This is a genomic window from Streptomyces sp. NPDC048461 (assembly GCF_055587105.1).
Genome location: NZ_JBVJGW010000017.1, coordinates 132,381 through 187,644 on the forward strand (window position 1 = coordinate 132,381; position 55,264 = coordinate 187,644).

The 55,264-nt window shown below is 75.4% G+C and carries 46 protein-coding genes, 1 tRNA gene and 4 pseudogenes; 30 read left to right on the forward strand and 21 right to left on the reverse strand.

What is annotated here, in order from left to right; translation table 11 throughout:
- A pseudogene (locus ACZ6S8_RS26880) lies at positions 1 to 1,049 on the forward strand (PP2C family protein-serine/threonine phosphatase); the annotation flags it as partial.
- Between the two features lie 40 nt (positions 1,050 to 1,089).
- Here ACZ6S8_RS26880 and ACZ6S8_RS26885 read toward each other — a convergent pair.
- Positions 1,090 to 2,208: a glycerol dehydrogenase gene (locus tag ACZ6S8_RS26885; RefSeq protein ID WP_469459942.1), complete on the reverse strand. Its 1,119-nt coding sequence runs from the start codon at positions 2,206 to 2,208 to the stop codon at positions 1,090 to 1,092.
- Positions 2,209 to 2,471: 263 nt separating this feature from the next.
- Here ACZ6S8_RS26885 and dhaK point away from each other — a divergent pair, with 263 nt between their 5' ends.
- From dhaK to ACZ6S8_RS26900, 3 genes and pseudogenes are all read left to right on the forward strand, one after another.
- The gene (dhaK, locus tag ACZ6S8_RS26890) at positions 2,472 to 3,470 is read left to right on the forward strand and encodes a dihydroxyacetone kinase subunit DhaK (RefSeq protein WP_469459944.1); all 999 of its coding nucleotides are present in this window, start codon (positions 2,472 to 2,474) and stop codon (positions 3,468 to 3,470) included.
- Positions 3,471 to 3,544: 74 nt separating this feature from the next.
- Positions 3,545 to 4,198 (forward strand): annotated as a pseudogene (dhaL, locus tag ACZ6S8_RS26895) (dihydroxyacetone kinase subunit DhaL); the annotation flags it as partial.
- A 135-nt stretch (positions 4,199 to 4,333) separates the two neighbouring features.
- Entirely contained in the window at positions 4,334 to 4,723 is a 390-nt protein-coding gene (locus ACZ6S8_RS26900) for a PTS-dependent dihydroxyacetone kinase phosphotransferase subunit DhaM (RefSeq protein ID WP_469460010.1), read from the forward strand.
- Here ACZ6S8_RS26900 and ACZ6S8_RS26905 read toward each other — a convergent pair.
- Entirely contained in the window at positions 4,708 to 6,036 is a 1,329-nt protein-coding gene (locus ACZ6S8_RS26905) for a serine hydrolase domain-containing protein (protein WP_469459947.1), read from the reverse strand. The two genes, ACZ6S8_RS26900 and ACZ6S8_RS26905, sit on opposite strands and share 16 nt — an antisense overlap.
- A gap of 161 nt (positions 6,037 to 6,197) precedes the next feature.
- Positions 6,198 to 6,587 carry a VOC family protein gene (locus tag ACZ6S8_RS26910; protein WP_469459949.1) on the reverse strand — a complete coding sequence of 130 codons (390 nt, stop codon included), beginning with the start codon at positions 6,585 to 6,587 and terminating at the stop codon, positions 6,198 to 6,200.
- 141 nt (positions 6,588 to 6,728) lie between these two features.
- Here ACZ6S8_RS26910 and ACZ6S8_RS26915 point away from each other — a divergent pair, with 141 nt between their 5' ends.
- The 11 genes and pseudogenes from ACZ6S8_RS26915 to ACZ6S8_RS26965 all read left to right on the forward strand — a co-directional run bounded on the left by ACZ6S8_RS26915 (position 6,729) and on the right by ACZ6S8_RS26965 (position 17,392).
- Positions 6,729 to 7,676, forward strand: a complete 948-nt coding sequence (locus ACZ6S8_RS26915; RefSeq protein WP_469459951.1) for an STM4015 family protein — start codon at positions 6,729 to 6,731, stop codon at positions 7,674 to 7,676.
- Positions 7,673 to 8,836, forward strand: coding sequence for an STM4014 family protein (locus tag ACZ6S8_RS26920; protein ID WP_469459953.1), 1,164 nt, complete (start codon positions 7,673 to 7,675; stop codon positions 8,834 to 8,836). The genes ACZ6S8_RS26915 and ACZ6S8_RS26920 overlap by 4 nt, the downstream gene beginning before the upstream one ends.
- Before the next feature lies 1 nt (position 8,837).
- Positions 8,838 to 9,683 (forward strand): STM4013/SEN3800 family hydrolase, encoded by an 846-nt coding sequence (locus tag ACZ6S8_RS26925; protein WP_469460011.1) that lies wholly within the window; start codon positions 8,838 to 8,840, stop codon positions 9,681 to 9,683.
- Entirely contained in the window at positions 9,680 to 11,032 is a 1,353-nt protein-coding gene (locus ACZ6S8_RS26930) for an STM4012 family radical SAM protein (protein WP_469459955.1), read from the forward strand. Before ACZ6S8_RS26925 ends, ACZ6S8_RS26930 begins: the two co-directional genes overlap by 4 nt.
- Positions 11,029 to 11,981: pseudogene (locus tag ACZ6S8_RS26935) on the forward strand (STM4011 family radical SAM protein); the annotation flags it as partial. The gene ACZ6S8_RS26930 and the pseudogene ACZ6S8_RS26935, both read left to right, overlap by 4 nt.
- Before the next feature lie 105 nt (positions 11,982 to 12,086).
- Positions 12,087 to 12,206 (forward strand) — tRNA-OTHER (locus ACZ6S8_RS26940).
- Between the two features lie 407 nt (positions 12,207 to 12,613).
- Positions 12,614 to 13,147 carry a rhodanese-like domain-containing protein gene (locus tag ACZ6S8_RS26945; protein WP_469459957.1) on the forward strand — a complete coding sequence of 178 codons (534 nt, stop codon included), beginning with the start codon at positions 12,614 to 12,616 and terminating at the stop codon, positions 13,145 to 13,147.
- Between the two features lie 370 nt (positions 13,148 to 13,517).
- The gene (locus ACZ6S8_RS26950; protein WP_469459959.1) at positions 13,518 to 14,636 is read left to right on the forward strand and encodes an LLM class flavin-dependent oxidoreductase; all 1,119 of its coding nucleotides are present in this window, start codon (positions 13,518 to 13,520) and stop codon (positions 14,634 to 14,636) included.
- Entirely contained in the window at positions 14,633 to 15,511 is an 879-nt protein-coding gene (locus ACZ6S8_RS26955; protein ID WP_469459961.1) for an ABC transporter permease, read from the forward strand. Before ACZ6S8_RS26950 ends, ACZ6S8_RS26955 begins: the two co-directional genes overlap by 4 nt.
- A 71-nt stretch (positions 15,512 to 15,582) precedes the next feature.
- On the forward strand, positions 15,583 to 16,614 hold the full coding sequence (locus ACZ6S8_RS26960; protein ID WP_469459963.1) for a taurine ABC transporter substrate-binding protein: 1,032 nt from the start codon (positions 15,583 to 15,585) through the stop codon (positions 16,612 to 16,614).
- Positions 16,601 to 17,392, forward strand: a complete 792-nt coding sequence (locus tag ACZ6S8_RS26965; protein WP_469459965.1) for an ABC transporter ATP-binding protein — start codon at positions 16,601 to 16,603, stop codon at positions 17,390 to 17,392. The genes ACZ6S8_RS26960 and ACZ6S8_RS26965 overlap by 14 nt, the downstream gene beginning before the upstream one ends.
- Before the next feature lie 33 nt (positions 17,393 to 17,425).
- Here ACZ6S8_RS26965 and ACZ6S8_RS26970 read toward each other — a convergent pair whose 3' ends face one another.
- Both ACZ6S8_RS26970 and ACZ6S8_RS26975 read right to left on the reverse strand, forming a co-directional pair.
- Positions 17,426 to 19,228 (reverse strand): glycoside hydrolase family 15 protein, encoded by a 1,803-nt coding sequence (locus ACZ6S8_RS26970; protein ID WP_469459967.1) that lies wholly within the window; start codon positions 19,226 to 19,228, stop codon positions 17,426 to 17,428.
- Positions 19,229 to 19,351: 123 nt separating this feature from the next.
- Positions 19,352 to 19,915 (reverse strand): DoxX family protein, encoded by a 564-nt coding sequence (locus ACZ6S8_RS26975; RefSeq protein ID WP_469459969.1) that lies wholly within the window; start codon positions 19,913 to 19,915, stop codon positions 19,352 to 19,354.
- Positions 19,916 to 20,043: 128 nt separating this feature from the next.
- On the opposite strand from ACZ6S8_RS26975, the gene ACZ6S8_RS26980 reads away from it, so the two are divergent.
- Both ACZ6S8_RS26980 and ACZ6S8_RS26985 read left to right on the forward strand, forming a co-directional pair.
- Entirely contained in the window at positions 20,044 to 20,508 is a 465-nt protein-coding gene (locus ACZ6S8_RS26980; RefSeq protein ID WP_469459971.1) for a MarR family winged helix-turn-helix transcriptional regulator, read from the forward strand.
- A gap of 54 nt (positions 20,509 to 20,562) precedes the next feature.
- The gene (locus tag ACZ6S8_RS26985; protein ID WP_469459974.1) at positions 20,563 to 20,859 is read left to right on the forward strand and encodes a YkvA family protein; all 297 of its coding nucleotides are present in this window, start codon (positions 20,563 to 20,565) and stop codon (positions 20,857 to 20,859) included.
- A 102-nt stretch (positions 20,860 to 20,961) separates the two neighbouring features.
- Here ACZ6S8_RS26985 and ACZ6S8_RS26990 read toward each other — a convergent pair whose 3' ends face one another.
- The 4 genes from ACZ6S8_RS26990 to ACZ6S8_RS27005 form a co-directional block, all read right to left on the reverse strand.
- Complete coding sequence (locus ACZ6S8_RS26990) at positions 20,962 to 21,606, reverse strand: fasciclin domain-containing protein (RefSeq protein ID WP_469459976.1); 645 nt, start codon at positions 21,604 to 21,606, stop codon at positions 20,962 to 20,964.
- A 119-nt stretch (positions 21,607 to 21,725) separates the two neighbouring features.
- Complete coding sequence (locus ACZ6S8_RS26995) at positions 21,726 to 22,127, reverse strand: hypothetical protein (protein ID WP_469459978.1); 402 nt, start codon at positions 22,125 to 22,127, stop codon at positions 21,726 to 21,728.
- A 121-nt stretch (positions 22,128 to 22,248) separates the two neighbouring features.
- Positions 22,249 to 22,884, reverse strand: a complete 636-nt coding sequence (locus tag ACZ6S8_RS27000) for an alpha-ketoglutarate-dependent dioxygenase AlkB (protein ID WP_469459979.1) — start codon at positions 22,882 to 22,884, stop codon at positions 22,249 to 22,251.
- A 116-nt stretch (positions 22,885 to 23,000) separates the two neighbouring features.
- A complete protein-coding gene (locus ACZ6S8_RS27005) occupies positions 23,001 to 23,384 on the reverse strand; it encodes an RNA-binding S4 domain-containing protein (protein ID WP_469459980.1) in 384 nt (127 codons plus the stop codon).
- Between the two features lie 134 nt (positions 23,385 to 23,518).
- Between ACZ6S8_RS27005 and ACZ6S8_RS27010 the strand changes: the two genes are divergently transcribed.
- The 4 genes from ACZ6S8_RS27010 (at position 23,519) to ACZ6S8_RS27025 (ending at position 27,770) form a co-directional block, all read left to right on the forward strand.
- Entirely contained in the window at positions 23,519 to 23,914 is a 396-nt protein-coding gene (locus ACZ6S8_RS27010; protein ID WP_469459981.1) for a TOBE domain-containing protein, read from the forward strand.
- A gap of 215 nt (positions 23,915 to 24,129) precedes the next feature.
- The gene (modA, locus tag ACZ6S8_RS27015) at positions 24,130 to 24,951 is read left to right on the forward strand and encodes a molybdate ABC transporter substrate-binding protein (RefSeq protein WP_469459982.1); all 822 of its coding nucleotides are present in this window, start codon (positions 24,130 to 24,132) and stop codon (positions 24,949 to 24,951) included.
- Positions 24,952 to 25,104: 153 nt separating this feature from the next.
- Entirely contained in the window at positions 25,105 to 27,042 is a 1,938-nt protein-coding gene (locus ACZ6S8_RS27020) for an ABC transporter permease (RefSeq protein WP_469459983.1), read from the forward strand.
- Between the two features lie 35 nt (positions 27,043 to 27,077).
- Entirely contained in the window at positions 27,078 to 27,770 is a 693-nt protein-coding gene (locus tag ACZ6S8_RS27025) for an alpha/beta fold hydrolase (protein WP_469459984.1), read from the forward strand.
- A gap of 46 nt (positions 27,771 to 27,816) precedes the next feature.
- Here the strand turns inward: ACZ6S8_RS27025 and ACZ6S8_RS27030 are convergent, their stop codons facing one another.
- From ACZ6S8_RS27030 to ACZ6S8_RS27040, 3 genes and pseudogenes are all read right to left on the reverse strand, one after another.
- A complete protein-coding gene (locus tag ACZ6S8_RS27030; protein WP_469459985.1) occupies positions 27,817 to 30,615 on the reverse strand; it encodes a phosphodiester glycosidase family protein in 2,799 nt (932 codons plus the stop codon).
- A gap of 268 nt (positions 30,616 to 30,883) precedes the next feature.
- Positions 30,884 to 32,980 (reverse strand): SpoIIE family protein phosphatase, encoded by a 2,097-nt coding sequence (locus ACZ6S8_RS27035; RefSeq protein ID WP_469459986.1) that lies wholly within the window; start codon positions 32,978 to 32,980, stop codon positions 30,884 to 30,886.
- A gap of 252 nt (positions 32,981 to 33,232) precedes the next feature.
- Positions 33,233 to 34,483: pseudogene (locus ACZ6S8_RS27040) on the reverse strand (DUF6777 domain-containing protein); the annotation flags it as partial.
- Between the two features lie 181 nt (positions 34,484 to 34,664).
- Between ACZ6S8_RS27040 and ACZ6S8_RS27045 the strand changes: the two are divergent.
- A complete protein-coding gene (locus tag ACZ6S8_RS27045; RefSeq protein WP_469460012.1) occupies positions 34,665 to 35,936 on the forward strand; it encodes a streptophobe family protein in 1,272 nt (423 codons plus the stop codon).
- Between the two features lie 77 nt (positions 35,937 to 36,013).
- Here ACZ6S8_RS27045 and ACZ6S8_RS27050 read toward each other — a convergent pair whose 3' ends face one another.
- From ACZ6S8_RS27050 to ACZ6S8_RS27060, 3 genes are read right to left on the reverse strand one after another with little or no spacing between them, the layout of a single operon-like run.
- Positions 36,014 to 37,024 carry a serine/threonine-protein kinase gene (locus ACZ6S8_RS27050; RefSeq protein WP_469459987.1) on the reverse strand — a complete coding sequence of 337 codons (1,011 nt, stop codon included), beginning with the start codon at positions 37,022 to 37,024 and terminating at the stop codon, positions 36,014 to 36,016.
- On the reverse strand, positions 37,021 to 37,707 hold the full coding sequence (locus ACZ6S8_RS27055; protein WP_469459988.1) for a hypothetical protein: 687 nt from the start codon (positions 37,705 to 37,707) through the stop codon (positions 37,021 to 37,023). Before ACZ6S8_RS27055 ends, ACZ6S8_RS27050 begins: the two co-directional genes overlap by 4 nt.
- A gap of 5 nt (positions 37,708 to 37,712) precedes the next feature.
- On the reverse strand, positions 37,713 to 40,268 hold the full coding sequence (locus tag ACZ6S8_RS27060; protein ID WP_469459989.1) for an ABC transporter ATP-binding protein/permease: 2,556 nt from the start codon (positions 40,266 to 40,268) through the stop codon (positions 37,713 to 37,715).
- A 180-nt stretch (positions 40,269 to 40,448) separates the two neighbouring features.
- On the opposite strand from ACZ6S8_RS27060, the gene ACZ6S8_RS27065 reads away from it, so the two are divergent.
- From ACZ6S8_RS27065 to ACZ6S8_RS27085, 5 genes are all read left to right on the forward strand, one after another.
- Positions 40,449 to 41,486, forward strand: coding sequence for a cation diffusion facilitator family transporter (locus ACZ6S8_RS27065; protein WP_469459990.1), 1,038 nt, complete (start codon positions 40,449 to 40,451; stop codon positions 41,484 to 41,486).
- A 75-nt stretch (positions 41,487 to 41,561) separates the two neighbouring features.
- Complete coding sequence (locus ACZ6S8_RS27070; RefSeq protein WP_469459991.1) at positions 41,562 to 42,041, forward strand: NUDIX hydrolase; 480 nt, start codon at positions 41,562 to 41,564, stop codon at positions 42,039 to 42,041.
- Between the two features lie 48 nt (positions 42,042 to 42,089).
- Positions 42,090 to 43,346, forward strand: a complete 1,257-nt coding sequence (locus tag ACZ6S8_RS27075) for a Tm-1-like ATP-binding domain-containing protein (protein WP_469459992.1) — start codon at positions 42,090 to 42,092, stop codon at positions 43,344 to 43,346.
- Positions 43,347 to 43,462: 116 nt separating this feature from the next.
- Positions 43,463 to 45,100 carry a serine/threonine-protein kinase gene (locus ACZ6S8_RS27080; protein ID WP_469459993.1) on the forward strand — a complete coding sequence of 546 codons (1,638 nt, stop codon included), beginning with the start codon at positions 43,463 to 43,465 and terminating at the stop codon, positions 45,098 to 45,100.
- The gene (locus ACZ6S8_RS27085) at positions 45,097 to 45,699 is read left to right on the forward strand and encodes a hypothetical protein (RefSeq protein WP_469459994.1); all 603 of its coding nucleotides are present in this window, start codon (positions 45,097 to 45,099) and stop codon (positions 45,697 to 45,699) included. Before ACZ6S8_RS27080 ends, ACZ6S8_RS27085 begins: the two co-directional genes overlap by 4 nt.
- A 390-nt stretch (positions 45,700 to 46,089) precedes the next feature.
- On the opposite strand, the gene ACZ6S8_RS27090 is transcribed toward ACZ6S8_RS27085, so the two are convergent.
- The gene (locus tag ACZ6S8_RS27090) at positions 46,090 to 47,379 is read right to left on the reverse strand and encodes an ATP-binding protein (RefSeq protein WP_469459995.1); all 1,290 of its coding nucleotides are present in this window, start codon (positions 47,377 to 47,379) and stop codon (positions 46,090 to 46,092) included.
- A 312-nt stretch (positions 47,380 to 47,691) separates the two neighbouring features.
- Between ACZ6S8_RS27090 and ACZ6S8_RS27095 the strand changes: the two genes are divergently transcribed.
- The gene (locus ACZ6S8_RS27095) at positions 47,692 to 48,468 is read left to right on the forward strand and encodes a trypsin-like serine peptidase (RefSeq protein ID WP_469459996.1); all 777 of its coding nucleotides are present in this window, start codon (positions 47,692 to 47,694) and stop codon (positions 48,466 to 48,468) included.
- A 70-nt stretch (positions 48,469 to 48,538) separates the two neighbouring features.
- Here the strand turns inward: ACZ6S8_RS27095 and ACZ6S8_RS27100 are convergent, their stop codons facing one another.
- From ACZ6S8_RS27100 to ACZ6S8_RS27110, 3 genes are all read right to left on the reverse strand, one after another.
- A complete protein-coding gene (locus ACZ6S8_RS27100; protein WP_469459997.1) occupies positions 48,539 to 49,045 on the reverse strand; it encodes an NUDIX hydrolase in 507 nt (168 codons plus the stop codon).
- 37 nt (positions 49,046 to 49,082) lie between these two features.
- A complete protein-coding gene (gene lnt, locus ACZ6S8_RS27105) occupies positions 49,083 to 50,705 on the reverse strand; it encodes an apolipoprotein N-acyltransferase (protein ID WP_469459998.1) in 1,623 nt (540 codons plus the stop codon).
- Positions 50,706 to 50,850: 145 nt separating this feature from the next.
- The gene (locus ACZ6S8_RS27110) at positions 50,851 to 51,366 is read right to left on the reverse strand and encodes a hypothetical protein (RefSeq protein ID WP_469459999.1); all 516 of its coding nucleotides are present in this window, start codon (positions 51,364 to 51,366) and stop codon (positions 50,851 to 50,853) included.
- A 172-nt stretch (positions 51,367 to 51,538) separates the two neighbouring features.
- Between ACZ6S8_RS27110 and ACZ6S8_RS27115 the strand changes: the two genes are divergently transcribed.
- Entirely contained in the window at positions 51,539 to 52,036 is a 498-nt protein-coding gene (locus tag ACZ6S8_RS27115; protein ID WP_469460000.1) for a VOC family protein, read from the forward strand.
- Between the two features lie 70 nt (positions 52,037 to 52,106).
- The gene (locus ACZ6S8_RS27120) at positions 52,107 to 53,048 is read left to right on the forward strand and encodes an ADP-ribosylglycohydrolase family protein (protein ID WP_469460001.1); all 942 of its coding nucleotides are present in this window, start codon (positions 52,107 to 52,109) and stop codon (positions 53,046 to 53,048) included.
- Between the two features lie 34 nt (positions 53,049 to 53,082).
- Here ACZ6S8_RS27120 and ACZ6S8_RS27125 read toward each other — a convergent pair whose 3' ends face one another.
- Together ACZ6S8_RS27125 and ACZ6S8_RS27130 are read right to left on the reverse strand one after the other, a co-directional pair.
- A complete protein-coding gene (locus tag ACZ6S8_RS27125) occupies positions 53,083 to 53,925 on the reverse strand; it encodes a hypothetical protein (protein ID WP_469460002.1) in 843 nt (280 codons plus the stop codon).
- Between the two features lie 308 nt (positions 53,926 to 54,233).
- Positions 54,234 to 55,040, reverse strand: a complete 807-nt coding sequence (locus ACZ6S8_RS27130) for a glutamate racemase (RefSeq protein ID WP_469460003.1) — start codon at positions 55,038 to 55,040, stop codon at positions 54,234 to 54,236.
- Positions 55,041 to 55,264: the final 224 nt, after the last annotated feature.

Sequence of the window (55,264 nt, forward strand, 5' to 3'; positions counted from 1 at the left end):
GCTGAAGGCCGTCAAGTAGCACGCACGGCGCTGCCCGGTACGTGAGAGGGCCGGGGGGGGGGGTCCCCCCCCCCGGGCGGCGGGGCGCCGAGACCCTGACCTCGGGGCGGCCGCTGTTCTTCGAGTCGATGCAGCACCTGGCCGCCGCCTACCCGGGGATCCCGCTGGACGCCGACGTCGGGGCCCGCGCGTTCCTGCCGCTGATCGCCTCCGGGCGGCCGGTCGGCTCGTGCATCCTCGGCTTCGACGCGCCCCGCGGTTTCAGCGCGGAGGAGCGTACGGTGCTCACCGCACTGGCCGGGCTGATCGCGCAGGCCCTGGAGCGGGCCCGGCGCTACGACAGCGAGGCCGCGCTCGCCCGCGGGCTGCAGTCGGCGCTGCTGCCGCACCGGCTGCCGGTGCGCGACCACGTGCAGACGGTCGGCCGCTACCTGCCCGGCACCCTGGGCATGGACGTCGGCGGCGACTGGTACGACGTCGTCGAGACGGGAGCCGGACTGCTCGCCCTGGTCATCGGGGACGTCCAGGGACACGGGGTGGCCGCCGCGGCGACCATGGGCCAACTGCGCAGCGCCGTCAGGGCGTTCGCACTGAGCGGGAGCAGTCCCGAACAGGTGATGAGCGGCACGAACCAGCTCCTCATCGACCTGGACCCGGGCCAGTTCGCCAGCTGCTGCTACGTGCTGCTGGACCCGGAGACGGGCGCCGCCCGGGCCGTCCGCGCCGGGCACCCCCAGCCGTTGCTGCGGCACCCCGACGGCCGCACCGAGGTGCTGGACCTGGCGGGCGGGGTGGTGCTCGGCATCGACGCGGAGGCCTCGTACCCGGTGACGGAACTGCGCCTGGAGACCGGATCGGTGCTCGCCCTGTACACCGACGGGCTGGTGGAGGAGCCGGGCACCGACATCGACGTCGGGGTGGAACGGCTGCGCCTGTCGCTGTCCGCGGCCCGGCCGGCGCCGCTGACCGAGGCCGCGGACCGGTTGATCGGCGTGGCGGGAAGCACCGCGGACCGGCCGGACGACACGGCCCTGCTGCTGGCCCTGCGCACGCCATAGCGGTCCGCCCCCGGAGCCCTGCGGGCGGGCCTCAGGCGGCCCGGCCCGGGGCGGCGCGGGCGTACGCGTCGCCGGCGAGCAGTGCGTCCGCGACCATCGCGGCGGTCACCGGGAACGGCATGTTGTGGGTGGTCTCGCCGTCGGCGGTGGCCGCGCGCCCGACCGCGAGGAGCTCCTCGCGGCCGGCGTCGCCGAGGCCCACCTCGGCGAGCGTGGTCGGCAGGCCGACGGACCGGCTGAACCGCAGCCAGGTGTCCAGCTCCTCGGTGGGGGCGCCCTCCAGGACGAGTTGGGCGAGCGTGCCGATGTTGACCTTCTCGCCGTGCATCATCCGGTGGGTGCGGTCCGAGACGGTCAGGCCGTTGTGGATGCCGTGGGCGGCCGCCAGGCCGCAGGACTCGAACCCGAGGCCGGAGAGCAGGGTGTTGGCCTCGGTGACCTTCTCCAGGGCCGGGGTCACCACGTGCTGCTCGGCGGCGAGGCGGGCCTGCTGCCCGTACTCCATCAGCGTCTCCCAGCACAGCCGGGCCAGGCTGAGCGAAGCCCCGGTGGCGAGGCCGCCGGCCATCGCGGTGCGGTGCGCGGCGACGCAGACGCGCGCCTCGTACCAGGTGGCGAGCGCGTCGCCCATGCCGGAGACGATGAAGCGGCTGGGCGCGGCCGCGACGAGCGCGGTGTCGACGAGGACCAGGTTCGGGTTGCGCCGGAAGAAGGAGTAGCGCTCGAACGCGCCGCCCTCGGTGTAGAGGACGGCCAGCGCGCTCGTCGGCGCGTCCGTGGAGGCCACGGTGGGGGCGCTGACGACGGCGATGTCGCCCCGGGCGTGGCCGACGGCCTTGGCCGTGTCGATGGCGGTGCCGCCGCCTATGCCGATGACCACGTCCGCGCCGGCCCGCTCGGCGACCGCGGCGACCCGGTCGATCTCCCGCTGGGTGCACAGGCCGCCGAAGACCTCCTTCGTGAGGCGGACCCCGGCGGCGGCGAGGGAGTCGGTGACCGCGGTGTCGACGAAGCCCCACACCCCCTTGTCGGCGAGTACGACCGCGTTGCCGCCGAGGTGTGCGGTGTGCTCGCCCAGGTCGTGCATCGCTCCGGCGCCCTGGACGTATTTCGGCGGGCTGATGAGCATGCGCGTACCGACGGTCTTCACAGCGAAACCTCCTGAAGGCGAATTCATTTCCGCATCTGCTTTTCATCCCTACCACGAATCCGCCGTTTCCCGGCAACGGCCGGGAACCCCTCTCCCCCAAGGGCCCTTCCGCGCCCGGACACGGGACCAAAGGCCCCCTCCACGGCGGGTGTCGTCCGAGGTAGCGTGCCTGGAAAGCGACAGGGGAACGCATCGTTCCTTTCGCCGTGAACCTTTTTGCATTTCCGTTTCAGAGTCGCGTCCACCACGAAGAAAGAGGCCCCGTGAAGAAGCTCATCAATTCCCCGGAGAGCGTCGTCGCCGACGCCCTGCACGGAATGGCCGCCGCCCATCCGGGGCTCTCGGTCGAGCCGGGGACGGGCATCGTGACGCGCGCCGGCGGGCCGGCGGCCGGAAAGGTGGCGGTGCTGTCGGGCGGGGGCAGCGGGCACGAGCCGCTGCACGCCGGGTTCGTGGGCCGCGGCATGCTCGCGGGCGCGGTGGCCGGTCCGGTGTTCACCTCGCCGGTGCCGGACGCCATCGCGCGGGCGACGGCCGCGGTCGACTCCGGCGCGGGTGTCCTGCACGTCGTGAAGAACTACACCGGCGACCTCCTCAACTTCGCAATGGCCGCGGAGGACTGCGAGGACGAGGGGGTCGCGGTCGAGCAGGTCGTCGTGGACGACGACGTCGCCGTGACCCCGGTGGCCGGCGGTCCGGGCCGCCGGGGCACCGGCGCCGTCCTGTTCGTGGAGAAGATCGCCGGAGCCCTCGCCGAGGAGGGCGCGCCGCTCGCCGACGTCGCCGCGGTCGCCCGCAAGGTCAACGCCCGCTCTCGGAGCTACGGCGTGGCACTGACCTCCTGCACCACGCCCGCCAAGGGCGGCCCCAACTTCGCGCTCGGCGAGCAGGAGATCGAGCTCGGCATCGGGATCCACGGCGAGCCGGGCCGGGAACGGCGGACCCTGATGTCCGCCGCCGCGACCGCCGAGGCGATGCTCGACGCCGTCCTGGCCGACCTGCCCGAGGAGTCCGGCGACCCGGTGATCCTGCTGGTCAACGGCCTCGGCGGGACCCCGCCGATCGAGCTGTACGTGATGCGCGCCGAGGCCGGGCGGGTGCTCGCCGAGCGCGGGATCACCGTGGCCCGCTCGCTGGTCGGCTCGTACGTCACCAGCCTGGACATGGCCGGCTGCACCCTCACCCTGTGCCGCGCCGACGAGGAGCTGCTGCGGCTGTGGGACGCACCCGTGGACACCCCGGCCCTGCGCTGGGGCTGCTGAGACCCCGCTCCCGCCCCGACCCGCGTCCCCCGTCCGATCCGCCGCGCACCGCGCACCCCCCACAGGAGCACCCCATGACCACCCTTCAGGCCGACCCGCCGGTCCTGGACACCGCGTACTTCCGCCGCTGGCTCGCCGAGGCAGACCGTCTCGTACGGCGTGACAGCGCGCGGCTGACCGAGCTCGACGCCGTCATCGGCGACGGGGACCACGGGGCGAACCTGGTACGGGGCTTCGGCGCCGTCGGCGAGGCGGTGGCCGAGGCCCGGCCGCAGACCCCCGGGGCCCTGCTGACCCTGGCCGGAACCACCCTGACCAACACCGTCGGCGGGGCCTCGGGCCCGCTGTTCGGCACCGCACTGCGGCGCACCGGCAAGGTGCTCGGCGAGAGCGCGGCGCCGACCGGTCTCGAACTGGCCGCCGCGCTCGGCGCGGGCCTGCGCTCCGTGCAGAAGCTGGGCGGCGCGGAACTCGGCGACGCCACCCTGGTGGACGCGCTGGCGCCCGGGGTGGCCGCCCTGTCGGAGGCGGTGGCGGCCGGACTCCCGCTGCGCGAGGCCCTGGACGGCGCCTGCCGGGCCGCCCGTGAGGGCGCCGACGCCACGGCCGGGCTGTCGGCCCGCAAGGGCAGGGCCAGCTATCTCGGCGAGCGCAGCGTCGGCCACCAGGACGCCGGCGCCAACTCCGTGGTACTGCTCATGGAGGCGCTGCGCACCGCGGTCGACGCGGAGCCGGCGGCGGCCGTGGACTCCGGGGCCGCCGCCGCGGGCTCCGGCGCGGAACCCGTTGTACGGCCCGCCGCGGAATCCGGGACCGGCGCGGGCGCCGGGAGGGCGGCCGGGACCGGGACCGCCCGGGTCGGCGTGGTCCTGGTCTCGCACAGTGCCGCGGTCGCCGCGGCGGTGGCCGAACTGACCGGCGCCCTGCTGGGCTCCGTCGCCCCGGCCCCGCTCAGCGTCGCGGGCGGGACCCGGGACGGCGGGGTCGGAACGAGCGCGGAACTGGTCCTGGCCGCCGTCCGGCGGGTCGACGAGGGGCAGGGGGTGGCCGTGCTGTGCGACTTGGGCAGCGCGGTGCTCACCATGAAGTCCCTGCTCGGCGAGGACCCCTCCCCGCTGCCGGCCGGCACCCGGATCGTGGACGCCCCGTTCCTGGAGGGCGCCGTCGCCGTCACCCTGACCTCGGCCCTCGGCGGCGACCTGGAATCGGTGCTGGCCGCCGCCGAGGACGCGCGCCGCTACCGCAAGCGCTGACCGGCCGTCCGCTGCGGGGCGCCCGGGACCACGAGGGCGTCCAGCGGCTCGGGGGCGGCGGCCGGGGCCTCCTCCCGGGCCGCTCCGGCCGAGGCGGAGCGGCCGCCGCAGAGCGCCTCGTCGAGGAGTTCACCGAAGGCGGCGTCGACCGGGTGCGGGATCGGGACGCCGTGCGCGTCGAAGCGCTGGTACTTCATCAGGTTGTACCCGACGGCGTACTGCCGCTTGCCGTCGGCGCTGCTCAGCGCCGAGGTGCCGGCCCCCCACACCCCGCCGTCGTGGCCCCAGACGGGTCCGCAGCGCGTGTCGGCGGAGTAGATGCCGAGTCCGTAGCGCAGGACGACGGTGCCGTCCCCGTCCTTGACCGGCACCGTCGTGCGCATCTCGCGGAGCTGCGCGGCGGGCAGCAAGTCGCCCTGGAGCAGGGCCCGGTAGAAGGTGTTCAGGTCCTGGGTGGTGGAGATCAGCGCGCCGGCCGCGCCGGCCATCGTCATGTTGTACTCGCTGTAGTCGCGCGGCGGGTCGATCAGCCCGTAGAAACTCTCGTACATCTTCGCGTGCGGGCCCCGGATGCGCGGATCGGTGCCGGGGAAGTAGGTGTTCCGGAGCCCGGCCCTGCGGATCACGTTCTTCGTGACGACCTCGTCCGGGTCCTGGCCGGTGACCTTGCGCAGCAGTTCGCCCAGCAGGATGTAGTTGGTGTTCGAGTAGGACCAGTCCGCTCCGGGTTCGAAGAGCTGCGGCTGGTCGACGCCGTGCGCGATCAGCTCGTCGGGACGCAGCGTCCGGTGGCGGAAGGCGTCGAGGTCCTTCGTGGATCCCTCCTTCAGGGAGGGGAAGGCCTCGGGTATGTAGTCGGCTATCCCGCTGGTGTGGTTGAGCAGCATCCGTACGGTGATCTTGCGGCCGCGCTCACCGGGGACGAGGGCGGGGAGGTAGTCGCCGACCGGCCGGTCGAGGCGGATGCGGCCCTTGGCGTCCTGCTGGAGCACGGCGACCGCGGTGAAGGACTTGGTGACGCTGCCGACGCGGTGGCGCAGGTCGGGGCGGGCGGGCCGGCCTGTCGTGACGTCGGCGACACCGGTGGCCCCGTTCCACTGCGCCCGTCCGTCGCGCACGGAGGCGTACGCCCCGTACATCCCGGCGTCGCGGACGGCGTCGAGCCGCCGGTCCAGCGCGGTCCGGTCGATCCCGCCGGCCGGCGCGGCGGCGTGCGCCGCGGGGACCGCACCGGCCGACAGGGCCAGGGCGACGGCGGCCGCGGCCCCCGTGTTCCGTAACCGTCGGCGCCGGTCGAAGCGTGCGAGAGGCATGCCGGTCTCCCCAAGTCTCCAGCCCCGCAGGGCAGTCGGACGATCTTCCGCCCTTCGATTCTGTCGGCCGGCCGGCGGCCCCCCATCACCCCCGAGGACGATTGCGGCGCACGCCGCGTGCACCCCGGGGACGAGGCGCGCCTCCGCCGCAGTGACGGGATTCAGCGGGACAGGGTGGTGGCCGCCAGGGTGAAGGAGTGGCCCGCCGGGTCGCCGAACAGGCGGGCGTCGCGCGGGCCTTCGCCGACGTCGACGGCCAGGGGGCGGGCACCGAGGGAGACGGCCTCCCGCTCGGCCTCGTCCAGGTCCTCGGGGGCCACGAGGATGCGCAGGTGCGCTTGTTGGGAGTCCTCCGGGCGCGGCCAGCTCGGCGGTGCGTAGCCGTGGTCCCGGCACAGGGCGAGGTGGACGCCGGCGTCGCCGACGACCTCCACGATGTCCGGGCCGTCCCCCGCCCGCACTTCGGCGCCCAGCAGCTCGGCGTAGAAGGCGGCGAGCGCTTCGGGATCGGCGCAGTCCAGTACGAGAATGCTCGTCTTCGCGACAGTCATGGCCCGCGCTTACCCGCCGTGCCCCTCCGTACGCGGTGCGCAGGGCCTTCCCCGCGGGCCGGGATGTCGGTGGCCCTTGGTAGAACTGGTGTCGCACCGGCCGCTCGCCCGAACGGCCCGTTCACCCCTCAGGAGCAGCGCATGAGCCAGGTAGCACACCTCTCGGAGCTGGGCGGGCTGCCCGCCTTCGACTTCCCCGCCCCGGGGGACGAGCGGGCCCTGCCCGAGGCCGGCGCCGTCGCCTGGCGGGTGCGCGCCGACGAGCACGACACGGAGGAGACCTGGAGCGAGGCCTGGGCCCGCTTCACGGCCGCCGTGGACACCCGCCGGGTCACCGCGCTGATCGTGGGCGTCTGGGAGGAGTCGTACGAGGTCTCCAGCGCGGCCGTCGTGTCCGCCCTCGTCGCGGCCGCCGGCGACTTCCCGCTGCTGCGGCACCTCTTCTTCGGGGACATCGAGGGCGAGGAGTCCGAGATCTCCTGGATCCAGCAGTCGGACGTCACCCCGCTCCTGCGGGCCTTCCCGGAGCTGCGCGAGTTCGGGGTGCGCGGCGGTACGGGGCTGGAGCTGGCACCCGTGAAGCACACGGAGTTGCGGAAGCTGGTGGTGCAGACCGGCGGGCTGCCCAGGGAGGTGGTGCGCGGCGCCGCCGCGAGCGACCTGCCCTCCCTGGAGGTCCTCGACCTGTGGCTCGGCACCTCCGAGTACGGCGCGGACAGCGGGGCCGAGGACCTGGCGCCGATCCTCTCGGGCGAGCGGCTCCCGGCCCTGCGCCACCTCGCCCTGCGCAACAGCGAGATCCAGGACGCGGTGGCCGTCGCGGTGGCGGGCGCCCCCGTGGTGGGACGGCTGGAGACCCTGGACCTGTCCATGGGCATCCTCACCGACGAGGGCGCGACCGCCCTGCTGGAGGGCGGGTCCCTCACTCACCTGGCCCGCCTGGACCTCGACCACCACTACATCGGCGCGGACCTCCAGGAGCGGCTGCGCGCGGCGCTGGAGCCGCACGGCGTCCTCCTCGCCCTGGAGGCGGGCGACGCGCACGAGTACGACGGGACGGTCTACCGGTACGTCGCGGTGTCGGAGTGACCCAGGGCCCGCCGACAGCCCTGCCGGCCGCCGCGCCGGCGGTCGTCGGCAACCCGGCGGGCCGCCGCGTGGCGCTCTACCAGGACGCCGTCCGCGCCCGCGGTCTGCCCGCGGCCCGCGTGGTGGCCTGGCGCGACGTCCTGGACGGCTCCGCCCGGTTCCGGCCGGGCGAGACCGTGCGGATCGACTCGCCGGGCGAGGACCCCGAGGTCGAGCGGCTGCTGCGCGGGGTGTCCGACCCGACCCGGGTGGAGGGCACCGCCCGCTGGTACGACCGGTTCACCGCGGCCGTGGACGCCGTGGCGGCCGGGGTCGCGGAGGCCGGGGGCCGGCTGCTCACCACCCCGGCGGACCTCGCCGCGCTGTTCGACAAGCGCCGGTGCCACCACGCCCTGGACCGGGCGGGGGTCCCCGTGCCGGCCTCCCCGACCTCCGGCCCCGGGGCGACGCCGGTGCGCGGCTGGGCGGACGTGCGGGAGGTCCTCGCGCGGCCCGGCCTGCGCCGGGTGTTCGTGAAGCTCGCGCACGGGTCGTCGGCCTCCGGCGTGGTGGCCCTCGAAGCGGGCGCGGGCGGCCGGTTCCGGGCGACGACCTCGGTGGAGCGCACCTCCTCCGGCGCCCTGCACAACTCGCTGCGGGTGCGCCGGTACGAGGACGAGCACGTGATCGGCGCCGTCCTGGACGCGCTCGCCCCCGACGGCCTGCACATCGAGCGGTGGCTGCCGAAGGCCTCCCAGGGGGGCCGCTGCGCCGACCTGCGGGTGGTGACGGTCGCGGGCCGCGCCACGCACGCCGTCGTCCGCACCGCCCGCGGCCCGATGACCAACCTGCACCTCGGCGGCGCGCGCGGCGACCTCGGCGCCGCCGTCGCGGCCGTCACCGCGGCGGGAGGCAGCTGGGAGCGCGACGCGCTCGCCGTCTGCGAACGCGCCGCGGCCGTCTTCCCGGCCACCCTCTGCACGGGGGTGGACCTGCTGCCCGCGACCGGCTGGCGCCGGTTCGCCGTCGGCGAGGTCAACGCCTTCGGAGACCTGCTGCCCGGGCTGGCCGGGCTTCCCGGCTCGCCCGCCGAGGGTCTCGACACCTATGCGGCCCAACTGGCCGCCGTACACGCACCGGCACGACAGGACCACCATGCACCCCGCACCGCCCGCCCCTGACATGAACGAGGTCGTCGGCCGCGACGACCTGCTGCTCGTCACCCTCGACACCCTGCGGTACGACGTCGCCGTCCGGCTGGCCGCCGAGGGCCGCATCCCGCACCTCGCCGCGCACCTGCCCGGCGGCGCCTGGGAACGCCGGCACGCTCCGGGCAGTTTCACCTACGCCTCCCACCAGGCGATGTTCGCCGGATTCCTGCCGACTCCGGCCGGTCCGGGGCCGCACCCGAGGCTGTTCGCCGCCCGGTTCGGGGGCAGCGAGAGCACCGCCGGGCGCACCTGGGTGTTCGACACCCCGGACCTGGTGTCGGGGCTGGCCGGGGCGGGCTACCGCACCGTGTGCGTGGGCGGGGTCGGATTCTTCAACCGGGCCGGAGCACTGGGCTCCGTACTGCCCGGGATGTTCCAGGAGAGCCACTGGGAGCCGGAGTTCGGGGTGGCTTCCCCGGCCTCCTTCGAGGCGCAGGTGGCCCGCGCCGAGCAGGTGGTGGCCGCGCTTCCGGCGGACCGGCGGCTGTTCCTCTTCCTGAACGTGTCGGCGATGCACCAGCCGAACTGGTTCCACCTGGACGGAGCGACGGCCGCGGACGGGGACTCGTGGGAGTCGCACGCGGCCGCGCTGGAGTACGTGGACCAGCACATCGGCCGGCTGTTCGACGCGATGCGCTCGCGCCGCCGGTGCTTCGCGATCGTGTGCTCCGACCACGGGACGACCTACGGGGACGACGGGTACACCGGGCACCGCCTGGCGCACGAGGCCGTGTGGACCGTCCCGTACGCCCAGTTCTCCCTGGAGCCGCCGCGACCGCGGTGCGCCCCCGTACCGAAGGAGGCGGCCGCAGGATGACCACCGGCACCGACACGGCGACCCCGTACGAGAGTTACGTGTACGCCTACCCTCACAAGACCGCGTACCGGCCGCTGCCCGAGCGGCCGGGTCTGCACGGCCTGTGGGCGGACCAGCCGAAGCACGCGCTCTCGCTCTACCTGCACGTCCCGTTCTGCGAGGTCCGCTGCGGGTTCTGCAACCTGTTCACCCGGATCGGCGCCCCGGAGGGGCTGACCACCGCCTACCTCGACGCGCTGGAGCGCCAGGCGGGCGCGGTCCGCGAGGCCCTCGACGGCGCCGGCGGCGGGCCGGTCCGGTTCGCGGCGGCCGCCTTCGGGGGCGGCACGCCGACGTTCCTGACCGCCTCCGAGCTGGAACGGCTCTGCGACATCGCGGAGAAGAGTGCCGGCGCCGACCTGCGGGCGGTCCCGCTGTCGGTGGAGGCCTCGCCGTCCACCACCACGGCGGACCGCCTCGCGGTCCTCGCCGACCGGGGCACGACCCGGCTGAGCCTGGGCGTGCAGAGCTTCGTACCGCAGGAGGCGCGGACGGCGGTCCGCCCGCAGAAGCGCGCGGACGTGGAGGCGGCGCTGTCGCGGGTCCGGGACGCGGGCATCCCGGTGCTGAACATCGACCTGATCTACGGCATCGACGGCCAGACCGAGGACAGTTGGCGGTACTCCCTGGACGCCGCGCTCGCCTGGCGCCCGGAGGAGCTGTACCTGTACCCGCTGTACGTACGCCCCCTGACGGCGCTGGGCCGCCGCGCCGACGAGCCCGGCGAGCCCGCCGAGAGCTGGGACGACCAGCGGCTGCGCCTGTACCGGGCCGGCCGGGACCACCTGCTGGCCGCCGGGTACGAGCAGGTGTCGATGCGGATGTTCCGCCTGCCGGGTGCTCCGGCGGCGGGCGCCGACGACTACGCGTGCCAGACCGACGGCATGGTGGGGCTGGGCTGCGGAGCCCGCTCCTACACCTCCGAGCTGCACTACTCCTTCGACTACGCGGTGGACATGCGGGAGATCCGCGGCATCGTCGACGACTACGTGGCGCGGCCGCGGGCGGACTTCGCGCGGGCGGAGTACGGCCGGTGGATCGACGCGGACGAGGCCCGGCGGCGGCACCTGATGCAGTCGCTGCTCCAGGCGGCGGGCATGCCCGTGGCGGAGTACCGGGAGCGGTTCGGCGCAGACCCCCGGGAGGACTTCCCGGCCGAGCTGGGGGCGTTCGCGGCGCGCGGCTGGCTGACGGACGACCCGGGCCTGCTCCGGCTGACCCCCGAGGGGCTCGCGCACTCGGACGCGGTCGGTCCGGCGCTGTTCTCGGCGGAGGTACGGGCCGCCATGGCCGCGTACGCGCGCAAGTGACGGGCCCGCGGGGCCCGCAGGGGGTTGCCGAGGAGGTCCCGGAACGGCCGCGGGACCTCACCGTGCTCTACCGGGGGCCGCTGGCCTCCTGCGACTACGACTGCCCGTACTGTCCGTTCGCCAAGCGCCGGGACAGCCGCGACACGCTGGCCGCCGACCGGGCCGCGCTGGAGCGGTTCGCCGCCTGGGCGGCCGGGAACACCGGCGACCGGCTCTCGGTGCTGTTCACCCCGTGGGGCGAGGGCCTGGTCCGCTCCTGGTACCGGCGCACCCTGGTGGAGCTGTCGCACCTGCCGCACGTCCGGCGGGTCGCCATCCAGACGAACCTGAGCGGCCGCACCGGGTGGACCGCCGCCGCCGATCCGGACACGCTCGCGCTCTGGTGCACCTACCACCCGGGACAGACCCCGTACGAGCGCTTCCTCGGCCGGTGCCGGGAACTGTCGGACGGCGGGATCCGCTTCAGCGTGGGCGTCGTCGGCCTGCCGGAGCACCTGGCGGAGGCCCGGAGGCTGCGGGCGGCGCTCCCGCCGGAGGTCTACCTGTGGGTGAACGCCGCCGAGGGGCACACCTACACCGATCCGGAGGCCGCCCGCTGGACGGCGCTGGACCCGCTGTTCGCGTACAGCCGCCACCCCCACCGCTCGGCGGGCCTGCCCTGCCGGACCGGCGAGTCGGTGATCTCGGTGGACGGCGACGGCACGGTCCGCCGCTGCCACTTCGTGCAGACGGAGCTGGGCAACCTGTACGACGGCTCGTACCGGGCGGCGCTGCGCCCGCGGGCCTGCCCGCTGACGGCCTGCGAGTGCCACATCGGCTACGTCCACCTGGAGACGCTGCCGCTGTACGACGTCTTCGCGGGCGGCGTGCTCGAACGCATCCCGGCGTCCGGCACGGCGGCGAGCCCACCCCCCGCGGCCGGCCCGCGCTTCCCGGACCTGCCGCTCGTACGGCGCTGACACCCCCGCCTCCGCCGCCCGGCCGGAGGGCCGGAGGGCCGGAGGGCCGCTGCGTAGACTCCGGCGCACCGGGACCGCGCGGTCCCGCAGGGCGTGGGGCCGTGGCAGAGCGGCCCATTGCGATCCCGGGCACCGGAGGTCCCCGGTGCCCGGGACTGGGCCGTCACCGCCGGACCTGGCGGACGGCCCCGCGGGTTCGAATCCCGCCGGCCCCACACCCGGTCCGCGCCGCACCCGGTCCGCCCCGCACCCGGTCCGCGCGGCACGCGGACCCCGGACCCGGCACGGCCGCTGGCCTGATCGCGCCGCCGGGGCCTATGATCCGCGGCATGGCCGTCACCGTCACCCCGCGCCTCCTGTCGCGCTCCTGTTGTCGCAGCTGACGCCTGCCCCGCTCCGGGTACCGCACCGCTCCCTCGCGTGACGGGCCGTCCCCGGGCAGCCGCTCCGGACGGATTCCGGCCGGGCTCCGGCCCCCGGGCGATCCCCGCCCGGAGCCCCTTCCCCCGCGGCCGCGCATCCCGCGGCCCCGCTCCCCCCGAAGCCCGGCCCCTGCCCCGCCGCACGGGTCCGCTTCCGTCCCGCTTCCGCGTCGTTCCACGTCCCGCAAGGAGCCCTTCCCATGAGCCTTCCCACCACCCTCACCGCCGGCCAGGTCCTCTCGCGCCCCGAGGAGTTCACGGTCATCGACGTCCGCACGCCGGGCGAGTACGCCTCCGGCCACCTCCCCGGCGCGGTGAACATCCCGCTCGACCGGATCACCCCCTCCCTGCCCGAGCTGCGGCGCGCCGCCGAGGACAAGGGCCTGCTGCTCGTCTGCGCCACCGGCGCCCGCTCCGAGAACGCCGCCCGCACCCTCGCCTCGCACGGCATCCCGTCCACCAGCCTGACCGGTGGCACCCGCTCCTGGTCGGCGGGCGGGCACGGCCTCGACTACCCCGCCGAGGGCCGCCGGTCGGTCTGGGCCATGGAGCGTCAGGTACGGGTCACCGCGGGCTCGCTCGTCCTGCTCGGCCTGCTCCTCGGCCTTCTGGTGCACCCGGCGTTCCAGCTGCTCTCCGCCGGCGTCGGCGCCGGGCTCGTCTTCTCCGCGCTCACCGACACCTGCGGCATGGCGCTGGTGCTCGGCCGCCTCCCCTTCAACCGGCGCCGCTGAGCCCGGACCGTACCGAACTCCGGAACGGAAACGTCCAGCATCCGGACCCGGCTTGTCCCGGCCCGCCCGACAACGACAGGATGCGGCCATGGCCCCTGTACTCGTATCGCGTCGTCACGTGGATCTGCTGCGTGTCTCGACCATGCTCTGTCGGGCCGACTCCTCCCGTACGCACGGCTGTTGATCTGCTGATCCGCCGCTCCTGACCCGTACGGACACCCGCGCACCCTTCGCGCACCCCCTGACACACCCGTCCCGGCGCGTTTCCCCGCGCCCGGACTCCGCCTGCCCCCCTGCCCGTGTACACGTGCCACCGCCCTCCTGTACGGCGGCGGCGCGCGGCCCGGCGCTGCTCCGACGAGGTTCACCCATGCCGGAAAACCCCCTCCTGCTGCACTGGTTCCTGCCCACCGGCGGGGACGGCCGCGACCCCGGCGGCGTCACCGCCGTCCAGGGCCGTACGGGCGCCGCGACCCGGCGGCCCGCCGACGTCCCCTACCTGGCCCAGGTGGCCCGCGCCGCCGAGCAGGCCGGCTTCCATTCGCTGCTCACGCCCGTGGGCCTGGGCTGCGTCGACCCGTGGATCCTGACCGCCGCCCTCGCGCAGCACACGACGCGCATCGGCTTCCTGGTGGCCTTCCGCGCCGGGTTCGCCAGCCCCACGCTGATCGCCCAACAGGCCGACGCCTTCCGCCGGTTCGCGGGCGGACGACTCGCCCTGAACGTGGTGACCGGCGGCGATCCGGCGGAACAGCGCGCCTACGGGGACCGGCTGGAACACGATGCCCGCTACGCCCGCACCGACGAGGTGATGGCCGTGCTCCGGGACCTGCTCGACGGGAAGCAGGTGGACCACGACGGGGCCCACCTGCGGATCGAGGGGGCCCGGCTCACCGATCCGGAGCTCCGGCACCCGGTCCCCCTGTACTTCGGCGGGGCCTCCCCCGCCGCCGAGGAGGTCGCCGCCCGGCGGGCCGACGTGCAGCTGCTGTGGGGCGAGCCACCGGCCGCGGTCGCCGCACGGGTGGCCCGGCTGCGGGACCGGGCGCGGGCGGCGGGCCGCACCGTACGGTTCGGGCTGCGCCTGCACGTGATCACCCGGGACACGGCCGACGCGGCCTGGGCGGAGGCGGACCGGATCCTGGCCGGCCTGGACCCGGCGGCCGTACGGGCGACGCAGGAACGGTTCGCCGCCATGGACTCCACCGGGCAGGCCCGGATGACGGCGCTGCACGGCGGGGTCGCGGACGCGGCCCGGCTGACCGTGTCGCCGAACCTGTGGGCGGGCATCGGCCTGGTCCGCGAGGGCGCCGGGACCGCGCTGGTCGGCTCGCACGACGAGGTGGCCGCGCGGCTCGCCGAGTACCGGGCCCTGGGCATCGACGAGTTCGTCCTGTCCGGCTACCCGCACCTGGAGGAGGCGTACCGGGTCGGCGAGGAGGTCGCCCCGCGGCTGCGCGCCCTGACCGGGGCGGGGGCCGGCGCATGACGACGCTGACGACGGAGGCCGGCAAGGACCGGCGCCGGGAGCCCGCCGCCCCGCCGGCCGGGGAACCCTCCCCGCGCCGGCGCCGGCTGCACGAGGCGCTGCGCTGGGGCGCGTTGCGGATCACGGCGCTGGCGGTGCTCCTCGCGGCCTGGCAGGCGGTGGTCTCCGCCGGGATCTGGCCGAGGGTGCTGGTGCCGTCGCCCGGCGAGGTGTGGCGGCAGTTCCTGCTCGCCTCGACCGTGCACGACGGGGTGCGGGGCGTCGGCGGGCACCTGCTGATCGAGCACCTGGGGGTGAGCCTGGGCCGGATCGCCACCGGCTCCGGGTACGCCGTCCTCGCCGGGGTGCCGCTGGGGCTGCTGATCGGTACGGTCCGGCCGCTGGCCGTCGTACTGGAGCCGGCGGTGACCTTCCTGCGGACCCTGCCGCCGCTCGCGTACCTCTCGCTGCTCGTCATCTGGTTCGGCATCGACGAGGCCCCGAAGATCTGGCTGCTGGTGATCGCCGCGCTGCCGCCGATCGCCGCGGCCACGGCGGCGGCGGTGCGGACGGTGCCCGGACAACTCGTCGAGGCCGCACGGGCCCTGGGCTCGGGGCCGGTGGCGCTGCTGCTGTCCGTACGGCTGCCGTCGGCGCTGCCCGAGATCCTCACCGGCGTCCGGATCGCGGTCGGCGTCGCGTACACCTCCGTCGTGGCGGCGGAGACCATCAACGGCGTCCCCGGCATCGGCGGCATGATCCGCGACGCCCAGCGCTACAACCAGACCGCGCTGGTGATCACCGGCATCATCGCCATCGGCCTGTCCGGGATCGCGCTGGACGCCCTGCTGCGCCTCGTCGAACGCGTCGCGGTCCCGTGGCGCGGCCGGACCTGAATCCGCGCCCCGTCCTCCACCACCCCCTGCCCGACCCGAGCACGTCCCGAACCTCACACCGGAGTTCCGCCATGCCCAGAATCCTGTCCCGCCGGACCGTCCTGCTCGCCGCGGCGGTCGCACTGACCGCCTCCACCACCGCCGCGTGCGGCAGTGACGGCGATGCGGGCGGGCGGACCACCGTACGGATCGCGTACCAGTCGATACCCAACGCCGACCTGGTGGTGAAGAACCAGAAGCTGCTGGAGAAGGCGCTGCCCGACGTCGACGTGAAGTGGGTCAGGTTCGAGTCCGGCGGCGACGTCAACACGGCGGTCGTCGCCGGCGCGGTGGACCTGGGGCTGGCCGGTTCGAGCCCGGTCACCAAGGGGCTGTCGGCGCCGCTGAACATCCCGTACAAGGTGGTCTGGATCCACGACCTGATCGGCGACAACGAGGCGCTCGTCGCCAAGTCCGGCATCAACTCGGTGCAGGAGCTGGCCGGGAAGAAGGTGGCGACACCGTTCGGGTCGACGGCCCACTACTCGCTGCTCGCCGCCCTGACCGCGGCCGGGGTCGATCCGTCCGCCGTGCAGACCATCGACCTCCAGCCTCAGGACGCCCTCGCCGCGTGGAAGCGGGGGGACATCGACGCCGCGTACGTGTGGACGCCGACGCTGGGCGAGCTGCGGGCGGACGGCAAGGTGCTCGTCAGCAGCCGGCAGCTGGCGCAGCAGGGCAAGCCCACCGCCGACCTGGGCGTGGTGACGAACGCGTTCGCCGCGAAGCACCCTGAGGTGGTCACCGCGTGGATCAAGGCGCAGGACCAGGCCGTGACCCAGGTCCGCACCGCCCCCGACCAGGCCGCGAAGTCCATCGGCGCCGAACTCGGGCTGCCCGCCGACGAGGCGAAGCAGCAGCTGTCGGAGCTGGTGCTGCTGAGCGCGAAGGAACAGACGGGTCCCGAGTACCTCGGCACGCCCGGCGCCCCGGGCCGGCTGGCGGCCAACCTGCGCGACGCGGCGGTCTTCCTGAAGGGGCAGAAGGCGGTCGACGCGGTGCCGGACGAGGCGGCGTTCGGGCGGGCGCTCGCGGTGGAGGAGCTCGGTCGTGCCGCGAACTGACGCTCCCGCCCGCGACGTCGCGGTCGTCGACCTGTCGGGGGTGGCCGTCCGGTACGGTTCGGCGCGGCAGCCGGTGACGGCACTGGAGGGCGTGGACCTGAGGATCACGGCGGGCGAGTTCGTGGTCCTGGTCGGGCCCTCCGGCTGCGGCAAGACGAGCCTGCTGCGGGTGGTCGCGGGCTTCGAGCGGCCCTCGTCGGGCACCGCCCTGGTACGGGGCGCGGCCCCGCGGCCGGGCGGGGGCGCGGGGGTGGTGTTCCAGCAGCCGCGCCTGTTCCCCTGGCGGACGGTCGGCGGGAACATCGGCTTCGCCCTGGCCCGGCAGGGGGTGCCGCGCGCCGCGCGGGTCGGGCGGATCGCGGAACTCCTGGAGCGGGTGGGTCTGCCGGGGACGGCGGGCCGGCGCACCTGGGAGCTGTCGGGCGGACAGCAGCAGCGGGTCGCGCTGGCACGTGCGCTGGCCGCGGAGCCGGAACTCCTGCTGATGGACGAGCCGTTCGCGGCGCTCGACGCGCTGACCCGGGAGCGGCTCCAGGAGGAGGTCCGCACGCTGGCCGGGCGCCTCGGCACGACCGTGCTGTTCGTGACGCACTCCGCGGAGGAGGCGGTACTGCTCGGCTCCCGGGTGCTGGTGATGGCGGCGGGCCCGGGACGGGTGGTGGCCGAACTGCCGGTCGGGCTCGACCGGGACCCGGACACGGACGTCTCCGCCCTCCGGGCCTCGGCCGAGTTCGCCCGCCTGCGGGGGCGGCTGACCGAGGCCGTGCGGGTTCCGTAGGCCCGCCCGGGCGGAGGCGGCTTCGGCGGCGCGCTACGGCGTCTTCACGGCCGCCTCCCCCCGGGCGAGGGTGAGCGCGGTGTTCACCAGTCCGACGTGGCTGAACGCCTGCGGGAAGTTGCCGAGTTGGCGTCCCGCAACCGGGTCGTACTCCTCGGCGAGCAGGCCCACGTCGTTGCACACGGACAGCAGCCTCTCGAAGAGGGCGCGGGCCTCCTTGTCCCGGCCGATCAGGTGCAGCGCGTCCGCCAGCCAGAACGAGCAGGCCAGGAAGGCTCCTTCGTCGCCGGGCAGTCCGTCGACGGAGGGACCCTCGGTGGTGTAGCGGCGGACCAGGCCGCTGCGCCCGAGCTCGGCCTGGACCGCGGCGACCGTGCCGACGACGCGCGGGTCGTCGGGCGGCAGGAAGCCGACGCGCGGGATGAGCAGGGTGGCGGCGTCGAGCTCGCTGGAGCCGTAGTACTGGGTGAAGGTGTTGCGCTCCGGGTCGTAGCCGTTCTCGCAGACGTCGCGGTGGACCTCGTCCCTTATGGTCCGCCAGCGCTCGATGTCGCCGGGCAGCGAGGGCTCGCGCTCCAGGGTGCGCACGGCCCGGTCGGCGGCGACCCAGGCCATCACCTTGGAGTGGACGAAGTGGCGTCGCGGGCCGCGCACTTCCCACAGGCCCTCGTCGGGCCGGCGCCAGTTGCGCTCCAGGAAGTCGAGCAGCGCGAGCTGGAGGTTCCAGGCGTGCGGCTCGGCGTCGAGGCCGGTGGCGCGGGCCAGGTACAGCGAGTCGATGACCTCGCCGTACACGTCGAGCTGGAGCTGGTCCACGGCCGCGTTGCCGACGCGGACCGGTGCGGAGGATGCGTAGCCCCGCAGCCACGGCAGGTCCGTCTCGGGGATCCGGCGCTCGCCCGCGATCCCGTACATGATCTGGAGGTCGGCGGGGTCGCCGGCGACGGCGCGCAGCAGCCAGGCCCGCCAGGCGCGGGCCTCGTCGAGGAAGCCGGTGGCGAGCAACGACCCGAGGGTGAGGGTGGAGTCGCGCAGCCAGCAGTAGCGGTAGTCCCAGTTGCGGACGCCACCGAGTTCCTCGGGGAGGGAGGTGGTGGCCGCGGCGGCGATGCCTCCGGTGGGCGCGTAGGTCAGGGCCTTGAGGGTGATCAGGGAGCGCTTCACCGCCTCCTGGTAGGGGCCCTCGTAGGTGCACTGGCAGGACCAGTCGCGCCAGTCGGCGAGGCTGGTCTCCAGCGCGGCGTACGGGTCGATCGGATCGGGGCGGGGTTCGTGCGAGGGGTGCCAGGTGAGGACGAAGGCGGCGCGCTCCCCGGCGGCGACGGTGAACTCGGAGCGGGTGCTGTTGTCCTCGCCCCAGGTGTGCACGTGCGGTTCGCTGCGGAACCAGGCGGAGTCGGGTCCGGCGACGGCGACGCGCTCGCCGTCGACACGGCGGACCCAGGGCACGACGTGGCCGTAGTCGAACCGCAGGCGCAGCATGCTGCGCACGGTGACTTCGCCGGTGAGGCCCTCGACGATCCGGACGACGTCGGGTGCGGTGTCGCGCTGCGGCATGAAGTCGACGACCTTGAACGTGCCGTCCTCGGTCTCCCAGTACGACTCCAGGACCAGCGTGCCGTCCACGTAGGCGCGGCGGGTGCACCGCTCGCCGGGCGCGGCGCCGGCCGGGGCGATGCGCCAGTGGCCGTTGTCCTCTTCCCCGAGGAGCTTCGCGAAGCAGGCCGCCGAGTCGAAGCGCGGCAGGCACAGCCAGTCGATGGACCCGTCGCGGCCGACGAGCCCACTGGTCATCAGGTCGCCGATGAGTGCGTAGTCTTCGATGGGTTGTGTCATTTGTGCGCTCTTCCCGCGAATGCCCGGGGCCAATCAGCGCAGGCCCCGGACACCCTCGTGCGCGCTAGGCCGCGCCTTCCGGATCATGGCGGGCGCGGGCTCCCCTGACCCGAAAGACACCCCCTAGTCGCGTACGAGCAGCAGGACGGCCGCGAGGACCGCGCCGAGGGCGACGGCGAGGGCGCCGTGGGTCAGCCGGTGGGCGCGCAGGACGGGCAGGAAGCGGTCGACGGCGTACCGGCCGGGGCCGGTGAGGGCGAGGGCCGCGGCGCCGGCGGTGAGCAGGAGCTCGTACTCGATGCCCTCCGGGGCGAAGAACGAGCCGGCTCCGCGGACGGCGATGGCGTTGATCATCGTGCCGAAGAGGGCGGCCCCGGCGAGCGGGGTGAGCAGTCCGGCGGCGAGGCCGAGGCCGCCCAGGGTCTCGGTCAGGCCGGCGAGGACGGCCATGGCGTCGCCGGCGGGGTAGCCGCTGGCGGTGAAGAACTGTCCGGTGCCGCTGATGCCGCCGCCGCCGAACCAGCCGAAGAGCTTCTGGGCGCCGTGGGCGGCCATGGTCAGGCCGAGGACCAGGCGCAGGATCAGCAGGCCGGTGTCGTGGGCGGGGGTGGAGGGGGCGAGCGCGAGCGGGGTGTCGGCCGGTGCGGCGGCCTGCGGCTTCGTCGGGGTGACGGAGGGGCTGGTCATGGGGGGAATCCTTCCGGTCGGGCGGTCCGGAGGCGGGGACGGCACTGTCAGGTTTGTTCAAATTCGAACCGCCGAGGCCCGACCCTAGCCATTGATTCAAATTCGAACAACCCGTGTAGGGTGGCGGCATGGCTGAGACGAGATGGCTGAACGACCGCGAGATGCGGGCCTGGGACGGCTTCCTGGCCGCCTCGGCCCTGGTGAACCGCCGCCTCGACCAGCAGCTCAAGGACGATTCCGGGCTCTCCCACCCCCAGTACGAGATCCTCGTGCGGCTCGCCGCCGCCCCCGGGCGCGAGCTGCGGATGACCGAGCTCGCCAATGGCCTGATCAATTCCAAGAGCGGGCTGACCTACCAGGTCACCCAGATGGAGAAGGCCGGGCTGGTCCGCCGCCGCAGCTGCCCTTCCGACGTGCGCGGCGTCTTCGCCGTCCTCACCGAGGCGGGCAGCGCCCGGCTGGAGGAGGCGGCGCCCGGCCACGTGGCCACGGTCCGGGAGGTCCTCGTCGACGTCCTCACCCCCGAACAGCTCGACGTGCTCGCCGAGGGCCTCGGCGAGGTCGGCCGCCGCCTGCGCGGGCGGACCGGATGAGCCGCTCCGGCGGCGCCCCGGTAGAGCCGGCCGGGAACGGGGTATAGGCGCGCCATGGACGGAAAGGTCTGGCTCACTCTGGCCGTGGTCGTCGCCATCGCGCTGGCGATCGCCGCGGTCGTACTGCTCGTACGCGTCTTCGCGGCGCGGCGGCTGCTGCTCGACGCCGGCATCCCGCTGCGCGACAAGGCCCTGTTCTGGGTCGCGGTCGTGTACACGGTCTCCCCCGTGGACCTGATCCCGGACCCGGTGTACCTGGACGACATCGGCGTCCTCCTGCTGGCCCTGCGCTCGCTCCACGCGGCCGCCGGACGCCTGCCCGGCGGCTTGAAGGACTCCGACCCTGCCTGACGCGCGCCCCGCGGACCGGGACAGCGCCGTGCGGCCCCGGACTTCCGGGGCCGCACGGCGCTCGCTCACTCGAGTTCCCCGCGCGCGGCGCGCGCAGCGCTGCTACTTCGGCATCAGGACGGTGTCGACGATGTAGACGTTGGCGTTGGCGGTCTTGACGTTGCCGCAGACCACGGCGGACGTGCCGTTGACCTTGTACGCCTCGCCCGAGCCGGCGGTCGTCAGCTTCGTCTTCTCCAGGGTGTCGAAGGAGCCGTTCTCCAGCTGCTGCGGCGTCAGCTTCTCGCCCACGACGTGGTAGGTGAGGATCTTCGTCAGCATGGCCTTGTCGGCGAGGACCTTGTCCAGGTCCGCCTTCGGGATCTTCGCGAACGCGTCGTTCGTCGGCGCGAACACCGTGATGTCCTTCGCGTTGTTCAGCGTGTCGACCAGACCGGCCTGCTTGACCGCGGTCACCAGCGTCGACAGCGCCGGGTTGTTGGAAGCCGCCGTCGCCACCGGGTCCTTGGCCATCCCGTCGAACGAACCCGCACCATCGGCCGGGACGCCCGCACAGGCCGGACCGAACGGCTTGTCCGCCGCCATCGACGCGTCCGGGGTGGCGGGCTGCGAGGCGGAGCTGTCCGCGCTCGCCGTGGAGCCGGCGGCGGAGTCCTTGCCCGACTCGGAGCAGGCCGCCAGGGTGAAGGGGAGGACGGCGGCGGCGGCCACGGCCACGGCGGTGCGGCGGAAGTGAAGAGCGTTCATGGTGACTGTTCTCCTTGGGAGTTGCTTGCTCGGCAGAAAATGCACGGATGCGTAGACGTACGGGCGCACGGAGGTACGGACGTACGGAGGTCAGGGAAAGAAGGGCGAAGAAGGCCGGTTCAGCCGATGCCGGGCCGGGTCGGGTACCGGCCGCTCGCGCCGCCGGTTATGGTCCGGGCCCGCGTCCCGGCCCGCACTGCACTGCGGGTGGGTGTCGCGGTGGGCGGTGCGCCCGCGGGGAGCCGTTCCGCGTCGCGGGAGGCCGTCGCCTCCCGGGCGCCGGGGGTGTCCGGCCGCCGGCCGAGGCCCCCCGCCGCGATCGGGGCCGGCGCAGAGGCCCCGTCCGCGGCGAGGAAGCCCCGACGGCTCCAGCCGGGCCCGATACCGGCTGTCGCGCCCTGACCGCCCGGTACGGCGGTCAGGCGCCCGATCAGTGCGCACAGCGGCCCCGTACCGGTCGGGACGTCCACGAGCGCGGGCGCCGGTGCGCCCTGCTCGATGGTGCTGCCGTTGATGCTCACGTCTGGTCTTCGGCGCCGCGGGCCGGGCGGATTGGCCGTTCAGCCGGACGGATGAAAATTATCTCGGCCGTTGACGTCCCGCGGCGGGCCGCAGCGGGCGGCGCACCAGCGCAAGCGCAGGTCAGCGGACTCCGCGGGTGCGGAACTGCACGCTGATCCGGGGTCCCACGGCCCGCGCCGACTTGGGCACCGCGTGCTCCATCGTCCGCTGACAGGAGCCGCCCATCACGACGAGGTCCCCGTGCCCGAGGGGCAGGCGCAGCAGCGTGGCCCCGCCGTCGCGGGGGCGCAGCACGAGGTCGCGCGGATCCCCGACGGAGACGATGGCGACCATGGTGTCCTCGGTGGAGGAACGGCCGGTCCGGTCGCCGTGCCAGGCGACGCTGTCGCGCCCGTCCCGGTACAGGCACAGCCCGGCGGTGACGAAGGGCTCGCCGAGCTCGGCCGCGTAGTACAGGGTCAGCGCCTCGCGGGCCTCGGTGAGTACGGGGTCCGGCAGCGCCTCCCCCTCGCCGTAGAAGGCGAGCAGCCGGGGCACGTCCACCTCCCGCTCGTACATCTGCCGCCGCTCGGCCCGCCAGGGCACGCCGGCGGCCAGTCGCCCGAACAGCACGTCGGCGCCGGTCAGCCAGCCGGGCAGGTGGTCGACCCAGGCTCCGGCGCCGAGCGCGGTCCGCCGGATGCCGTCGAGCGGGCCGAGCAGGACCTCGTCCCCCTGGTCGAAGAGCGAGCCCTGGAGGCCCTGGACGGCGTGCATGCCACCACCCTACTCCCGAATCCGAACACCTGCTCGAATAGCGGCGGCGGGCGCCCCTGCACGGCTCCCCGGACACGGCTCCCCGGCGCGACCACCCCGGAGGCGGCCGCGGGCCCTCAGCGGCCGCGCAGGTTCTCGATGTCTCGGCGCTCGCGCTTCGTGGGACGGCCCGCGCCGCGGTCGCGGATGCCGACGACGGCCGCCTCCACGCGCGTGGGCGGCGGCGGGCTGTTGTCGACGAAGCACTCCACCGCGACCGGCGGCCCCACCCGCTTGGACACGGGGCGCCGGACCACGACGATCCGCTCGCGCCCCGCGTGGAACAGCCGCACCTCGTCACCCGCGCGCACCGGCTGCGCCGGCTTGGCGCGCTCCCCGTTGACCCTCACGTGACCCGCCCGGCACGCGGTCGCGGCGGTCGCGCGGGTCTTCGTCAGACGTACGGACCAGATCCACGCGTCCACGCGCGCGGTGCCCGTCGCGGTTACCTCATCAGCCATGCCACGACTCTAGCGAGGCGGGCGGAGGATTCCGGAACGACTTTTGGCGGATGCGACAAGGACCATGGCACTTACCATGGAGATGCCCCCAAGGGAATTGCACATGCGGCACAACTGCACCTACCTTGTCGCACATGCAGTCCTACACGATCGGCCAGGCGGCTCGTCTGCTGGGCGTCAGCCCCGATACGGCACGCCGCTGGGCCGACGCCGGCCGGGTCGCGACCCACCGCGACGAGGGCGGCCGACGCCTGATCGACGGCCGGGCCCTGGCCGCCTTCTCCGTGGAGGTCGGCCAGGGCGCCCACACCGAGGACGGCGAGCCGTACACCTCCGCGCGCAACGCCTTCCCGGGCATCGTCACGGCCGTCACGCTCGGCGACGTCGCCGCTCAGGTCGAGATCCAGGCGGGTCCCCACCGGCTGGTCTCCCTGCTCACCCGCGAGGCGGTCGAGGAGCTCGGCCTGGAGGTCGGCATGCGGGCCACCGCCCGCGTGAAGTCCACCAGCGTGCACATCGACCGCGTCTGACCCCCGGAGGCGGCCGGCGCCCCGGCGCCCGCCCACCCCCGCGGCCGGGGCCACGGTGCTGCGTACCCCGCACCCCGCACCCCGACGCGCCGCCTCCCGACCCCGCACCTCCCGTCCCGTACGTCCCCACCCGCTCCGCCGTCACCGGCGCGGGGTCACCACCGCGCGGTACCGGCACCCGGCCGGCCGCCGACCCGACCGAGGAGCACCAGCTCATGTCCCTGACCCTGACCCCCCGCCGCGCCGCGGCCGCCGCTCTCACCGCCGCCCTGTTCGTCCCCCTGACCGCCTGCGGGGGCGGTGACGGGAAGCCGGCCGCCGACTCCTCCGCGAGCGCCCCGGGCACCGGATCGGCCTCCGCCGAGCCCAAGGCGGCGAACCTCACGGTGCTCGCCGCGTCCTCCCTCACCGACGTGTTCAAGACCGCGGGCGCGGCCTACGAGAAGGCCCACCCGGGCACGAAGGTCACCTTCTCCTTCGCCGGTTCGCAGGAACTCGCGGCGCAGGTGAAGCAGGGCGCCCCGGCCGACGCGCTGGTCACCGCCGACACCAAGACGATGGACGGCCTCGTGTCGGAGACCGGCACCCCCGCGGTCATCGCGAAGAACCGCCTGGTCATCGCGGCGGGCAAGGGCAACCCGTTCAAGATCGACGAGCTGAAGGACCTCGCCGACGCCAAGCTCAAGGTCGTCCTGGCCGCGCCCGAGGTCCCGGTCGGCCGCTACAGCAAGGAGATCCTGGACAAGCAGGCCGTCACCGTGAAGCCCGTCTCCCAGGAGCCCAACGTCCGCGCCGTGCTGAGCAAGGTCGAGCTCGGCGAGGCCGACGCCGGTCTCGTCTACAAGACGGACTCCGCCAAGTCCGGCGACAAGGTCGTCGCCGTGGACATCCCGGACGACCAGAACGCGGTCGCCTCCTACCCGGCCGCCACCCTGAAGCAGTCCGAGAACGCCGCGGCCGCCGCCGCGTTCGTGACCTGGCTCAGCAGCCCGGAAGCGCAGAAGATCCTCCAGGACGCGGGCTTCCAGAAGCCGTAGCGGGCACCGCGCCGCACGCCGGGTCCGGGGGACGGGCGGTCCCCCGGACCTCCGGACGGCGCGCGGTCCGGCGGCGCGGTCGGCGCCCCCGCGGGCGCGGCCGGCCGCCGTACGCTTCTCACGCCGCCGTAACCCCCCAGCCAGGAACCCCTCATGAGCAGACTCCGCACCCGCACCCGACCCCCCGTGGCCCTCGCGCTGCCCGCGCTGCTCGCCGTCGCGTTCCTGCTGCTGCCCCTCGTCGGCATCCTGTCCCGCACCCAGTGGGGCGACCTCGCCGCCCACCTCTCCAGCCCCGGTGTCGTCGAGGCCCTGAAGCTGTCGCTGCTGGTGTCGCTGTGGGCCCTCGGCCTCTCGCTGGTCCTCGGCGTACCGCTCGCCTGGCTGCTGGCGCGCGTCGACTTCAAGGGCAAGCCCCTCGTCCGCTCGCTCGTGCTGCTCCCCATGGTGCTGCCGCCGACCGTCGGCGGCGTGGCGCTGCTGCTGGGCTTCGGCCGCCGCGGACTGCTGGGGCCCTGGCTGGAGGACGCCTTCGGGATCACCCTCCCCTTCCACACCTCGGGCGCCGTCGTCGCGGCCACGTTCGTCGCGATGCCGTTCCTCGTGATCAGCCTGGAGGGCGCGCTCGGCGGTCTGAAGCAGAGCTACGAGGAGACCGCCGCGTCCCTCGGTGCCCCGCCGGTCCGGGTGTTCTTCACGGTCACCCTTCCCATGGTCGCCCCGGGCCTGATCGCGGGCGCCGCGCTCACCTGGGCCCGGGCGCTGGGCGAGTTCGGCGCCACCATCACCTTCGCGGGGAACCTGCCGGGCACCACCCAGACCCTCCCGCTCCAGGTGTACCTGCTGCTCCAGGACCAGCCCGAGGCGGCGACCTCCGTCTCCCTGCTGCTCCTCGCCATCGCCATGGCCGTACTGATCGCGCTGCGCGGCCGCTGGACGGGCACCCCGGTCGCCCGCACCGCCGCCGAGGCGCCGAAACCGGCCGAGGAGACCCCGCCCCCGCTCCCCGCGGTCGAGCCCGTGGAGCCTGCCGGGCACGCCTCCCGCGACGGCGGCCGCTGGCCCCTGCACGCCACCGTCACCGGGTTCAACGACCTCACCCTCGACGCCGAGCCGGGCACCACCATCGCCGTCGTCGGCGAGAACGGAGCCGGCAAGACCACCCTGCTGCGCGCCCTGCTCGGCCTGACCCCGCGCGCCCACGCCGACCTCGTCCTCGGCGGCACGGACGTCACCGCGCTGCCCCCGCACCGGCGGCAGGTGGCCTGGGTGCCGCAGGACGGCGCGCTGTTCCCGCACCTGAGCGCCCTGGCCAACACCGCGTACGGGCTGCGCGCCCGCCGGGTGCCGCGCGCCGACGCCCGCCGCGAGGCGCAGGCCTGGCTGGACCGGCTCGGCGTCGGGCACCTCGCCCGGCGCAGGCCCGCGCAGTTGTCCGGGGGCCAGGCCCAGCGCGTCGCCCTCGCGCGGGCGCTCGCGGCCCGCCCCCGGCTGCTGCTCCTGGACGAGCCGCTCGCCGCCCTCGACCAGACGACGCGGGCCCACGTCCGGCACACGCTGCGCACCCACCTGGCGGGCTTCGGCGGGGTCTGCCTCATCGTCACGCACGATCCCGTGGAGGCGGTGTCCCTGGCCGACCGGGTCCTCGTACTGGCCGACGGGCGGACCCTGCAGGACGCGCCGCCCGCCGAGGTGAGCCGCCACCCGCGCTCCCCCTGGGTGGCCCGGATGCTGGGGCGCAACGCCTGGCCCGGCACCGCCTCGGCCGACGGCCTCGCGCTCGCCGCCGGGGGCCGCCTCGTCGTCGCCGAGACGCTGGCGGAGGGGGCGCAGGCGCTGGCCATCATCGCCCCGGAGGCCGTGTCGGTACACCGGGACCGCCCGGGCGGCAGCCCCCGCAACGTCTGGCGGGGCACCGTGCGCGAGGTCACCGCCGTCGGCAGCCGGCTGCGCGTCCTGGTCGTCTCCCCCGAGGCGCCCGATCTGGTCGCGGAGATCACCCCGCAGGCCGCCGCCGAGCTGGGCATCGCCGACGGCGTCCGGGTGTGGACGAGCGTGAAGGCCACCGAGGTCACCCTCGTACCGCTCTAGCGGGCGGTGTCGGAGGGCTCGGTTACCGTGCCCGCATGACGAACTTCGTACTGGTGGCAGGTGCCTGGCTCGGCTCGTGGGCGTGGGACGAGGTGGTCCCGGAGCTGCGGTCGGCCGGGCACGGCGTCCACGCCCTCACCCTGTCCGGTCTGGCCGACCGGAGGGGCGCGCCCGCCGGGCAGCGGACCCACGTGCAGGACGTCGTCGGCGAGGTGGAGCGCCTCGACCTGCGGGACGTCGTCCTGGTCGGGCACAGCTACGCGGGCATCCCGGTGGGACAGGCGGCGCAGCGCATCGGGAGCCGGCTGACCCGTGTGGTCTTCGTCGACGCCGGCGTCCCGGCGGACGGCGAGTCCTTCGTCTCGGGCTGGCCGGACGGCAGGGCCGCGGTGGAGGCCTCGATCGCGGAAAATGCCGGTTTCTGGCCGCCGTTGGCCACCGCGGACTTCGCAGGACAGGGGCTCGACGCCGCGCAGACCGCCCGGATCGTCACCGGCTCCACCCCCCACCCGGGCGCCTCCCTGACGGAACCGGCCGTGCTGGCGGGCCCCCTGGGCGCTCTCCCCGCCACGTACGTCAAGTGCCTGCTCGACGGGGTGGATCCGGGGCCTGACGTGGCCCGGCTGCTGACCGGCGGGAACTGGCGGCTGGTGGAGCTGGACACGGGCCACTGGCCCATGTTCTCCCGGCCCCGGGAGCTGGCCCGGATCCTCCTCGACGCGGTCTGAGCCCACCGGGTGGCGTCCGGGCACCGCCCGCGCCCGGACCGGCGGTTCACGGCGGCGGCGCCGTCGACGCCGCGATCCGGGGCGGCGGGGCCGTCGGCCGTACGGAGAGCCAGTCGCGGCCGGGGCCGGGGAAGGCGTCGGCGCCCACCAGGGTCCAGCCGGTACGGGCCGCAGCGAGGGCGAGCACGCCCTCGGACCGTCCCGCGGCGAACCGCGGGGCGCCGACGGTGAGCACTGCGGCGCCCTTCCCGGTGGCGCGCCGGAACTCCGCGAGGCAGCGCGCCAGCAGGGCCTCCTCCTTGCGGTCGACGGTGCGCACGGAGTACCGGCGTACGACGGCCAGCGCGCCCGTTCCGGGATCCCGGGCGGCGGCCTCCAGCGCGGCCCGCAGGGCCCGCACGCGCTCCAGCCCGCCCCCGTCCAGGGTGCGTCGGGCGGTGTCGAGCGGCACGAACCGTACGCCGCGGTGCAGGAACGGCCGCCGCTCGGCGCCCGTCACCACCAGGTCCGCGCCCGTCACCGCGGGGTCCGCGCCGGCCCCCCGGACGGACCCGGCGCCGGGGGCGACGGCGAACCGCCAGGGCCGGGCGCGGACCTCGGCGCCGGTGGCCACCGCCGGGTCGGGCCGGACGGGCTCGCGGGCGGCGGGCCCGGTGGGCGGGGTCCGGGCGGCCAGGGTGTCCAGGAGCAGCCGCCCGGGACGGGTCCCGCCGGAGGCGGAGAGCCCTGTGACGGTGAGCGGCCGCTGCGGCGCGGCGGGCAGCGGGAGCGAGATCTCCCGCCAGCCGGTCCAGTCCACGGCGGGTCCGCGCACCGTGACGGCGGCGCCGTCCGCGTCGGCCAGTTCCACGGCGGGCCGGGCCCCCGAGCCGTCCCCGCCGACCCGGAGCGTCAGCGTCCGGGCCAGCTCCGGCACGGGCAGCGGCCGGGGCGGGGTCGCCGAGGCCTCGGGGGCCGGGGGCGCGGCCGGGACCGCCGGCACGCCCGGCGGTGGAGGAAAGGGCGGTACCGACAACAGGCCCGGCGGCCGGAGTCGCAGGGCGAGCCCGGGCCCCGGGTCGCCCCCGGCCGGGGCCGCGTCCGGCCCGGTCCAGGCGGCGGCGTCCTCCATCCCGGCGAGCTCCCGGGCGACCAGGCCGACGCCGAGGGCCAGTTCGGCGGTGACCCCGGTGGACCGGACGGTGGCCAGCAGCCGCCCGGTGGCCCGGGGGACGAGGGCGGTGACGGTGAAACCGCCCCCGGCGCCGCCGGTCACGCGCCACCGCGAACGGTCGTACCGCAGGGTCACGTCCCGGGGTTCGACGGTGGTGGCCGCGCCCTGGGCGTCGTACCCGGTCAGCACGAACCCGGCGCTCTCGCCCGCCTCCGTGAGGCCGATGCGGTCCGGCGCCGGGCGCAGCCGGGCCGGCGGGCCGAGCACGTCCAGGCGGAGCGTGCCGCGGGCGGTGCCGAGCCGGGCGGAGGCCGTGACGCTCCCGGCGCGCGGTGCGCGGAGCACCCCGTCCGCCCCGATCGAGCCCGCCGTGGCGGACCACCGGGGGCGGCCCGCGGCCGGTCCGAGCGCGGCGTCGTGGCCGGTGGCGGTGAGGGTGCGGGTCAGACCGGGGAAGACGCGGGCGGCTCCGCCGACGGCGTCGATCCGGAAGGCGGCGGGCCGGCCGGGGCCCTCGGGGGCGGTGAGGACGATGCCGTTGGGCACCGGGCGCGGGCGCCCGTCGGAGGGGGCGTTCTCCAGGACCGGGGCCACGACGCCGCTGACCGCCGCGAGGAGCGTCGAGGAGCCGCCGCCGTCGAGGTTGAGGGCCTCGTGGGCGCCGCCCCGGTGCATCAGCCGGCCCAGCGCGGTCAGGGTGAGGCCGCCGCTGTCGCGCTGGCGGCCGTCCACCGTGAGGAGGCGCAGGCGGCGCCCGTCGCGGGAGAGGCCGACGGCGGTGCGCGGCGCGGCCGCGTTGTTCGGGGCCCCGTCGTGGTCCTGCGGCACCCCCGCCACGACGAGCGGCTCCCGGCCGCCGACGGCCTCGGCCGGCGCCGGGCCCCGGTCGGGCGCGGGCCGGGCCGCGACCGCGACGGGGTCCCCGGGGCGCAGGGCGGCGAGCTCGGCCGCGGACCCGCCGAAGCCGAGCAGCAGGGTGGTGCCGGGGGCGGGACGCCGCTGCGCCCGGGCGGGATCCCCGGGCGGCCGGACGGCGGTGACCCGGCCGTCGCGTACGTCGACGGCGGCGGCGGCGTCCCGGTCCGGGATCCCGGTGCCCGCCCAGGCGTCGGTGTAGGCGGCGATGCCGTCGGCGGGCGGCCGGGCCGTGTTGTAGCCGGTGAGCGGGCGGGCGATGCCGCCCGGCAGGGTGACGCCTCCGGCGAGGCCGATCCCCAGGACGCGCCCGCTGCCGTCGGCGCCGAATCCGACGGCGCGGCCCGCTCCGGGTTCCGCCGCGTGGAGCAGCCGCCCGGCGGCGAGGCCGGGGCCGAGCGGGGCGCCCGTACGGCCGATGTCGAAGAAGTCCCCGTTGACGGCGGCGACCACGCGCCGCCCTGGGCCGGGCCGGTGCCGGGCCGCGGCCTCCGCGACGGTGGCGGCGCCGGCGCCGCCGAGGTACTCGGCGCGTACCCCGCTGCTCCCCCCGAGGTCGACGACGAGCTCGTCGATCCGCAGCCAGCGGTCGGCCTCCAGCCGGTCGTACGACTCCAGCCGGATGCCCGGGGCCACCTGGCGGCCGGTCCGGTCGGTCTCGATGCCGTCTGCGGCCCGGTCGGCGGGGGCCGCGTCCGCGGGACCGGACAGCACCGCGGCGAGGACCACGGCGAGCAGCAGCGGGAGCACGGGCAGCGGCGGGCGCGGGTTCGACACCCGGGAAGGATGGTCCCCCTGAGGCGGTCCGAACGCCGCGAACCGGGCGCGGACCTGCACGTTCAGCCGTTCGGGCGCCCGTCGAACGGCCCGGACGCGGCCGCGGCCCGCCCGGGTTCGGCGCCGCCGCGCCGGTCAGCGGGCGGCCACTTCCGCCCCGGAACGTTCCCCGGGAGAGGCGGCGTCCCCGCGACCTGCCCGGCTCACCGCCGCGCTCCGGGGCCCGGCCGGGGTCATGCCGCTTCGGGGGCCCGACCGGCGTCATGGCTCACGCGGCGGCTTCCGGCATCCCCTCCGGCCCGGCGAGGTCGAACTCGCACCACACGCGCTTCCCGCCGCCCCGCGGCTCCACGCCCCAGGCGTCCGCGAGCCGGTCCACCAGGAGCAGGCCGCGCCCCGACTCCTCCCAGTCCCCGGCGTCGCGCGGCCGGGGCAGGGCGCTGCTGGAGTCCTCGACCTCGAACCGGACCCGCCCCTGCGGCGTCAGCCTCAGCCCCACCTGGGCGCCGCCGTCGGTGTGGACCAGGGCGTTGGTCATCAGCTCGTCCGCGGCCAGTTCGATCTCGTCGGCCCGCTCCCCGGCACCCCAGGCGGCCACCGCCGCCCGGATCAGGTGCCGGACGGCCGTCGGGGCGTCCGCGTCGCCCGGGTCCAGGCGGTGGCGCAGCGGGCCCCCGCCGCGTGCGTCGGGGGTGCCGCGCCGGCGCAGGACGAGCAGGGCCATGTCGTCGCCGCCGCCCGCGTCGCCGATGAGGTCGCAGAGCACGTCGGCGAGTTCCTCCACGTCTGCGGGGCCGGTGTGGACGGCCTCCATGAACTCCCGCATGCCCGTGTCCGCGTCGCTGCCGGGCCGTTCGATCAGGCCGTCCGTGCAGAGCAGCAGGGTGTCGCCGGGATGGAGTTCGAGGCTGGTGACGGGGTATCCGGAACCTGTCGCCGCCCCCTCGTTCGGGGCGGCGTCCCGCGCGGGCAGGCCGATGGGGAGGCCGCCGGCCACCTGGATGCGGTGGCAGCTCCCGTCGCCGCGCCGCACGACCGGGTCGAGGTGCCCGGCGCGGACCATGCCGATCATCCCGGTGTTCAGGTCCACCTCGGCGTACGTACAGGTGGCGAACCGTTCCGTCTCCAGGTCGCGGAGGAACGCCGAGGCCCGTTCCATCGCCGCGCCGGGCGTGTGCCCCTCGGTGATGTAGGCGCGCAGGACGATCCGGAGCTGTCCCATGACCGCCGCCGCGTCCGTGTCGTGACCCTCCACGTCGCCGATCATCACGCCGACCCGGCCCTCGCCGAGCGGGATCACGTCGTACCAGTCGCCGCCGACGTCCCGTCCCATCCGGGCGGACCGGTACCGTACGGCGATCCGCGCGCCCGGCACGTCCGGGATGCGGCGGGGCAGCATGGCGCGCTGCAGCCCTTCGGCCAGGTCGTGCTCCTGCTCGAAGAGGATGGCGCGCTGGAGGCTCTGGGCGATGCCGCTGCCGAGGGCCATCAGCAGGTTCCGCTCCTCGGCGGTGAAGTCGCCGTCCCGCGTGTAGAGCAGCCCGAGGGCGCCGATGGGGCGCCCCTGGGCGATGAGCGGCAGGTAGACGCCGCTGCGCACGGCCAGCGGCTCGATGTACGGCCAGAGCTGCGGATAGCGGCGCTGGAACTCCTCCCGCGAGGCGAGGACCACCGGCTGCATGGTCCGTACGGCCTCGCTCATCGGGAACTGCGCGTCGATCCGCGTGTACTCGATCTCCGGGACGTACGAGCCGAGCTGGCCCTCCGCGACCAGGTGGATGCGGCCGCCGTCGACGACGCCGAGCATCACGCTGACCGCGCCGAGGTGTCCGAGGGCCTCCGGGTCCTTGAGGGTGTCCGTCACGTCGTTGACGGTGCGGGCGTGGGCCAGGATCGCCGTGGTCCGCTCGACGACCCCCGTCATCCGACGCCGTCCCTCGTCCCGCTCGCCGGCGGCGCCCGGTTCGCCCGGGTCGTGGGCGGCGTCGCGGAGTATCCCGATGATGCGGTACGGGCGGCCGTCGTGCTTCCGCAGGACATGGCCCTGGAGGTGGGTCCAGGCCGGGGAGCCGTCCCGGCGGCGGCTGCGGACGTACGCGCCGTAGTGGCTGCGGCCGTCCTTCAGCGCCTGCGCGACCCGGGCGTCGAGCCGGGCCGCCTCGGCGGGCGGGATCCGCAGGCCCAGCCCGGCGGGCGTACCGGGGAATTCGTCCGGCCGCAGGTCGAGCACCTCGAGGGCGGTCGGGTCCAGGTGCATCCGACCGCTGTCGAGGTCCCAGTCGAACGTGCCCATGCGGTTCAGCGCGAGACTCGTGTCCGGCCGCGCGGGCCAGCCGACTTCGGGGTTCTCTCCCCTTCGGCCCATGGAGCAAGGGTCTCACTCCAGCCCGCCGGTGTCCCAGCGGGGAGCGGGGCATCGGCTGACCCGCGCTCGACGCCCCGGCTACGGGGCGGGGGCCGTTCCGGATTCCGTGGCGGTTCCGGATTCCGTGGCGGTTTCCGTGCCCGGGGAGGAGGGCGGTCCGGCCGGCCGGCCGGACGTCGCCGTTCCGGTCGGGGTGCCGCTCCGGTCGGTCAGCCCCGGCTTCTGCTGCGGGCCCGACGGGGAACCGCTGTCCGACGGGGAGCCGCTGTCCGACGGTGTGCCCGGGTCCGTGGGGGTGCCGGAGTCCGTCGGCGTGCCCGGGTCGGTGGGCGTACCCGCGTCCCGCTGCCGGTCGGTGTCCGTCTCCGTGGGCGTGCCCGGGTCCGACGGGGTACCGGAGTCCGTGTCGGTGGACGGGCCGGTCGGGGTGTCCGAGTCGCTCGGCGTACCCGAGTCCGCGTCCGTGGGCGGGTCCGAGTCCGTAGGCGTGTCCGTGTCGGACGGCGAGCGGGACGGCGGGGCCGTCGTCACCGGAGGCGTCGGGACCACCGGCGGATCGACGCGCCGGTCGGGGTCCGGCTTCGCGCCCCGGTCGCGCTCGTACCACCGCTCGTCCTCGTGGTCGTAGATCACGATCTTGTTGACGATCTTCACCGAGGGCGCGATCACCACCACGTTCTGCGGGTGGTACGCGCTCCACGGCTGCCCGTACCGCTTCGAGTCGGGCTTCAGGGGCACCGGCTCCCCCAGCGGGTTCCCGCAGGCGCACCGCACCCGGGGCACCCCCCGGTCGTCCACCAGTACGGCCGTTCCGGCCTGGAGCACGGCCTGGTAGGGGCTCGCGCGGCCGCCCTTGTACCCGTGGTTGGTCACCCGGGTGTCCAGACGCAGCCGGACCGGCGTGAGGGAGCGCAGGTACCCGGGTACGGCCGCGGGCCGGATGCCCAGGGCCTCGGCGAACGCGCTGTTCTTGGCCGGCTCCGCCCCGAGCACCCGCACCTGCTTCTCGACGTCGCAGCTGGCCAGGTCCTGGGTACCGCCGTACAGGCCGGGCTGGGCACCGCTGACGGTGCGGGTGGTGGTGGTGCCGGTGGTGGGCACGGGGCCCGTCGGGGTCGGCCGGGATTCCTGGGCCCCCGGCGCGGTCGCGGTGGACTCGGTGAACGGGTCCTGCCCCGCGGAACCCGCCGGCTGGAGGAAGACCTCGCCGCCGGTGGCGGTCGGCGTACCGCCGGGGCGGGTCAGCACCACGACCAGCGCCACGGCCGCGGCCACCGCCACGAGCGCCGCCGCCAGCCGGGGCCCGGACCGCCACCAGGGCCGCCCGGGAGGCGGCCCGCCGGGGGGCTGCCCGGAGGAACCGGAACCGCCGCCCGGGGGAACCGGCCCGGACGGACCGCCCGGACCCTCCGGGGGCGGACCCTGCCGGCCACCGGAGAGCGGCCCGGACGGAGGGCCGGCGGGACGGTCGGACGGCGGTATGCCCGAGGGTTGCGTGGTCACGGATGTCCTCCGTACGCAGAAGTTCCGGTCCCGGCTGGACGCTCCGCCCGTAGACCCACCCATACGGGTGCATTCCTTGTAGTATCCGGGCACCCGTCGCTCCACCGCGCGACCGGGTGGGCCGTTCAGGTGGTGGCCGGAGCCGGGCGGTGCCTACCGTTGCAGGGTGAGCCGTACGCCGATGGCACCGCCGACCGGGGGGTCCACCACGGCGGCGTGGCGTGACGCGCTCGTCGCCGTCGTCGCGGGTTTCGCGGTGATGACCGCGGTCGGCGCGGCCGGGCTGGCCTGCGCCGGCGCCGGCGACCTGCCGGACGGAGCGTTCCCCCGCGTGGTCGCCGCCGTCGTCGTCCTGGCCGCCGGCGGGTCGGTCGAGGTGTCGGGCGGGGCGGGTTTCCTGGCCGGCGCGGACGCGAGCCTGGCGGTCATGCCGCTCTCGGTGAGCCTGGCCGGGGCCCTGACCGCCGGATTCTGCTTCCTGCGTCCGCTGCACAACCGGGCCGTTGCACGCCCGCGCGAACTGGCCGGGCGGGCACTGCCGTTGGTGGTGCTGTGGCTCCTCGTGCTCACCGGCGCCTCGCTCCTGGCCCGCCAGACCTTCGGGATCTCCACCGGCGACTCCCCCGTCGGCGAGATCGGCGAACTCCTCGACTCCGCGCCGACGGTGGGATTCCGTGCGGCCGTTCCCGCCACGCTCCTGTTCGGACTGCTGTGGATCCTCGGGGTCTTGCTGGTCTGCCTGCTGGTCTCCCGCCGCGCGCCGCTGCCGTCCGGGCTGGTCCGCTTCCACGCGGCGGTGCGGCCCGCCGCGTTCGCGACGGTGGCGCTGCTGCTCGCGTACGTCGTCCTCGGCGTCGGCGTCGGGCTGGTCGTGGCCGCGACCCGCGGCCACCCGGCGCAGACCCTGGCCGTGGTCCTGCTCGGCCTGCCGAACCTGGTCTGGATCGCGCTCACCCTGGGCTTCGGCGGGGCCTGGCAGGGCCGGGTGGAGGGGCCGTTCGGGCTGCCGGTGCCGCAGCTGCTGGACCAGGTCCTGCGCGGCCCCGACCTGTCGACCGTCGACGTCGCCTCGCTCGCGGAACGGGACGCCCGCGCCTGGTGGCTGGTGGTGGTCGCCGCCGTCCTGCTGCTGGGTGCGGGTGTGCTGACGGCCGTACGGTCCCCCGCGCACGTCCGCCCCTGGCAGCACGCCCTGCACCTCGGCGTGTCCCTGGCACTGGCCACGTTCGCGGTGTGTCTGCTGGCCGGGGTGCAGGCCCGGTTCGGGCTGTCCCTGCTCGGTATCGGGGACGTGGACGGCCTCGGGGGCCGGGTCGAACTCACCGCCCTGCTCGGGCGCACGGTGGGCCTCGCCCTCCTCTGGGGCGCGGTGGCGGGCTTCCTCGGCGCCCTGCTGGCCCGCCCCCTGCACCGGCGGGGCCGCGTCGACGACCCGGCCGGCGCCCGGCGGTAGACCGGGCCCCGGGGCACCGTTTCGACCGGTCAGGATCCGTCCGTCCAGGACCGTTTGACCGGTCAGGATCCGCCCGTTCAGGACCGGCCGTGGAACACGGGCCGCGCCCAGTGCGGCGGGGGCGGGGGCGATCCGGTCGCGGAAACCGTACGGGTCCGCGGCGGCCGGGGTGCTCCCGCGCCCGCCCGGCGCAGGGCGCCGGTGAACTCCAGGCAGCTGCCCCAGCGGTCGTCCGGCGACTTGGCCAGCGCCTTCGCCAGAACCCCGTCCACCTCGGCGGGCAGGCCGGACCGGCGGGAGGTCGGCGGGGGCGGCGGGTCGTACTGGTGGGCCCAGAGCAGGGCCATGTCGTCGTCCCGCCGGAACGGCGGCCCGCCCACCAGCATCTCGTAGACCACGCACCCCAGGCCGTAGACGTCGCAGCGGCCGTCCACCGGCCTGCCCGAGATCTGCTCCGGCGCGACGTAGTCCAGCGTGCCCACGAACTGCCCGACGCTCGTGAAGCCGGTGAGGGACAGCGACTTCTTAGTCAGCCCGAAGTCGGTGAGGTAGACGTGCTCGGGGTGCTCGCTGTCCGTTCCCGCCGCGACCAGGACGTTCCCCGGCTTCACGTCCCGGTGGACCAGGTCGTGGGCGTGCGCCGCGTCCAGTGCGGAGGCCACCTGGCCGGCGATCCGGGCCGTGGTCCCCACCGGCAGCGGCCCGGTCCGGTCGAGCAGGGCCCGCAGGTCCTGCCCGGCGACGTACCGCATCGCGATGTACAGCAGGCCGTCCGTCTCCCCCGCCTCGAAGACCGGCACGATGTGCGGGTGGTCGATGGCCGCGGCCACCTTCGACTCGTGGGCGAAGCGCTGCCGGAAGGTGTCGTTCCGGGCCAGTTCGGGGGCGAGCAGCTTCAACGCCACGGTCCGGTCCAGCCGCAGGTCCCGGGCCCGGTAGACGACCGCCATCCCGCCGCGCCCGATCTCGTCCTCCACCCGGTAACCGGCGATCAGCCGCCCGCGCAGGTCCGACGGGCGTCCCGCGACCGGATCCGCGACCCGATCCGCGGCCCGATCCGCGTCGCGGCCCCGCTCCGGGCCCGTCACCGCCCGCCGCCTTCCCGGGCGGCGCCGGGCGATCCGTCGGGGGCGTCGACGACGCGGGTGGGCTCGTGCCCCGGCGCGCCTCCCGGAGCCACCTCGGCGTCCGACTCCGACTCCGGCTCGGGCCCCGGCTCGGGTGCCGGCTCGGGCTTGGGCTCGTGCTCCGGCGGGACGCCCGGCCCGGCCACCACCGCGTACGTCGCCAGGCGGGTGCCGTCCCCGTACAGCCAGCGTCCGGCGGCCTCGTCGTACAGCCAGACCGACTCCCCGTCGATCACGATGCCGGCGCGCAGCCCGCGCACGGACGCCCGGAAGCCCTCGCCGTCCAGCTGTCCCGATGCCAGCCCGTCGACGGCCCGCCGGTAGCGGTCCAGGGCGTCGGCGCCGCGCGCGAGCAGCGGCCGCGGGTCCTCGGCCCGGCCCGGCGGCCGGCCCCCCGTCGTCGGCGGCGGCTGCGGTACGGCGACCAGGAGCCGCCCGTCCACCCAGGCGGACCAGCCGTTGGCGCACAGGATCTCCCCCCACTCCGCCCGCCGGGAGAGCAGCCGTACGGGAAGGAAGGGGTCGAGGGGCGCCGTGGGCCGGGACGCGTCGGGGGTCTCCCAGGCGGGCAGCCCGTCCTGCGGCACGACGTGCGTCGGCCGGAAGTCCGCGGCGCCCCCGGGGTCCGTCGTCGGATTCGCCATCGGGCCTACTTCCGCATGATCGCGGGTTCGTGGCGCCGCAGCAGCCGGGCGACCAGTACGCCGAACAGCACGGACAGGGCGGCGAGCATCCCCATGTTGAGCAGCCACACCCCGGCGCTGTGCGCGAACAGCGGGTCGTCGGTGAGGGTGCCGGGCACGATGGCGCCGAGGTCGATGGTGCCCGCCATGGCGCCGAGCGCCCACCGGGAGGGTACGAGCCAGGCCAGCTGCTCGATGACGGGGACGCCATCGAGCTGGAGCAGCGCGCCGCAGAAGACCACTTGGACGATGGCGAGGAGGACCAGCAGCGGCATGGTGACCTCCTCCTTGCTGACCAGGGCGGAGACCAGCAGGCCGAGCATCATCGCGGTGAACGACAGCAGCGCCACGGCGAGGGTGATCTCGACGAGGGGTGGCAGGAACACCCCCCGGCCGCCGGGCGCTCCCAGTTTCACGCCGAACAGGCCGACCAGGGTGAGCACCACCGCCTGGGCCACGGTGACGGCTCCCAGAACCACCACCTTGGACATCAGATAGGCGGAGCGCGACAGTCCGACGGCTCTCTCGCGCTGGTAGATGGTCCGTTCCTTGACCAGTTCGCGCACCGCGTTGGCGGCGCCCGTGAGCACGCCGCCGACACAGAGGATGAGCAGGGCGTTGATCGCGGTCTCGGCCGTCAGCGCGCTGCCCGCGAGGGCGCGGGCCATGGCGCCCATCACGAACGGCAGCGCGATCATGATGGCGAGGAAGGTCCGGTCGGCGCCGAGCGCGGCCGCGTACCGCCGGACCAGCGTGGACAGCTGGGAGCCCCAGCTCTGCGCCTTGGGCGGGGCGGAGACGAAACCGGCGCCTCCCGCCGGTCCGCCGTCGCCGGCGCCGTCGCGGCGCGGTGTCCGGGACGCGGCGGCGGCGTACTTGCGGTACGGGACCGAGGCGGCGTACTCACCCGCCCAGTCGCGGCCCTGGTGGTTCTCGAACGCTTCGAAGGCCTCGGGCCACTGGGCGTAGCCGAAGTAGTCGAGGGTCTCCCCGGGCGGCCCGAAGTAGGCGATGCGCCCGCCCGGGGCGAGGACCAGGAGGCGGTCGCACACGTCCAGGCTGAGGACGCTGTGGGTGACCACGATGACGGTGCGGCCGTCGTCGGCGAGACCGCGCAGCATGTGCATGACGGAGCGGTCCATGCCGGGGTCGAGTCCGGAGGTGGGCTCGTCCAGGAAGAGCAGCGAGGGCTTCGTCAGCAGTTCCAGGGCGACGGAGACGCGTTTGCGCTGGCCGCCGGAGAGGCTGTGGATGGGCTGGTCGGCGCGTTCCCGCAGGCCGAGTTCGCCGATGACCTCGTCGACCCGGGCCTGCCGTTCGGCCTTGGCGGTGTCCTGCGGGAAGCGCAGTTCGGCGGCGTAGCCGAGGGCGCGGCGGACCGTGAGCTGGGCGTGCAGGATGTCGTCCTGCGGGACGAGGCCGATGCGGCTGCGCAGTTCGGCGTAGTCGCGGTAGAGGTCGCGGCCGTCGTAGAGGACGGTGCCGCGGTCGGCGGGGCGCAGGCCGGTCAGGGCGCCGAGGAGGGTGGACTTGCCGGCGCCGCTGGGGCCGACGACGGCGAGCAGGCACTTCGCGCCGACGGGGAAGGAGACGTCCTCGAGGAGGGTCTTGCGGCCGCGGTCCACGGCGACGGTGAGGTGCTGGACGTCGAGGGAGACCTCGCCGGTGTCCACGTACTCCTGGAGCTGGTCTCCGACGAGGCAGAACACCGAGTGGCCGATGCCGACGATGTCGCCTTCGGCCAGGCGGGAGGCCCCGTCGACGGGGGCGCCGTTGAGGTAGGTGCCGTTGTGGCTGCCGAGGTCGGCGATCTCGTACGTGCCGTCGGCGCGGGCGCGCAGTTCGGCGTGCCGGCGGGAGACCACGAGGTCGTCGACGACGAGGTCGTTGTCGGGGGCGCGGCCGATCCGCACGGCGGTGCGGGCGGGCAGCGGCCGGACGGCGGTGGGCTGCCGGAACGTTCCGGTCAGGGCGGGGTTCGAGACCCCGGACGGCCGGGCGGCGGCCGGTGCGGGCGACGCCACGACGGGCCACGCGGCGACGGGCGGCTCGGCCGCAGCGGGCGGTGCAGCAGGCGGTGCAGCGGGCGGTGCAGCAGGCGGTGCAGCGGGCGGCTCGGCCGTACGGGGGTCTGCGGTCGGCTCCACCGCGGGCGGCGCGGAGGCCTCGGCCGGCGCGGAGGCCGGGGGCGGCGGGGGCGGTGTCGGCCCGAGCAGCAGCGCGCGCGGGCCGTCGGCAGCGTGGCCGAAGCGCAGCTCGCTGCCGGGGCCGACGCTCCACTCGTGCACGCGGCGGCCGTCGGCCCAGGTCCCGTTGGTGCTGTCCTCGTCCTCCACCGTCCAGTGATCCCCGTCGGGCCGCAGGACGGCGTGGTGCCAGGAGACGCGGGCGTCGTCGAGGCAGATCTCGCAGAGGGGGTCCCGGCCGACGTGGTAGATCCGGCCGGGGCTCATCGCGGTGGAGCCACGGTCGGTTTCCAGGACGAGCTCGGGCGCGGTCGGCACTCCGGGACGCTGGACCATGAGCAGATTTTCCCACGATCCGGCCGACCCGGCACCGGTCGCACATCACCGCAGGTCAGAGCGGTGTTATGGGTAATGACAACGGTCCCCGTTGCAGCCTTTGCCCATCGCGCCGGGGTGCGCTTCACTTCACGCGACGGAACCGGACACACGGGTGACGCGATGAGACGGGGGACCCCCATGAGCGGGCACGACCACGATCACGGCGACGGGCACGAAGGGCACGGCCACGGACCCGGCGGTCACGGACCCGGCGGCCACAGCCACGGCGTGTCCGCGGACGCCGACCGGCGCTGGCTGGGGATCGCGCTCGGTCTGATCGGCGCCTTCATGGCCGTCGAGGTGGTCATCGGCGTGATGGCCCACTCGCTGGCCCTGATCTCCGACGCCGCCCACATGCTGACCGACGCCGTCTCCATCGTGCTGGCCCTCATCGCGATGCGGCTGGCGGCCCGCCCGGCGCGCGGCGGCTTCACGTACGGCCTCAAGCGCGCGGAGATACTCTCCGCGCAGGCCAACGGGCTGACGCTGCTCCTGCTGGCGGTCTGGCTGGCGTACGAGGCGGTCCGGCGGCTGGTCGACCCACCGCCGGTCGAGGGCGGCCTGGTCCTGGTGACGGCCCTGGCGGGCATCGTCGTCAACGTGGTCGCGGCGTGGTGCATATCCCGGGCGAACCGGTCCTCGCTCGCCGTCGAGGGCGCCTACCAGCACATCCTGAACGACCTGTTCGCCTTCATCGGAACGGCCGTGGCGGGTCTGATCGTGCTGACCACCGGCTTCCGGCAGGCCGACGCGATCGCCACCCTCGTGGTCGTGGTGCTGATGGTCAAGGCGGGCTACGGGCTGGTCCGCGAGTCCGGCCGGATCCTGCTGGAGGCCGCCCCGGCCCACGTCGACCCGGACGCCGTCGGCGATCGGCTGGCGGGACACCCGCCGGTCAGCGAGGTGCACGACCTGCACATCTGGACGATCACCTCCGGCCAGGCGGCGCTCTCGGCGCACGTGCTGGTGGAGCCGGCGGGCGACTGCCACGCCGTGCGCCGCGATCTGGAGGGGCTGCTGGACAAGGAGTACGGGATCACCCACACCACCCTCCAGGTGGACCACACCCAGGACTCCCTCCTCACGGTCGGCCGCGCCGGCGAGGACCCCTCCGGCGACCCGCACTGCGCGGACGCCCACGGCCCGGTGCACCGCCAGGGACCGCACGACCACTGACGGCTCGCCTCCGGTCCGCGGGAATCCCCGGCCGGCGAGCACTGGGCCGGCCCGGTCCGGGGCATGGATGGACCCATGACGCACAAGCGCAGTGCCGGGCTGTTCCTGTTCCGCCGCACCGGCGGCGAGGACGCACCCGGTGTCGAGGTCCTGCTGGGGCACATGGGCGGTCCGCTCTGGGCCGGGCGGGACGACGGGGGCTGGGCCATCCCGAAGGGCGAGTACGAGCCGGACGAGGCGCCGCGGGACGCGGCCCGCCGGGAGTTCACCGAGGAGATCGGGCTGCCTCCGCCGGACGGCCCGTACCTGCCGCTCGGCGAGGTGCGGCTCGGCAGCGGCAAGCTGGTGACGATCTGGGCGGTGGAGGCGGACCTCGACCCCGCGCTGATGGTGCCCGGGACGTTCTCGATGGAGTGGCCGCCGCACTCCGGGGAGGTGCGGGAGTTCCCCGAACTGGACCGGGTGGCCTGGTTCGCTCCGGACGTGGCCGAAAAGAAGCTGATGACCTCTCAAATCCCTTTCCTGGAGAGGCTGTTGGTGCTGGTGGGGGGTTGACCCGACCTTTACTTGCCAGCAAACCCCAGCTGCATGGACATTGCACACATGACCAACGTCGTGCTGGTGGGGACCCTGGACACCAAGGGTGTGGAGTACGGCTGGCTGCGCGAGAGGCTGACGCGGGCCGGCGTCGAGGTGGTACTGGTCGACACCGGCATCATGGGCGAGCCCCGGGTGCCCGCCGACGTGCCGCGCGACGCGGTCGCCAGAGCGGCGGGAACGGAACTGCCGGAGCTGCGCGCGGCCGCCGACCGGGGCGCGGCCGTGACCGCGATGGCCCGGGGCGCCGAGGCGACCCTGGTGCGGCTGCACGCCGAGGGCCGGCTGCACGGGGTGCTCGCGCTGGGCGGCAGCGGCGGCACCTCGATCGCCACCCGGGCGATGCGGGCCCTGCCGCTGGGCGTGCCCAAGCTGATGGTGTCCTCGATGGCGTCCGGGGACGTGGGTCCGTACGTCGGATCCTCGGACATCACGATGATGTACAGCGTGGTGGACATCGCGGGGATCAACAGCGTCTCCGCCCCGGTCCTCGCCAACGCGGTCGAGGCGGTCGCCGGGATGGCCCGGGCCTACGCCCGTTCCTCCCGAGACCCGGACCTCCCGGCCGCGCCGGGGGCGGCCGCCCGGCCCCTGGTCGCGGCCAGCATGGCGGGGGTGACCACCATCGGCGTGGATGCGGCCCGCGAGCGGCTGACGGACCTGGGCTACGAGGTCCTGGTCTTCCACGTCAGCGGCGCCGGCGGCCGCACCCTGGAGACCCTGGCGGGCCAGGGCGTCTTCGCCGGGGTCCTCGACCTCACCCTCGGCGAGCTCGCCGACGACCTGTGCGGGGGCATCCTGACCGCGGGACCGGACCGGCTGTGCGCCGCCGGCCGGGCCGGGGTTCCGCAGGTGGTGAGCCTGGGGGCGCTGGACATGGTCAAGTTCGGTCCGCCGCAGACCCTGCCGGAGCGGGCCCGGTACCGGCGCGTCCGCGTGCACAACCCGTCCATCACCGTGATCCGTACGACCGAGGCCGAGTGCGCCGAACTCGGCCGCCGGGTCGCCGCCAAGCTCCGCGCCGCCACCGGTCCCGCGGCCGTCTGCGTCCCGCTCCGCGGACTGTCCACGCTCGGCGCCCCCGGCGGGCCCTACCATGACCCCGGCGCGGACGGGGCCCTGTTCTCGGCGCTGCGCGACGGCTTGCGGGGCAGCGCCGCCCGGCTGTACGACTACGACACCCACATCAACGATCCGGCGTTCGGCCGGGCCGCGGCCGACCGGCTGCACGCGATGATCGGCGCGGCGCGGGCCGCCGCCTGACCCGCCCGTGCGGACGGGAACCGGCCGTGGCGCAATGCGTGTCCCAGGGGGTGGCCGCCCGACGACCGGGCGGCCCGGGGACAGGACGCCGTCACGGCGCGGAGGGGGCGGGAACGATGAACGGTACGTGGACGGTCCCCGGCTACACCGAGGTCAGGGAACTGGGGTCGGGGGGCAGCGGCCGGGTGGTGCTCGCCGTGCACGACGGCACGGGCACGGCGGTCGCGGTGAAGTACCTCAGCGACCGGCTCCGCGAGGACCCGGCCTTCGTCGGGGAGTTCCGGGCCGAGGCGCGGCTCCTCGGCGGGCTGCGGACCCCGTACGTGGTGGGGCTGTACGAGTACGTGGAGGCGCCCGGCGGCGCGGCCATCGTGATGGAGCTCGTCGACGGCGTCTCGCTGCGCGCGCTGCTCAAGCAGTCCGGGCGGACCGACGCCGAGGCCGCGCTGGTGGTGCTGAAGGGCTCCCTCCTCGGTCTGGCGGAGGCGCACCGGGCGGGGGTCGTCCACCGGGACTACAAGCCGGAGAACGTACTGGTCGCGGCGGACGGCTCGTCGAAGCTGGTGGACTTCGGCATCGCGGCGGGCCGCGGCACCACGCCGGGCGTGGCCGGAACGCCCGCCTACATGGCCCCGGAACAGTGGCAGGGCCGCCCGGCCTCGCCCGCCGCCGACGTGTACGCGGCGACGGCGACCTTCTTCGAGTGCCTGACCGGGCGCAAGCCGTACGACGGGGAGAACTTCGCGGAGCTCGCGGTCCAGCACATCGAGGCCCCGGTCCCGGAGACCGAGGCCCCCGAGCCCGTACGGCCGCTGATCCGGCGCGGCCTGGCCAAGCGGCCGGAGCAACGGCCTGAGAACGCCGAGGCGTTCGTCGCGGAGCTGGAGGACGTGGCCCTCGCCGCGTACGGGCCGCAGTGGGAGGAGCGCGGGCAGCGCAAGCTGGCGGCGCTGGCCGCGCTGCTCCCGCTGCTGTTCCCCTCGGCCGGGGCCGCCGCCCAGGGCACCACGGCGGTGGCCTCGACCACGCTGGGCGGCGGCTCCGGCTGGGCTCCCGGCCGCGGCGGCTGGCTCGCGACGGGCGTGGCCCTGGTCCTGGGCACGGTGCTGCTGTTCACCACGGACGCGATCGGCAGCACCCCCGGCGGGGCATCGGCGCTGAGCGCGTTCGCCACCACCAGCGCCGCCCCGCCGGGACCGGGCTCGGCGACCGGGACCGCCGGCCCGACCGCGTCCCCGGCCCCCTCCGCGTCGCCGTCCCCCTCGCCGTCCCCGTCACCGTCCTCCTCCCCGTCACCGTCCGCGTCCCCGTCACCCGGCGCCACCACCACGGCGCCGCCGACCCCGACGACGGGCGTCACGACCGCGCCGACCACCGGCGCCCCGCCGGCCCCGACGCCCACGCCGACCCCGACGCCGACACCCACGCTGAAGGTCACCAAGCTCGACGTGTCGCTGCGGCCCGGCTACTACACCGGGCAGGCGACCGTCTCCCTCGCCACCCAGGGCACCGGATCCGTCACCGTCGTCCTGCAGTGGTACCTCGGCGACGCGGCCGGCGAGTTCACCGTCCCCGACGGCACGGACACGGTCGTGGTCCCGTCCGGCTCCGTGGCCCCGGTCGTGCAGTCCCACACCTTCACCCGCGGACGCGGCTGCCACGGCGGGGTCCGCGTCACGACCAAGCCGGCCGCGGCGAGCGGCTCGGCCTCGGACTCCCAGGCCCTGCTGCGCTGTCAGGGGCCCGCCCGATGAGCGATCCCCGCGCGCCCCGGGACGACGAGTACAGCGCCACCGTCCTCGGCAGCCACTGGTTCTCCGGCCCGCCCGAGCCGGCCGGGGTCACCCCCGACCGGGTCGAGGGTTCCGTGCTCCGGTTCGGGCCCGGGGTGACCGCCGCCCTGCCCGCGCCGTTCCCCGTCACCGCACCGGCGGCGTCCGCGCCCCGCGGGCGCCGGGCCGCCGGGCTCCGCAGGTACGCGCTGGCCCTGCTGGTGCTGCTCGGCGTGCTCGCGTACCTCGGCTGGCAGCGGTACGGGCCGGCCCTGGACGTGCGGGACGTGGCCGTGACCACCGCGGCCGGGGACCCGTCGTGCGACACCGCGGCCGACGTGGTGGCCCTCGTACGGACCAACGGGCGCGAGGGCACGCTGACCTACCGCTGGATCCGCAGCGACGGCACGCGCTCCGAGCAGCTGACCGAGCGGGTGCCGCGCGGGCAGCGCGAGGCGCGGCTGCACCTGCTGTGGACGTTCCGGGGGACGGGCAGCTACCCCGCGAAGGCGGAGCTGGAGCTGCTGTCGCCCGGGCGGCGCACGGCCGCGGTGGAGTTCACGTACCGCTGCCGGCCCTAGGGGGTGTCGTCGAATTCGTTCCTGCCGTGCGGCGCCCGGCAGGAACGCTCGCCGGGCGTACGAAACGACTTCGACGCCACCCCCTAGCCGTTCGGCCCCGTCCCGGGGCCCGTCGGCCGTCCTTCCGGCCGGGGCGGCCGGGGCCGTCCGGCCGAAGCGCGGGCCCCCCGCCCGCTGGTTGACTCGGAGGTGTTGGCGAGGGCGCGCAGGGCGCCCTCCGGCACCGCTGCGTGTCACGCTCCAGCCGGCGACACACCCCAACCGGAGCGTGGCCGTCCCGCACGGATGCCAAGTCCGCGCGGGAGGCCCGCAGCCGCTTTGGGGAGTGGCTGCGGGCCACTCGCCGTCCCCCGCCGCAACCGGGGGACGGAGCACGGACCCCGCGCGGGGTCAGAACCGGGCGTGCGCCGTGATGTCCGCCTCGAACTCCCCCGTCATGGCCGGAGTCACCGTGGGCCGGCACTGCCGGACGGCCTCCAGGTAGTCGCCGGTGGTCGCCCCGAGCTGCGCGGCGGCCGCGCCGCGCGCCCCCACCGCCTCCAGGTCCCGTTCGAAGGACACCTGCGCCGCGATCCGCGCCGCGTGCTCGATGTCGGCCGGGGTGAACAGCTCGGTCGCCGCCACCAGCGCCGCCACGTCGACGTCGGCGCGCCCCGCCGTGTACCGGGACCAGATCGCGGCCCGGGCGCCGGCGTCGGGCGTACCGATCGGGATCAGGTAGTCGAAGCGCCCGGGCCGCAGGAAGGCCGGGTCCAGGGAGCGGACCGAGTTGGTGGCGCAGACCAGCAGCCGCTCATCCCCCTCGCGGAACCGCGGTATCAGCTTCAGCAGCTCGTTCGTCACCCCGTGGATGCCGCCGGGGTGGGCGGGCTCGGTGCGCCGGGGCGCGATCTCCTCGACCTCGTCGATGAAGACGAGCACCCGTTCCAGTTCGGCGATCCGCGCGAAGGCGTCGCGCAGGGCGGCCGCCAGGTTGCCCTCGTCGGCGAGGCGGGACGGCAGCAGTTCGACGAACGGCCAGCCCAGCCGGGAGGCGATGGCCCGCGCGAAGGTGGTCTTGCCGGTACCGGGCGGCCCGAAGAGGGCGATCGCGCGCGGCGCCCGCACCCCGTGCGCGGCGGCCCGCTCCGGCTCGGCCAGCGGCAGGACCACGCGCCGCTCGATGAGGTCCTTCTCCTTCTCCATGCCGGCGACCCCGGTCCACAGGTCGTTGGGCAGGAAGCGTCCGCCGAGGTCGTCCAGGAGGCCTGCCGCGGGCCCGTGCAGCGGCTCGGTCTTCTCGAAGTACGCCACGGCGGGCTGCCGGGTGTATCCGGCGTTGAGCAGACCCTCGCCGAGCAGGTCCTCCTCGGGCAGGACGTACGCGATCCTCCCGACGCGGGCGGCGACGAGCCTCCGCTCCAGCTCCACGAGCAGGGCGCTGGCCAGGCCGCGGCCGCGCCAGCCGGCGGCGATGGCGATGCGCATCACCCAGGCCCGCTCGCCGGTGACGCAGGCGAGGGCCGCGCCGATCGGGACGCCCTGGTGGACGGCGACCACGCAGGGCTGCCGGTCGGTGAGGGCGCCGATGCACTCGGCGAGCGAGAAGACGGACTCCTGGCCGAGTTCGGCCGTGGTGTCGATCAAGTGGACCACCGCGGCGAGATCGCTCTCGCGGTAGTCGTGGATGAGCCAGTTCACCGGGTACCGCCCCTCGTTCGTGCTCCTGCGGTGAGGCTAGGGGCGGGCGGGCCCTCCGATCACGCTCCGCGGTGCACAACAGCCGGTCCGCAAACCGTCCGTGTCGTCCATAGACCGGTGCTTTCCGCCGAAACGGAACCTCGGACCCCGCGGCGCGTTCGGCACATCCGACGATTCCCCCACCGCCCGTCGCCGCTCTGAGCTGCTATGGCCCGGTTTCACATCCGGTTCACGGGATTCACAGCAGATTCATACGGAACTTCGGGCTCCGGACAAAGGTTCGCCGGGCAGGGTCGGAACATGATCCCGCGCATGCGTTCCCATCCCCGTGCGGCCGGACGGGCCCGCGCCCGTGCCCGGCAGGCGTCCCGGATCGCGCTCGTGCTGGCCGCGCTGACCGCGCTGCTCGGCGTGGCCCTGCCGGACGCCGCCCCCGACCGGCCGCTCGGCGTCACCGCCCGGGCCGTCCCCGACGCCACGGCGAACCGGGTGGGCGCCCTGTTCACGGACGGTCTCGACGGGGGGCACTTCTGCACCGCCGCGGTGGTCCGCAGCGACGACGGCGACGTGATCGCGACCGCCGCGCACTGCCTGGGCGCCCCGGACAGCACCTTCTTCGCGCCGGGCTACCGGGACGGCAGCGCCCCGTACGGCCTCTGGCGGATCACCGGAGTGCACGTCGCCCGGGGCTGGACGGACGGCCAGGACCCGGACGCCGACATCGCCTTCGCCACGGTGGCCCCGGTGGACTCCGGGCAGTCCGCGCCGGTGGAGGACCTGGTGGGCGGATTCCCGGTGGCGGGCGACCAGCCCGGGGAGGCCACGGTGGAGGTCGTCGGCTACCCGCGCGCGCTGGACGCCCCGCTGCGCTGCGCCAACACCACCGACCTGATCTCGCCGACCCAGCGCCGGATCGGCTGCCCGGACCTCAGCGGCGGCACCAGCGGCAGCCCCTGGCTGGTCGGCGGCGCGCTGGCCGGGGTGCTGGGCGGGTACGAGGGCGGCGGCACGGTTCCGGAGGTCTCCTACAGTGCGGTGCTGGGCGACGGGGCCACGGCGCTGTACCGCGCGGCGGCGGCCGCGGGCTGAGGCCCCCACCGGGCGCGCAGCGCTCCGTACCCGGTACCGGGCCGCACCGGCCGGGGGCTCCCTACGGGGGTCAGGCGCCGCCGGCGGGCAGCCCCTCCGGCGCGGGGACGAACGGCTCGAACCAGGTCGGCTCGTCGAGCAGTGCCCGGTGGATCCGGTCCAGGGAGAACTGCTCCAGCGGCGGCAGCGCGTCCACCTCGAACCAGGCGACCTCCAGCGACTCGCTGTCGTTGGCGCGGGCCCGCCCGCCGGTCGCCCGGCAGCGGAAGGTGATGTCCTGGAACTGGCAGACGTCGCCGTTGGGGTAGGTGACCGGCGCGAGCATCTGCACGAGGACCACCCGCTCCGGCACGCACGTCACCGCCGTCTCCTCGAACACCTCGCGCACGGCGGTCTCGGCCGGCTGCTCCCCCGGCTCGCAGATCCCGCCGACCACGGACCACCGCCCGGTGTCGCTGCGCCGGCCGAGCAGCACCCGGCCCCGGTCGTCGAGGACGATCGCCGTCACCCCGGGCAGCAGGAGCAGCTGGTGGCCGGCGGTGGCGCGGATCGCGCGGATGAAATCGGGTGTGGTCATCCCCCGACCCTACGAGCCGGAACGGACGGCTCCCGCGTCAGGCGGTGCGGCGGGAGCGGAACCGGCGTGTCGCCGTCCAGCCGAGGCCGGCCGCGGCGAGGACGAGCAGCGCGTACTCCGGCAGCGGGCCGACGACGGTGGCCGGGGTGCGGGTGGAGCGCAGCGGGATCTCGGCGACGAGCGCGTCCGCGGTGAACATCTTCGTCTGCGAGACGACGCTGCCGTCGGGGCGGATCACCGCGCTGACGCCGCTGGTGACGGGGACGAGCACGGTCCGGCTGTGCTCGACGGCGCGGACGCGGTCCATGGCCAGCTGCTGGTAGGTCATCTGGCTCCGGCCGAACGTGGCGTTGTTACTCGGTACGGTGATGACCTGGGCCCCGGCCCGGACGGTGGAGCGGACGGCGTCGTCGAAGGCGGCCTCGAAGCACGTCACCATGCCGACGCCGCTGCCCGCCATGTCGAAGACGCCGGGCTCCTTGCCGGGGCCGAAGTCGCGGCGGACCCGGTCCACGTCGGAGCTGAAGAGCCGGACGAAGGACCGCATCGGGATGCGCTCGCCGAAGGGCTGGATCTTGCGCTTGTCGTACGTCGCGGTCGGGCCCTTGACCGGGTCCCAGAGGATCATCGTGTTGCGCAGCGGGCCGGTCTCCGGGGACACGACGGCGCCGATGGCCACGGGTACGCCGATCGCCTTGACCGCGCGGTCGATGACGGCGCGGGCATCGGGCTCGGCGTAGGGGTCGAGGTCGGAGGAGTTCTCCGGCCAGACGACGAAGTCGGGCTTGGGCACGCGGCCCGCCTTGACGTCCTCGGCGAGCTGGACGGTGCGCGCGGCGTGGTTGTCGAGGACCTGGCGGCGCTGGGAATTGAAGTCGAGGCCGAGGCGCGGCACGTTGCCCTGGATGAGGGCGGCGACGACGGTGCCGTCCTCGGCCGCGTCGGAGACGAGCGGCCGGGCGGCGAGGCTCGCCCCGACCGGTACGGCGACGGCGAGGGCGGCCAGCGCGGCGGTGGCCCGGCGGGGGTGGCTGCGGGCGATGCGCAGGACCTCGTAGAGGCCGAAGCCGCACAGGGCGACGCCGAAGGAGAGCAGCGGCGTGCCGCCGAGCGCGGCGAGCGGGGTGAAGACACCGTCGGCCTGCCCGAAGGCGAGCTTGCCCCAGGGGAAACCGCCGAAGGGGGCGCGGGCCCGCAGCGCCTCCCCGGCGACCCAGACGGCGGCGGCGAGGAACGGCCAGGCGGGCAGCCGGCTGACGAGGGCGATCCCGAGGCAGGTGAGGCCGATGAAGGCGGCTTCCAGGGCGGTGAGCGCCAGCCAGGGCACGGGGCCGACCTCCTCGCCGGTCCAGCTGAGGAGCGGCAGCAGGTACCCGAGGCCGGCGAAGAACCCGAGGCCGAAGCCGGCGCGCGCGCGGCGGCCGTGGAGGGAGCCGGCCAGCAGGGCGAGGGCGAGGGGGGCCAGCCACCACAGGGGGCGGGGCGGGAAGCTCACGTACAGCAGCACGCCGGCGAGCGCCGCGAGCCCGGCACGCGCCCAGAACTCCTTCCGGCTCCCCTTGCCGGGGAAAGCGGCGGCTTCGGTTCCGGTGCCCGCTGCGGTCCGGCCGGCGGGCTGCGCGGGCTCGCTTCCGGCCGCGCGGGTGACACTGGTGCTCATCTGGCGGAGTGTACGGCCCCGGGGGCCGACCTCCCGTAAAGGCCCGCGTACGGGCGTCACGCACGAGCCGGTCGGCCGCGCGCGGGGTCCCGCCCGTGGGGCCGTCGGCGGCGGCGGACCCGGGCGGGCGGCGGTGGTGCGCGATTCAGCGGGCGAGGGTCCTGAGGTGGGTGCGGATGACCCGGACCGCGTTCTCGGCGTCGTCCACGGTGACCGTGAACAGCTTCCCGTCGCCGAGCCGCAGCTCCAGCCCCTCGCCGCGGCGGACGATGACCGCGGTGCCCTTCTCGGGCCGCCAGCGGTAGCCCCAGCCACCCCATTGCTGCGGGGTGATGCGGGGGACGAACTCGGCGGAGGCGACCTCGGCGAGCCTGATCTTGCGGCGCGGGACTCCGATGTGGCCGCAGCGCACTTCCAGGGCCTCGGAGTCGACGGTGACGGCGACGTGCACGAAGGCGAGGGTGCCGTAGAGGATGAGCAGGCCGACGGCCAGGCAGCCGATCACGGACATGAGCAGCGGCACGATCCCGGCCGTCCAGGAGTTGTCCACGGCCAGCTCGACGCCGAGGGCCAGGCACGCGGCGCCGGTCGCGGCGAGCAGCCACTGCACGCGGTTGGAGGCCCGGCCCGTCCAGAGCGGACCCGGTGGGTGACCCGTCATGTGTAGCAGCGTACTCACGTTCCGCATGCGCGCCACTGCCTCTCGCCCGGCCGGTCGCCCGAAGCCCCGCGGCGTCGCGCGCCGGGCTCCGTCCCGCGTCGTCCGCTCTCCCTCGCACCCCGCGCCTGCCCGCCCTTGACCTGAACCAAACTTGAGGTTCTACGGTTCTGCCATGACCTCTCACGACGCGGTGCAGATCGTTCCGGAGCGCTACCGCAACGCGGTGGTGCCCCACGTCATGGTGGCCAACGCCCCCGCCGCCCTCGCCTTCTACGCGCGGGCCTTCGGCGCCGTCGAGGACCTCCGGCTGGAGCGGCCCGGAGGCGGAGTGCTGCACGCCGAGATCCGGATCGGCGACGCCGTCCTGATGCTCGGCGACGGCGACGGCGCCGATCCCGGCGGCGGCCCCTTCACCTCCCCAGCGGCGCTGGGCGGCACCTCGGTCGCGCTGCACGTGTACGTACCGGACGTGGACGCGCTCGCCCGGACCGCCCTGGCGGCCGGGGCGGAGCTGCTGCAGGAGCCCCGGGACCAGTTCCACGGGGACCGGACCGCGATCCTCCGGGATCCGTCGGGACACGTATGGGTGTTCCTGACGCACCGGGAGGACCTGTCCGGGGAAGAGCTGGCCCGCCGCCTCGGCGGAGCTGCGGGGGCCCAGGGGATGTGAGCGCGGGGGCGGGCGGATCTGGAAGGCTTGCCCTCCGGCCCGCGGGCCGCCGTACGAAGCGGGAGGCTCCGTGAGCGAGCAGGACGACCGGATCGACCGGGTGGTGGGAGCCGTACTGGGTTCGGCGGCGGGCGACGCGCTCGGCGCACCGTACGAGTTCGGCCCCGGGGGGCAGTTGACCGCGCGCGGCGAGGAGATGCGCGGGGGCGGCGGCTGGGATCCGGGCGAGGCCACGGACGACACGCAGATGGCGGTCCTGGTCGGCGAGTCGCTGCTGGACCACGGCGGCCTCGAACTCCCGGACGTCTTCCGCCGGTTCCAGTGCTGGGCGGCCGGAGGTCCGAAGGACATCGGCCTCCAGACCGAGGACGTGCTGACCAACGGCGAGCCCTGGGACCTCGCCGCCGCCCTGCACTTCCAGCTCAACGCCCGTGCGGCGGGCAACGGTTCGCTGATGCGGGCGTCGACCTCCGCGGTGTACTTCGCCGCGGCCGGGCGGCAGGCCACGATGGACGCCGCCCGGCGGATCGCGGCCCTGACGCACGGCGACCGGGCGGCGTGGGAGGGCACGGCCGTCCTGCACGAACTCGTACGGGTGGCCCTCGACGGAGCCGACCCGCTGGCCGCGCTCCCCGCGACGCTCGGCCTGGTGCGCCCGAGCGCCCGCGAGCGGTACGAGCGGGTGCTCGCCGCCGACTGGCACCCGGACCTCGCCACCGAGTTCAACGGGGCGGTGTGGCCCTGCCTGGGATCGGCGGTGTGGGCGCTGCGGACGACCACCGGCTTCGCGGAGGCGGTGCGGGCCGCGGTGGACCTGGGCGGCGACACCGACACGGTGGCCGCGGTGACGGGCACGCTGGCCGGGGCCCGGTACGGGGCGGCGGCGATCCCGCGGCAGTGGACGGACCCGCTGCACGTGCCCCTGCCGGGCTTCGGAGGGCGGGTCCTGCGCGCGGACGACCTCCGCGCACTGGCGCGGCGGCTGGCTGCGGCCGGCGCGGGAGACGGGTAGCGGTGGGGGTGGGGCCCGGCGCGGGGCAGGACCCCTACGGCCGCTCGAAGGCCTGGAGCACTCCGCCGGCCGAGAAGCACAGGGCTCCGCACAACGTGCCCCAGTTGGCGATGTCGGAGTTGATCAGGCTCCCGGTGGCCGGCCGGGTGAACGCGGCCAGTGCCGACACCATGAAGAGCACCGATCCCAGCTGGTTGACGGCGACGATCCACCAGCCCAGGCTCCGCGAGCGGAAGCAGGGCCTGGACCGGTGGCAGACCTCGGCGAAGGCGAGGTGCCCCGACACCAGGAACAGCAGGCACCCGATCAGGTCGGGGGTCCAGACCAGCCGGTTGACCTGCTGGGCGGTGAGGCCCTGGAGGAACGAGTCGAGCAGGTTGACGCCGAACACGAGCGTCCCGACGAACAGGACGAACGTGCTCAGCCAGTCCAGCCGCATCGGCTCGTACCCCCACCACCGCCAGCGGGCCGTCACCAGCCGGCCGCCGTCCGGGGAATGCCGGGGGGCGTTCAGCACCTGCAGGAGCGAGGTGTAGCCGCCCAGGTTGAAGAACAGGCCGCCGGCGAAGTAGACGCAGGCGCTGACGAGGGCGTCACCCGACCCGAACTGGGCCACGGCGGCGCCGAGCGCGAAGAGCCCTCCGCCGACGACGAACGCGGCCGAGGCGACGGCGTTCAGTCTCCGGAGCCGGCCGAGGGCCTCGGCATCGGCGCTCGCCGACCGGGTGACCGTGCCCCCGGGGCCGGTGACCGAGAGCACCCCCCGCCTGCGTGCGGGCCGGGACTCCCACACCACCGTTCCCCCTTCGGGGCGGTGCCAGAAGCGGCGGGTCGTGAACGGTCCTGCGCCTTCGGCGCGCTGCTCGGGCTGTCCCACGCCCCGAGCCTAAGGGCTGTCCCGTGATCCCCGGTGGATCAGCGCGCGGCGTCAGATGCGGTACATCGCAAGGCGGAGGAGCGTCCGGATACTGGACGTATCCGGACGTTCCGACAACGCGGCGAGGTGCCGTAGCTGTCGCCGCGCGCCCGCCGGGGATCACGGGACAACCCTTAGCCACGCCCCCCGGCCCCGGCGGGCAGCGAAACGCCCCTGCCGGGTCGTCGCGCACCCGCTGCCGCGGTGGGCGTACGCGTCCGGCCATCACGGAGCAACGGGCCGCGGTGGGGGGCGCCGGGGGCAGGACGTCAGCGGACGGCGGCGGGGCCGCGTGCTCCCCGGCCCGCGAGGAGCCGTCCCTCCGCGTACCCGAGGGCGGCGGCCGGCAGGGATCCGGGGCGGCCGCTGCGCAGCACGGTCAGGCCGCCGGTCGCGGGCAGCGCGGGCTCGGGACCGGCGCCGATGCGGCGCAGCGCCTGGACGGCCACCGGCTCGGCGGACCCGTGGAAGACGAGGTCGGCGCCGCCGGTGCGGGCCGCGAGGGCGACCCGGATGGCGGTTTCGACCAGCTCGTAGTGGGTGCAGCCGAGGACGACGTCGGTGACGTCGGCCGGGGTGAGTTCGGCCGCGGCGGCGACGGCGGCCGTCACGGCGGCGGCGTCGGCCGCCTCCACGGCGTCGGCGAGGCCGGGACAGGGCACTTCGGTCACCCGCGCGCCGGCGGCGAACGCGCGGATCAGCTCGCGCTGGTACGGGCTGCCGGTGGTGGCGGGGGTGGCCCAGATCGCCACGCGCCCCCGGCCGGCGGCCGCGGCGGGCTTGATCGCGGGAACGGTGCCGATGACGGGGATCGCGGGTTCCAGCGCGGCCCGCAGGGCGGGGAGGGCGTGCACGGAGGCGGTGTTGCAGGCCACGATGAGTGCGGCGGGCCGGTGGGCGGCGGCGGCTCGCGCCACGTCGAGGGCCCGCCCGGTGAGGTCCTCGGGGGTCCGCGGGCCCCAGGGCATCCCGTCGGGGTCGGAGGACAGGACGAGATCCGCGTCCGGCCGCAGCCGCCGCACCGCCGCGGCCGCCGCGAGGAGGCCGATTCCGGAGTCCATGAGCGCGATCTTCACTCCGTCACCTTAGTCGAAGCCCCCGCAGGACCGGCCTGCGACCACGGCCCCGGCGCCGGCCGCCGGGGCCGCAGCGGGGCGGGCGGGCCCCTCGCCGCGGGGCTCCTCCTGGCCGACGCCGGGCTAGGTCGTCTCTTTCGGATCTTGTCGGCCGAGCCCGCGGCGTCTGGCGCCGTGCCTGGTCGTGCTGTCGGGGCGCCCGTGTACTGGACGTACTCGGTTGC

What these genes read in the sequence shown, in the direction of transcription:
- ACZ6S8_RS26905 (WP_469459947.1), bottom strand. Translation starts at nt 6,036, where the DNA reads ATGCCTCTCGCACGCTTCGACCGGCGCCGACGGTTACGGAACACGGGG.
- ACZ6S8_RS26910 (WP_469459949.1), bottom strand. Translation starts at nt 6,587, where the DNA reads ATGACTGTCGCGAAGACGAGCATTCTCGTACTGGACTGCGCCGATCCC.
- ACZ6S8_RS26915 (WP_469459951.1), top strand. Translation starts at nt 6,729, where the DNA reads ATGAGCCAGGTAGCACACCTCTCGGAGCTGGGCGGGCTGCCCGCCTTC.
- ACZ6S8_RS26925 (WP_469460011.1), top strand. Translation starts at nt 8,838, where the DNA reads ATGAACGAGGTCGTCGGCCGCGACGACCTGCTGCTCGTCACCCTCGAC.
- ACZ6S8_RS26930 (WP_469459955.1), top strand. Translation starts at nt 9,680, where the DNA reads ATGACCACCGGCACCGACACGGCGACCCCGTACGAGAGTTACGTGTAC.
- ACZ6S8_RS26945 (WP_469459957.1), top strand. Translation starts at nt 12,614, where the DNA reads ATGAGCCTTCCCACCACCCTCACCGCCGGCCAGGTCCTCTCGCGCCCC.
- ACZ6S8_RS26950 (WP_469459959.1), top strand. Translation starts at nt 13,518, where the DNA reads ATGCCGGAAAACCCCCTCCTGCTGCACTGGTTCCTGCCCACCGGCGGG.
- ACZ6S8_RS26955 (WP_469459961.1), top strand. Translation starts at nt 14,633, where the DNA reads ATGACGACGCTGACGACGGAGGCCGGCAAGGACCGGCGCCGGGAGCCC.
- ACZ6S8_RS26960 (WP_469459963.1), top strand. Translation starts at nt 15,583, where the DNA reads ATGCCCAGAATCCTGTCCCGCCGGACCGTCCTGCTCGCCGCGGCGGTC.
- ACZ6S8_RS26970 (WP_469459967.1), bottom strand. Translation starts at nt 19,228, where the DNA reads ATGACACAACCCATCGAAGACTACGCACTCATCGGCGACCTGATGACC.
- ACZ6S8_RS26975 (WP_469459969.1), bottom strand. Translation starts at nt 19,915, where the DNA reads ATGACCAGCCCCTCCGTCACCCCGACGAAGCCGCAGGCCGCCGCACCG.
- ACZ6S8_RS26980 (WP_469459971.1), top strand. Translation starts at nt 20,044, where the DNA reads ATGGCTGAGACGAGATGGCTGAACGACCGCGAGATGCGGGCCTGGGAC.
- ACZ6S8_RS26985 (WP_469459974.1), top strand. Translation starts at nt 20,563, where the DNA reads ATGGACGGAAAGGTCTGGCTCACTCTGGCCGTGGTCGTCGCCATCGCG.
- ACZ6S8_RS26990 (WP_469459976.1), bottom strand. Translation starts at nt 21,606, where the DNA reads ATGAACGCTCTTCACTTCCGCCGCACCGCCGTGGCCGTGGCCGCCGCC.
- ACZ6S8_RS27000 (WP_469459979.1), bottom strand. Translation starts at nt 22,884, where the DNA reads ATGCACGCCGTCCAGGGCCTCCAGGGCTCGCTCTTCGACCAGGGGGAC.
- ACZ6S8_RS27005 (WP_469459980.1), bottom strand. Translation starts at nt 23,384, where the DNA reads ATGGCTGATGAGGTAACCGCGACGGGCACCGCGCGCGTGGACGCGTGG.
- ACZ6S8_RS27010 (WP_469459981.1), top strand. Translation starts at nt 23,519, where the DNA reads ATGCAGTCCTACACGATCGGCCAGGCGGCTCGTCTGCTGGGCGTCAGC.
- modA (WP_469459982.1), top strand. Translation starts at nt 24,130, where the DNA reads ATGTCCCTGACCCTGACCCCCCGCCGCGCCGCGGCCGCCGCTCTCACC.
- ACZ6S8_RS27020 (WP_469459983.1), top strand. Translation starts at nt 25,105, where the DNA reads ATGAGCAGACTCCGCACCCGCACCCGACCCCCCGTGGCCCTCGCGCTG.
- ACZ6S8_RS27025 (WP_469459984.1), top strand. Translation starts at nt 27,078, where the DNA reads ATGACGAACTTCGTACTGGTGGCAGGTGCCTGGCTCGGCTCGTGGGCG.
- ACZ6S8_RS27035 (WP_469459986.1), bottom strand. Translation starts at nt 32,980, where the DNA reads ATGGGCCGAAGGGGAGAGAACCCCGAAGTCGGCTGGCCCGCGCGGCCG.
- ACZ6S8_RS27045 (WP_469460012.1), top strand. Translation starts at nt 34,665, where the DNA reads ATGGCACCGCCGACCGGGGGGTCCACCACGGCGGCGTGGCGTGACGCG.
- ACZ6S8_RS27055 (WP_469459988.1), bottom strand. Translation starts at nt 37,707, where the DNA reads ATGGCGAATCCGACGACGGACCCCGGGGGCGCCGCGGACTTCCGGCCG.
- ACZ6S8_RS27060 (WP_469459989.1), bottom strand. Translation starts at nt 40,268, where the DNA reads ATGGTCCAGCGTCCCGGAGTGCCGACCGCGCCCGAGCTCGTCCTGGAA.
- ACZ6S8_RS27065 (WP_469459990.1), top strand. Translation starts at nt 40,449, where the DNA reads ATGAGCGGGCACGACCACGATCACGGCGACGGGCACGAAGGGCACGGC.
- ACZ6S8_RS27070 (WP_469459991.1), top strand. Translation starts at nt 41,562, where the DNA reads ATGACGCACAAGCGCAGTGCCGGGCTGTTCCTGTTCCGCCGCACCGGC.
- ACZ6S8_RS27075 (WP_469459992.1), top strand. Translation starts at nt 42,090, where the DNA reads ATGACCAACGTCGTGCTGGTGGGGACCCTGGACACCAAGGGTGTGGAG.
- ACZ6S8_RS27080 (WP_469459993.1), top strand. Translation starts at nt 43,463, where the DNA reads ATGAACGGTACGTGGACGGTCCCCGGCTACACCGAGGTCAGGGAACTG.
- ACZ6S8_RS27085 (WP_469459994.1), top strand. Translation starts at nt 45,097, where the DNA reads ATGAGCGATCCCCGCGCGCCCCGGGACGACGAGTACAGCGCCACCGTC.
- ACZ6S8_RS27095 (WP_469459996.1), top strand. Translation starts at nt 47,692, where the DNA reads ATGCGTTCCCATCCCCGTGCGGCCGGACGGGCCCGCGCCCGTGCCCGG.
- ACZ6S8_RS27100 (WP_469459997.1), bottom strand. Translation starts at nt 49,045, where the DNA reads ATGACCACACCCGATTTCATCCGCGCGATCCGCGCCACCGCCGGCCAC.
- lnt (WP_469459998.1), bottom strand. Translation starts at nt 50,705, where the DNA reads ATGAGCACCAGTGTCACCCGCGCGGCCGGAAGCGAGCCCGCGCAGCCC.
- ACZ6S8_RS27110 (WP_469459999.1), bottom strand. Translation starts at nt 51,366, where the DNA reads ATGACGGGTCACCCACCGGGTCCGCTCTGGACGGGCCGGGCCTCCAAC.
- ACZ6S8_RS27115 (WP_469460000.1), top strand. Translation starts at nt 51,539, where the DNA reads ATGACCTCTCACGACGCGGTGCAGATCGTTCCGGAGCGCTACCGCAAC.